The following is a 57671-nucleotide window of genomic DNA, read 5'->3' as shown; positions in this document are numbered from 1 at the left end:
GATCGTTTAGGGGTAACCGCAGAGTTATTTGGTGAGATTGCTCGTGACAATTTGGATGTTAATCTGATTATTCAGTCAATTCAGGAGGACGATGCTAAGGATATTGCGTTGACGGTAGTGAACAGAGGTTTTGAACAAGGTGAGACTTTAGGAGCTGCAGTGAGTGAAACTAAACTCAAAGAGTTGATTACTTCTGCTTTATACGGGGCGACTTGGCAAGGGTCAGAAGAGGTAGAAATGATGGTAGAGCAGAACATGGCAACAGTGGCAATTACTGGGACTGGTATGATTGGGCGTCCTGGGGTTGCAGCTAAAATGTTCTCTACTCTAGCAGAGGCGGGAGTTAATATTGAGATGATTTCTACCTCTGAGTTGAAGATCACCTGTGTGATTAATGCTGAGGTATGCGATCGCGCTGTTGCTGTTTTGTGCCAGGCTTTTGAGATTGATCCTTCTGTAGTGCTTGGACCTGATTCAATTCAGGAGTTTTCTAGCGATTCAAGCCCATCCCCAGTATGCGGTGCTGTGGTTGATCTCAACCAAGCTTGTATCACAATTCGCCATGTCCGAGATCAACCGGGAATGGCAGCAAAAGTCTTTGGACGACTGGCACAGGAAAATATTAGTGTTGATATGATTATTCAGTCTCAACGCTGTCAGAGGCTTAATGGTATCCCCACTTGTGATATTGCGTTTACGGTTGCTCAAGCTGATGCATTAGCTGCATCGATGGCTTTAAAAGCGTTAGCACTAAGTATTGGTTGTGGGGAGATTATAGTGGATACAGAAATCGCTAAAGTTAGTCTAGTTGGGGGTGGTATGGTGGCACAACCCCTGGTTGTGGCTCAGTTTTTTGAGGCATTAGCACAACAGCAAATAACTATTCAGATGATTACAAGTTCGGACACTAAAATTAGTTGTGTGGTTGCTCAAGAAGAAGGAGTTAAGGCTTTAAATGCGGTGCATAAGGGGAGCATCCCGGTGGTTAAAAACTATCCCCAAACCGTTAAGGGTTTGGCTACACCAGCAAAGCCGAGCTACGCAGGCTAATAACTAGGCTAATAAATCGGGCACAATTAAAGCTGACGGCTGAATACTGACGGCTGAATACTGACAAAAATCAGGCAAAAATCAGGAGAAGACAATCATGATCAAACTTTATGATTACCAGCTATCTGGCAATTGCTACAAAGTGCGGCTAATGCTTTCACTACTTGGGTTAGAATACGAGACTGTCTGGGTTGACCTGGACAATGGTGAACACAAATCTCCCGAGTTTCTGGAATTGAATTCCTTTGGACAAGTGCCAGTTCTCACCGATGGAGATTTAATCTTTCAGGATGCCCAAGGTATTTTAGTATATCTAGCACGGCGCTATGCTGACGAAGACTGGCTGCCTTTGGAGGCGGAAGCGATGAGTCGAGTGATGCGCTGGCTATCTACAACTGCAGGAGAGATTCGTCAAGGTCCAGAGTTTGCCAGACTTTATTACAAGTTTAATGTACAAACGGTTAACATCGAGGTAGCAACACAAAAGTCGGCAACTATCCTGACACTGCTCGACAACCACCTCAGTGATCGGGCATGGCTGGAACTGGATCACCCCACAATTGCCGATATTGCTTGCTTCCCCTATGTTAGTCTCTCACCAGACGCCAAGATTTCTCTAGATGCTTACCCCAATGTGCTGTCTTGGATGGAGCGGATTAAGGAATTACCAGGCTACATTGCGATCGCATAGCGTGACCTACGGTCAATCCCGTAGCGTGACCTACGGTCAATCCCGTAGCGTGGCCTACGGTCAATCCCGTAGCGTGGCCTACGGTCAATCCCGTAGCGTGACCTACAGTCAATCCCGTAGCGTGACCTACGGCCAATCCCATAATTTCCTCCCCACCATCAGCCCGTAAATGAATCACGTCGATGGCGCTAGCGGTATTCTTTCCAGGTATGCTTAGTCTAGCGCCATTGATAGCATTTTCATTTATAATTCAGAACAATCGCGCAACACAATACAGTATCGACGAGGACGAGTGATTATTCCTTCTTCCTCAAACTGTTTGATTAGCCTGGTGATGGTTACTCGTGTGGTGCCAATCATCTCAGCTAGTTCTTGATGGGTGACTGGTATATCAATAAGTTGCCCACTACAGACGGGACGACCGAACTTCCGGGCTAACCAACTCAAAAACTGTTGCAAACGCTGAGAGACTCTTGGGGTTCTAATGATAGACAGCAACTCTTCTGTCTGTCGCAGATGGCAAACAATAGCCTCGGATAAGCGGTAAGACTGAGACAAAGACAGACATTGCGCTTTCACCCTAGTCAAACACTCGATCTCGTAAGTTTGCAAGTTAGACAAAGATTTCCCCACTACATCCCCAGCTCCCCAATATCCTAATGTGATTACTGTTCCTTCGTCATTCCAGGTCAAGGTTTTAACCACACCCTGTTGAACTACCCATAGTTGATCAGGTTCTACACCAATCAAGTCACGGCGCTTAAACAGATGAACAGATGGCTTGAACCTAGTGGTGACAGGGTTCTGAGTGACTAATGATTGCTCTGATGCCTTACCCAATCTCCGAATTGTCATGATTCTTAATAAAAATAGGTTTCATTTCATTTAAGCAGTAGTGTAAGCTATTCCAAGTAACTATTGAATATAATTAGCAATAAAAGCCTAGTAGGAGGTGTAGTATAGTGGCAAACACTGCGGAGAGTTCCCGATTAGTAGAGGGAGAGTATGGTTGGTGGGCAGGTAACGCTCGCCTGACGGAGTTATCCGGGAAATTATTGGGGGCTCATGTTGCCCATGCTGGTCTAATCGTTTTCTGGGCTGGAGCAATAACCCTGTTTGAACTATCCTGCTTCAATCCTGCCAAACCCATGTACGAACAAGGGTTAATCCTGCTGCCCCACTTAGCAGCTCAAGGCTGGGGTGTTGGTGCTGGGGGAGCTATAGTCGATACTTACCCCTACTTTGTGATTGGTGTTTTGCACCTGATCTCTTCAGCATTTCTGGGCTTTGGTGGTATCTTCCACGCCCTCCGTGGTCCGGAAACTTTGGAAGAAAAGTCTGCCTTCTTTGGGTATAGCTGGGCAGATGGTGACAAAATGACCACCATCATTGGCATTCACCTGATTCTACTCGGATTTGGAGCTTTCCTACTGGTGGCTAAAGCTATGGCTTTTGGGGGGTTGTACGATCCAGCAGTGCAGAATGTGCGAGTCATTAACAACCCTACTCTCAATCCAGCAGTGATTTTCGGCTATCTGTTTGGTACTGTGGGCAAGAACTGGATTGCTGGAGTGAGTAACCTAGAGGATGTAGTTGGTGGTCATATTTGGGTTGGTCTGCTGTGTATTGGCGGTGGCTTTTGGCACATCAAGACTCAGCCATCTGAGTGGACGCGCGGTCTTTTTATTTGGTCTGGAGAAGCCTATCTTTCCTACAGCTTGGGCGCTTTGGCGCTGATGGGCTTTATCGCCGCGTACTTCTGCGCTGTTAACACCGTAGTCTACCCAGAAGTATTCTATGGACCGGCTTTATCGGTTAAGCTGGGTGTTTTCCCCTACTTTGCCGATCCTAACTCTAGCTCCCTTTCTTGCCGGAGTTGGTTAGCTAATGCTCACTTCTTCCTTGGGTTTTTCTTCCTCCAAGGTCATATTTGGCATGCTTTGCGAGCAGCTGGGTTTGATTTTGGCCGGGGTCAGGTAGTTGAGAATGCGATCGCATCTGAAGCTACTACCTAAATTCAGCTTAATGCAATTAATTCTAATAAAGTGTGTATATAATGGCACTTTATTGACCAACTCAAAATGCAAATAATTCTCAAAGAGGTACATCAATGACAGCAGTAATTGCTGATAGTCCCAACCAAGGCCAAATATCAAAAGTAGGCTGGTGGGCTGGTAATGCTCGTTTTATTGAATTATCCGGTAAGTTGCTAGGCGCTCATATTGCCCATGCTGGTTTGATAGTCCTGTGGGCGGGAGCAATGACCCTGTTTGAACTATCTCGCTACAACCCTGACGTGCCGATGTATGACCAGGGATTAATCTTGTTGCCCCACCTGGCTTCCTTAGGCTTGGGTGTTGGCTCTGGTGGTCAAATTATCGACACCTATCCCTATTTTGTGGTTGGAGTCTTGCATTTGATTTCCTCAGCAGTGCTCGGAGCTGGAGGACTTTATCATTCCCTGCTTACTCCAGATAAATTAACCAAAGATGGCACCTTTGTTGGTTTCTTTGGCTATGACTGGAAAGACTCCGACAAGATGACCACCATTATCGGGATTCACCTAATCCTTTTGGGGGTTGGTGCTTGGTTGTTGGTAGCTAAAGCCATGTTTTGGGGTGGACTATTTGACCCCTGGGCGAGTGGGGGTGGCGATGTACGAGTGATTACCGATCCTACCCTTAGCCCTGTCAAAATTTTTGGCTACTTAGTTGGTGCATCCGGTTCAGAAGGCATGGCAGCCGTGAATAATTTAGAAGATGTGGTTGGCGGTCACATCTGGATGGGTTTGATCTGCATTGGTGGTGGTTTCTGGCATATCTTGACCAAGCCGTTTAACTGGGCACGTGAGGTTTTGGTTTATTCCGGGGAAGCTTATCTCTCCTATAGCTTAGGGGCGCTGGCCTACATGGGAATTTTTGCCGCCTACTTTGTCATGGTCAATGACACCGTTTATCCGGAAGTGTTCTATGGTCCAGTGGGGACTTTAGAATCCAGTGATGGCATCGTGTCTGCTCGCGGTTGGTTGGCAGCATTCCACTTTGTCTTTGCGGTGTTGTTTCTGTTCGGTCATATCTGGCATGCTATCCGGGCGCGAGGAGCAGAAGCTGGTTTTGACTTCAAAAAAGGTGAGCTGATTATCCCTCGGAGTAATCCCCAAGTTGGTGACTTAGCAACCCCAATTAACTCCTCAGATCTTAGCCTTAACTTCCTCAAAAACCTACCTATTTACCGTCCCGGTCTTTCTCCCCTGTCCAGGGGTCTAGAAATTGGCATGGCTCATGGGTATTTTATCTTTGGTCCGTTTGCCAAATTAGGACCGTTGCGGGATTCACAGATGGCAAACTTAGCTGGTGTAACAGCAGCCATTGCTCTGATTGTAATAGCGACCATCGGCCTATCAATCTACGGTACAGTCACCTTTAAGAAAGAGCTAAAAACTGTACCTCGACCCACATTCGTTACCAGGGTGCCCGAGGTACCAGAAACTATCCAAACTGCTGACGGATGGAGTCAGTTTGCTGGAGCTTTTCTAGTTGGTGGCGCTGGAGGAGCGATTTTTGCCTATCTGCTGGTTAATAACCTCAGTATGATTCAGGGAATGATGAGTTAAATAGTTGCTAAGAAGTCTCAACAAATGCTACAGTAATTGATGGAGCATTCTATAGGCTTCTTAAAACAGGAGCTGTCTGGGGCTAGGAAGCGATGTCAACCCTAACCCCATTATCTCTTTTCCCTAGCTTAGATATAACTAACGCTTCATCCGTCCCATAGTGACAGCCAGGTTAAATGCAACCTTGACCTAAACTATGGCAACAGAGAATAATCCCTCCTTTTGGTCTCAGTTTATTGATAAGTTTTTCTGATAAAATTGAAAAGACCTAGATGGCTTTCATAAAGATGGATGCCATAACCTAGATCGATGTCTCAACCTGCCACTAGCATTCACTGCTATTGCTGCCACTTTCGGCAACAGATGCCAATGCTGGAGGAAAGCATACTGACTGAGTCAGTATCAATCGGGGGATATCGAAGACGTAACTGCTTCTGTACTACCTGGCTAACCAGTAAGGACAGCAAGCATACTACTTAGTTTGTCAACAATCTAGTAAGTATATGCGCTACGCGCACGCTGCGCGAACAGCTATCAGCACTCAGCAAGATTTTTAATCAAGTAAAACTTAGGCATTGAGTTGAAGAACACTTTGCCTTTAACTAAATGCTGATTAAAAATAGCTGAACGCTCAATGCTTACAGGATTTAATAAACATCAATCAGGAGTAAATACAAATGTCAAAAATTGGTCTTTTCGTCGGCTCTCAAACCGGTAAAACCGAGGCGGCAGCTGAGGAAATTCAAGAAGGACTTGGCGGTGATGATGTCGTCACTATACATAAAATAGAAGAAGCGGAAAATAGCGATTTTGAAAAGTACGAAAATCTCATCATTGGCTGTCCTACTTGGGATATTGGGGAATTACAAGCTGACTGGGATGGCTACTTTGAGGAGTTAGATAGTATCAACTTCAGTGGTAAGAAAGTTGCCTACTTTGGGACTGGAGACCAGGAGGGCTATCCCGATAACTTTATGGATGCCATTGGTATTCTAGAAGCCAAAATTTCCGAATTGGGGGGTAGCACCGTTGGAAACTGGCCGAATGAGGGTTACGAATTTAATGAATCAAAAGCTCTCAAAAATGGTAAGTTTATTGGTCTTGCCCTGGATGACGATAACCAGTCTGAACTGACTGAAAAACGGATAAAAACTTGGGTAGCGCAACTCAAACAAGAGTTTGGAGTTTAGTTTTTACAACCGTTGTAAGCTGGTAAGCATTCAGCCATCAGCCGTCAGCCGTGAGCTTTTGGCTCACGCTGCTTGAGGTGCTTATTTTATTCAAAAGCAGCTCAAGTAGTGTGCGCTATGGGCATAAACTGTTACCGTAGCCTGGCCATAGGCCTTTGGCTCATAGCTGATAGCTGATAGCTGATAGCTGAATGCTTACACCTGAAAACCGTCTCTCTTTTATAAAGCTAGCTACGTTGATCGTTGACTATTGACCACTGACAGTTGATCGTTAACGGTCAACATTAATGACTTGCCAACAGATAAAAAATTGCTTCACCCCTATTGAAGATTTGTGATTAAAAAATTGCTATAGGTATCCGTTTAGTAATTGTGATAATTTTTGATACCTACTCCCTACTCCCTACTCCCTTTGCTATATGTCTACTCTGCCTGATATCCTTTGGTTGAATGTTAGTCCAAGTTTTCTACGTTTTGATCAGCCTTTAATTCGTTATTTGTCTAAACAAAAGCGAGTTGGCCAGTGGGAGTATCGCCAAAACCAAGATGAACCAACTTCTCTTGATATCGCCCTTACCTTACTTCATGACTATCTCAAAACCTGCGATCATCCTATCCATCTGGTGGGCCACAGCACTGCTGGTTTGGTAGGACTACTCTATAGCCGTAAATATCCTGAAAAAGTCCAGTCTTTAACTCTATTATCAGTAGGTGTTAATCCCGCAGTTGACTGGCAAGCCCACTACTATGTGCAGCTCCAACTTTTACCCTGCACTCGCCAAGTGTTGCTTACCCAAATGGTTAAGAGCCTCTTTGGTCATCACAATCACCATATCACTAAAGGTTTAGTAACCATCCTAGAGCAAGATTTAGCTTATTCTCCCTCTCCTCACTCCCTATATAAACGGGTTAGTGTACCACCAACAGCAGTGCAAGTGCCATTAATGGTATGTGGTTGCAAGGATGACATTATTGTTGATTCTAATGCTTTGCAAGGATGGAAACCTTGGTTAAAAGAATGCGATCGCTTATGGGAATATCCGGAAGGAGGTCACTTTTGCCACTATTTCCATCCCAATCGAGTAGGACGGCAAATCATCCGGTTTTGGGAATCCCTATCATCACCAGTCCCTGAGCCATTAGCAATTAGTACTTAGGTAAGCATTCAGCTATCAGCCATCAGCTGATAGCTGATGGCTGAATACTTAAACTATCTGTAGCATCCATAAATTGAAATCCTATTAGTTAGTAGTTAACCATGTTCCAGATACTTATTTCTCAGGTTATTCAACATTTGGCAACGTTTCTGTGCTGCATAGCTGCTTGGACATTAATCGCAATAGCTTTATGGCGAATTCGGGCGACGTTTCGAGACGGTGTCGCTCATTTGAGACAATTACATCAAATTCCCTGTAGTCGCTGCGCCTTTTTTACTGGAGATTATCGCCTCAAGTGTACAGTACATCCCTCAAAGGCGCTAACAGAAGAGGCTATCAATTGTTATGACTATGAGGCAACTCTCAATCCTACTAGGGTTAACTCACGACGGTGTAAGTGTAGTCATCAAACTACTTCTAAAGTTGTGTGACGATAATGCGTTTAGCTCTGCCGCACCAAAGGCGATTGGCCGTAGGCCACGCTACGCGAACGCAAGTTAGATAACCGTAAGCTATCAGTTATCAGCTATCAGCTATCAGTTATCAGCTATCAGCTATCAGTTATCAGCTATCAGCTATCAGCTAATGCTCTACATCACAGGCTTCTAGCCTGTGCCACGCACGCTACGCGAACAGTTTTTATAGCAGTCGAAGTAAAGCTTAGGACATCTTGTGCTCCCTGCTCCCTGCTCCCTGCTCCCTTTCAAGCAAAAGACTATGTCCTAAACCATGCTTCTCTTGCTATAAATAAGCAATGCAGCGCGGTCATGGGGAAACCCCATGACCGCGCTGCATCAAGACAACAAATAAGGATTAGTTTAATCTTTTTTACGTCAGCACTTCAAGTAGCGAATGGCCTACGGCTGACGGCTGACGGCTGACGGCTGACGGCTGACGGCTGACAGCTGACGGCTGCTTCAGTTTTCCAGGAGGTTTCTGGTTGCATAGGAATTGAGCTTTTTAAGAAAAATCTTTCTTAATAAATAGCTAAAAAATAAAAATCAGATCACCACCCTAGTGATCTGATTGGCTGTTGGTTTACCATAAGGAGGACTAGCTTCCTGTCTAGAGAAGAAACCCTGGCTCTGTGTCTCTTTAGGTGCGCTTTCCGTTGGCGAATTAAATTCGCCACGGGTCGCACCTCTAGATGGCAACTTACATTTTTAGTATACCCCTTAATGCTAAAAATTAGCAACTATTTTTTCAAACAAATTATGATCAAGGCTCTGTCGTTGGATTCTGTTGGGATTCTGAGAGCTTCTCTAAGAACTTAATTTGAGTATTTATTAACACACTGCCAGAACGGGCTTGGACAGCATGCCACAGGTGCCCCCCTAAAAACAAGAGTCCCAAGAAAAACTGAATATTTGCTGCTACCAGACGGTTAGAACCGTAAAATTCAGTGGGAAAGACCGTAGTGTTGTTAGCAACAAAAGCAGCAGATACAAAAGCCATAAACGCTAGAGACCCTAAACTGTAGGAGAGGATTGCTTCTCCTTCAATCTGGAGCGCACTCTGAGCCCAGTTAAATGGAGTGGAGACAATATGCCAAATCCCGCCACCAATACAAAACATTCCAATCCAAATATGACCGCCAATCACATCTTCTAAATTATTGACAGCTGCCATTCCAAGAGGATTCCAACCCCCATCGACAATGCCAAAGAGATAACCAAAGATAGTCACTGGGTTAAGAGTTGGGCTGGTAATGATACGTACATTGCCAACAGCAGCGTCATAAATACCACCAAAGACCATTGCCTTGGCTACCAGCAACAACGCACCCACACCTAGGAAAATCAGATGATGCCCTAAAATAAAGCTCAGCTTCTTGGGGTCAGTCCATTCATAGTGGAATTTAGGCGCGCGTCCACTGCCATCTTTCAAATTTGCAACACCACTAAAAACATGAAATAGACCACCTGCACCCAAAACAGCGGATGCAGCTAGATGCAAAATACCAATCACAAAATAGGGATAGGTATCTGTGACCACACCACCGGGTGCGACACCCCAGCCTAAAGTGGCTAAGTGGGGTAACAAGGTTAATCCTTGCTCGGACATGGGCTGACCAGGCACAAGCTGGGAAATTTCCGCTATGGTAGTTGCGCCTGCCCAGAACATAATCAAACCAGCGTGAGCAATATGAGCTCCTAATAATTGACCGGATAAGTCCCTAAGACGGGCATTACCAAGCAACCACTCCGGAGTAGTTGCTGATTGAATACTATTTGTTGTCATCAGAAATTTTGGGTTTGAAACCCCGTCCTAGAAGGACGGCAAAACATGTTAGAATCAGAATGGTCAACGACCCACCCGAGACGATGGATCAGACAGCCTACACGAGCGAAGTCCAGTAACCTGGCGGCGCAGAAAAATCGGTAGACCGGGAAAAGAAGACGGGGCAATGGAAGTCCAACCCCTGAATCAACAAAGTACATCAAGATTTTTCTTGTTTGGAATTTCAACACATAAGAACCGCAGGGCTTGCGGGGATAGTCTGTGGAGCGACCATAAGACCTGAAGAGAGTAAATCTCTGAGGGCTGGTGCTATGAAGCAGAAACCTAAATCGTGAGGTTTAGGAATCACGGCACTTCGGCAGGCGGTGAGGATGTCAAGAAAACCGAGTATCTCTCTATCTAAAACATAAATTTGGTAGAGTGCTACTCAGCAGCCCAGGAAATTTTTGGTTTAGTAGGTGTTAGATTCATTGGACAGCAACTAACACCTACTATCTAGAGAGGGCTGCTTTTTACTAGCTAATTAATTCAAGCCTTCCTCAAATTTCTTAAAGTCAACGCCGATGGAACGCAATGCATGCCATAGGTGACCTTGAAGAAAGAAGAAAGCTAGGAAGAAGTGGGCATTGGCCAACCAGCAGCGAGGAGTGTGGGCACCCAAAGGCAACTCAATAGTGTCTGCAAAATATGGGGAAACACCAAGCTTGACCTCTAAGGCAGGACCATAGAATTCGACGGGATAGGCTAGGGTATTAACTGCGCAGAAGTAAGCAGCTACAAATCCTGCCAGAGCAATACCGCCGAGAGAGTAGGAAAGAATCGCTTCCCCCTCGAAGCTGACGAGATTCTTTGCCCACTTCAGTGGTGGAATCAGGATGTGCCAAATACCACCACCAACGAGTAGCAAGCCAACATAGATGTGACCGCCCACTAAGTCTTCTAAGTTATCCACCGAGGCAAAATGGGTTTGATAGCCATAGATTGCCAATGGATTAAGATTGGGGCTGGTAACGAGCCTGACATCATGAATGGTGGCATCGTATAGTCCGCCAAAGTACATGGCTTTCGCTGCCAATAACAGAGCGCCTACTCCTAGAAAAATGAGATGATGCCCAAGAATAAAGCCTAACTTCTTAGGGTCATTCCATTCAAAGTGGAATTTAGCGGCACGACCGCCAGCATCTTTCAATTGCGCTGGACCTTTAGCGGAATGGAACAGAGCACCCGCTCCCAGAACAGCCGAGGAGACGAGGTGTAGAACGCCAACGACAAAATAGGGGTAAGTATCCACTATCTGACCGCCTGAGCCTACACCCCAGCCCAAAGTAGCTAAGTGGGGCAGCAGAATCAGCCCCTGCTCACCCATTGGCAGGGTGGGATCATACCAAGAAATTTCAAACAGAGTAAATGCTCCAGCCCAAAAAACGATCAGCGCTGCTTGGCCGACATGAGCAGCTACGAATTTGCCAGACAAGTTGGCTAGGCGGGCGTTACCAGCCCACCAGTCATATTTAACGTCGGGATTACCGTATGTTTGCATACTCGATCCTTACTCGATCCTTAATTGCTTCATTGTTTCACCACCTCCTGTCTAGGGTTGAGGTGAAATCACATGAATCGATTGTGCAGCATCAGGGAGGCAATTTAAACTTAGTTGCAATATTTTTTAACATTTATTGCAACTTATTATCAATTTTAATATTCATAAATTCTCTGAAAGTCTTGTATATCAAAAGTTACAGCTATTTATGCTAATCCCAAGTTACCCAAAATTGTTGTCAACGCCTCTCATCAGTTTTTATTTTATAAATAAGTTTTATCATTAGTTTTTCTAATAGTTGCGGAAAATGCTGTCAAAATAGGAACATCTACTGGTGTCATTCAGCTCAAACTTGACTTATATATCTCAGATATATCTGAAATCGTACAATTTAAATCTGATTTAATAAGACTTAGGCATTGGCCACATATGGACTACCTATAGTGATTTTATATCCCGTTTAGCTCTATATTTATGGATTAGTAACGGACGGAAGCCTCAGTGCTGCTTGATTTAATGCCCGATGGCTCTAACCACCCTTATTGGTTTAATGTGATCAGAAATTCTATAATAAACCCTTTGGTAACACTTGACAAATTTTAGCAATACGTATACTGTCTATTCTAAGACATCTTCTCTTATGTCTGATAACGAGCCAGAATCGCGGCAGAGATTACATTTATTACTCTCTGCCGCGCTTTTCTCTGCTCGTTTACCGGCATAGGCATGATCGTCTTAGGCCAATGGTATTAGGCATAAGTAGGATTAAGGGCAAAAATCATTAACCCAAAACTCAACAGCTAACACCGTGTCACCGTGCCACCGTTCCCTAAACTTCAAAACCAATGGGTAGTTCTAAAACCTTTGCTGCTTTGTACAACGCTCTCCGGAACCGATAGCCCACGTCCACAATGTCTTTTCGCTGACTAATGTCGAGAGAACTATAGGGTTGAGCTGCAACTTCGCCCTGGGTGAAGTAAGGTTTAAGTTTGCCTTTTGCTGCTTTATAAGCTGCCTTAACCTCTTGATCTACACTGGGGTCTTTGTCTGCCACTTTTGCTGAATAGGGAGCATACTGGCTGAAAATTCCAATCCAGTTATCTGAGAAGATTAACAGGCTCTGATCCGACCAAGTTTCTTCTTCCCCACAAATCTTCTTGGCTACTACTTCTGTCGCCAAAGCAATCATCCCCTCAAAGTTCAAGGTGGAATTGAAGTTCTGTCGCTGATCTAAATCTTTGATTAGGGTTTTGACACTCTCGACCAACTCCTTAGCATAAGGGAGGGCTGGTTTCACCTTCCGTTCCCGGTACAAGAGAACTTCGATCCGGTGAAATCCCTTAAATTCTGGGTTATCCTCCCCGCCATCAAAAGCAGAGGGGCGAGCATCAATATCCCGGTCAGTGTCTTCAAAGCTGGCGGCGTAGGTTTCGATTTGCTCGTAAGGAGGACGGGCTTTGACATAAGCGTCTTTGGCATTTTCCAAATTGCCACTGCGAATTGCTTTCACTAAGTCTTCGACAAGGGGTAGCTGTACTTGGGCTTGTTGTCGGAAATACCTTAAGCCCTGATCAACCTCTGCAGCATAGGGATCCCTACCAGCTGCTGCAATTAACTCCTTGCTTGAACCAGGGCGAATCAGGCTAGAAGCCGCTAGGGTGCCTAAACCACCGACAGCAGTAATTTGCAGTATTTTTCGTCGATTAATTGTCATGGGGTTAAACTTGAGAAAGATTCTTTTTTAGCTTCGATTATTATAGTAGACCTTGATCAATTTGATCAGAAATTTTATCGATAACTTAAACCTTAAAGATGTGATGAAGAGGTTGTGAAGAGGTTGTAAAGATACAAGTATCCCATACCACTCATTAAAAGTGGATCAAAAAAAGGCGTTGCTGATTCTGGGTATGGTTTAGCCCCCCTAGGGCGTGTCTTCAAACTCCGAGTACCCCCGTTTCCCTTAAAAAAGGGGGACTTTGAGTATGGCTCCCCCCTTAATAAGGGGGGCTGGGGGGGATCTAATATCTTGCGGAAAACTTTGAAAACACGCCCTAGCCCCCCTAGGGCGTGTCTTCAAACTCCGAGTACCCCCGTTTCCCTTAAAAAAGGGGGACTTTGAGTATGGCTCCCCCCTTAATAAGGGGGGCTGGGGGGGATCTAATATCTTGCGGAAAACTTTGAAAACACGCCCTAGCCCCCCAAGCGAGCAATCCCTCGCTTGGGGGGCTAGGGGGGCTTTAACTTTCACCAGATGATCGCGCATTCATTCCTTAATTCAGCAACGCCCAAAAAAAAAGTGGCAAGTCACACTAGTGTTACTGATCCCAATTCTGGAAACTACGGCTACCCATCAATTTAATCTCCCCATCTCCCGATCTCCCCATCGCCCGATCTCCCCATCTCCCCATCTCCCCATCGCCCGATCTCCCCATCGCCCGATCTCCCGATCTCCCCACACGTCCCACACCTCCCACACTACCCGTTTGACCCTGAGGTAAAAAACCTACCCCTGTGGGCTACTCCCTGCTCCCTAAAACCAACACCTATCCTAATCAATCAGACGAAACACTTTCTTCTGCTTTTGAGCAGGTTGCTGTGATTGTTCTTGCTTAATTGTTTCTGGGTTGCTAGAGGGCTTCTGAGACTCTTTTGGCTCAGTTGATTCGCTAACTTTTGGTTTTTTCTCAAATACATTAACTCCTGCACCTTCTAACTCAATTACCCCTTCTGGAGAGACCCTGGCAATCTTTCCACTCAAAGCGGCTACCCAATCAGCAAAGCTATCCATCTTTTCTACTTGCTTTTTGAGGGTCTTGCGATTGAGTTCTGCCTGAACGGTTATGCCATTGTCCCCAGTCAGGAGTAAGGTAACTTTCTTGCCTTGCTCCGGTAAATTGGGTCTTTCGGTAAACTTGATGGTGATTTCGGGTTTTCTTCCTTGAATCATGATAACTTCATTGGGTTTAGTTTTAGGGCTTGGTTGAGGTTGATAGTCAGTTTTTTCTTCGGAGTAATGGGAATAGAAATTTGAGTCTTCTAGATTTACGTTAACTGGATGAGCTTCTTCTATGTAGAGTTGCTCTCCTACTCGTCTACAAAATAATTCCCAGAAATCATCCTTTTCTGCTGGTTGTGGCAAAGACCCCTGGAGACTTAACAAAAAAGGCTGCCATGGATAACTTTTGGCTTTTCCTCTAGGAGGCAGGTGATTGCGTTCTACATACATCACCACTGCTTCTGGCTTGACATCGTGAATTAAACCACGAACTCGAAACTGATCGACTCTTTCATCACTGGGAGAATGACGTAGAGTAGTTTTCCCCTCTAGGGGAATAAATTTTTTGATTTGAATTTGAGCCAGTTTTCCTGCCTTGGTGATGCGGAAATATACTCGCCAGAGATAGACTTTTTTCTCACCAAAAGAGGGGTTGGTACTTAATTTCTTCCACAAGGGTTGGTGCATATAGGCACTGAAGCTGATTCCTTGTTTGAGAACAAGAGTTCCTTTAACTGACCTATTAGGCTCTTGAGATGGGTTTGGGTCAAATCGCCCAAACAGATAGCCCAGAGCCGAAAACTCGGTTGGACGACTAGGAGGGGTAAAGGGGACAACAACTTCCATTGGATTGGTAATTAAGGAGCCATTATATTTTAGACTATCAAATCACAGCAATCAGATGGACTTAACTGGTTGAGTTTTACTTCCGATAATTTACTAAGGCTGTGGATATTGTTGAGGAAGAAGAGCTTACTCCCTGTTTTCAGCAGGAAAGGGAAACCCTGGAAAGCAAGGGGTCCCAGTGATTGAATCTGTCTAGGAATGGGGGTGACGAGGGTGTGCGATCGCCTTTTTGGTATTCAACCAGGATAACGTTGGCTCTACCAGCTCTGCTAGGTTTATGTATAATTTGATACATTTTTTCCCATGGAAGCAAAACTTACAGCACTTTTCAATAACTATTTCTGGTTTAGTCCTATAGTTGAGTAGATTAAAATTGCTAAACTATGGAATAATAATTAATTATATAGCATTTTTCAACTAAGTGATAAATGCTATAACACAAACAAAAAAAACATTATCATCACCACCCATGCTCCCATGATCAGATTAGGTTTGATTCCCACACTTTTATTACTCCCTTCTCAACCGACTTAATCTAGCCCATGTCAAGTTTTATCACCTCAATCACCGTAGAGATTCCCTCTTTAGTTTTCAAATTCGCAAACACAAAGGGTTTATCTCCTCGCATCTTTTTAGCATCCCGTTCCATCACCCCCAAATCTGCTCCCACCTGAGGTGCCAGATCAATTTTGTTAATCACCAGCAAGTCAGACTTGGTGATTCCTGGTCCTCCTTTACGAGGAATCTTATCCCCAGCAGCCACATCAATAACGTAAATAGTGAAATCTACTAGTTCTGGACTGAAGGTTGCTGCTAGGTTATCCCCTCCACTTTCTAGGAACACCAAGTCTAAATCAGTAAACCGATTTTCCAGCTGTTCAATGGCTGCCAAGTTCATCGAGGCATCTTCCCGAATGGCAGTATGGGGACAACCCCCCGTTTCCACACCCAGAATGCGATCGCTTTCTAGGGCCTGACTCCTAACTAAAAACTGGGCATCTTCCTGAGTATATATATCATTGGTGACCACAGCGATTTGATAAGAGTCTCGCAGCGCTTTACACAATGCATCTAATAGAGCAGTTTTCCCTGAACCAACTGGACCAGCAATCCCAACACGAAAAGTACTCATGTTAACTAACTTAGAGTTAATTTTAATAGTGTAGTTTATTTATGGTCATTAGCCATAAATAAATTGTTAATTGCTAATGATAAATTAACAATTAACAATTGGCAATTGGCAATTTTAGATTTTTATTATAGCAATGGCTGTAATGGTGTTGGCAAATTTAAGGGATGAAGCGCGCAGCGCTATAACTATTGACGATTAAGGGGTCAAGGCACCGACTTGCTGTAAATCCAAAAGAAAAATTTTCTGAGTAGATGCTTCGTTTGATATAACAGCTGCATGAGATATCATCTCCAGAACACTGGCCTGACGGTAAGACTTCGGGATAGGTCGCATCATGTCTTGGGGTAACTCCACCAAATTGGGCAGATCATCCACAAAAATTCCCCAAAGTTCGGAGTCCCTAGGACGAATAATTACTAAGAACCTTTGGTTAGGGCTTCGGTGAGGTAAACTACCATCGCCCAACTGCTGATGTAAATCCCAAACTTTAATCGTATGCTTGCCTAGCTGAACTAATCCCATGGTTTTCATCTCCCGGCTGATTTCAGTGGTAAAATTTACCACTTTCAGGACATCCCTAATCCCAAGACATAGGGAATAGTCAGCAATCTTAAAAACCATGAATTTGTCTGGCTTTGAATTATTGTCTAACATCGCCTTTATTTAACCTTATTATAGCTATTAATATTTAGGAAAAGGGAAACTTTTATTTTTTTGATAATTTGTTAGGCTAAAAAATTTTACGTATTAATGATAAATTAATAATTAAAAATTACCAAATCATTCCAGGATATAGGGTTGAATATACTGTTGATAATACTTAGGCAGTATATAGCGTTTATCTGATATCTTGCACCATTGTCATTAATCGTAGGGTGGGCAGTGCCTACCAACGTGGTTTGCAAGCTTCATTATCTGTCTGATGCACTGCCCACCCTACATGAACTATTACCTATTAGCTATTACCTATTACCTATTAGCTATTACCTATTAGCTATAGCAGAAGTCAGAAGTCAGAAGTCAGAAGTCAGAAGTCAAACTCTTGCGCTTACTTAGGTTTGAGACTTTTGTCATGTACTAACTGCCCTGGCGACTGCTATATTACCTATTAGCTATTACCTATTACCTATTACCTATTACCTATTACCTATTACCTATTACCTAAAATCCCGAAATTGTGTACCTCATAGCTATGAGAATTGCTATAGTCTTTATTCCCCCTACTCCCTACTCCCTACTCCCTACTCCCTACTCCGTTATTGAGGGTGAAATGGGCTCAACAACATCGGTTACTGTTGTCAACAATTTGTGTTCCAAATAGGGCTTAGTGATATAAGCCTTTGCCCCCAACTGTGCAGCAATCAAGCGGTGTTTATCGTTACTGCGGGAGGTGAGGATGACTACAGGAATATCTACCAAAGTTGGGTCTTGCTGGCAGTGTTTGAGAAATTCAAACCCATTCATGCGAGGCATCTCAATATCACAGATCACTAACTGTATATCTGTCTGATGCTGTAGTTGCTCAATGGCTTCATAACCATCCTGGGCTTGAAACACTTGATAGCCATTCTTTCCCAAGGTCATGGCTAGAGTTTGGCGCAGGGTGATCGAGTCATCTACCAGGAGTACCTTTGGCTTATGTCTGACCCAGAACGGTTCAACCAATGAAGGTGGAAGCTGCTTTCGTGAAAGGGTTTCCATTGCTTGGGTGGCTTGGTCATCGCTTTTGCTTTCAACCTTCAATGTGCTAACCTTTAACCTTTGACTGCCATCGGTCCGCTGGTCAGATAGGTACTGGATCAATTCAGTCCCATCCAGCACCAGTGTTAACCGACCATCCGCTAGAATACTGCCCCCATTGACATAGGGGGGTGGCACAATCATTGTGCCCAAAGGACGAATCACCAACTCCTGGTCTCCGAGCAGTTGCTCTACTTCCAGACCGACAAGCTGATCCTGGTAATGGATGAGAATGATTGGTCTAATCGTCTGTTTAGGAACAACAGGTTGATGGGGATGGGTTACCGAGAATGGATTTGCCACAGAGGAATAATCTAGGACTTGCCCAAGTTGGTAGACTTTAACCAGTTGCTGATCACTCCCGGTACCCAAGTGAAGCACTTTACCATCTTCCCAACTTCGGAGCTGGTGTTCCTGAGGAATAATAATTTGCTTGACTTGATCAGTGATCAACCCATAAACTTGCTTCCCAGCCTGGCACAGGAGTAACTTACCTATGGTTAAACTCAGGGGAATTTGTAGTCTAAATCTGGTGCCAAGGTCGGGAGAAGAATCAACCTGGACGGAACCCCTCAGAGCTTTGACCTGGTTTAGGACAACATCAAGACCAACACCTCGTCCAGAGAGGTTATTCACCCCAGAGACAGTGGAAAAGCCTGGTTCAAACAACAAATTCCTCAGCTGAGCCTCACTGAGACTATTACTCTGTTCGAGGTCGATCAGTTCACGTTCTACGGCTAGTTGGCGAATCCGTTTAAAATTCAACCCTGGCCCATCATCTTTGACTTCAATCACCAAATGTCTGCCCCGATGGCAAGCAGTGATTTCAATTAATCCGTTTTCTGGTTTGCCCTGTTGTTGCCGTAGAGCAGGAGTCTCAATGCCGTGGTCAAAAGCATTACGCACAAGATGCAGCAGGGGGTCGTACAGTTTCTGGGCAACAACTTTATCCACTAAAACATCATTACCAGAGATTTTTAGCTCTACCAGCTTATGGTGGGAGGCTGACAACTGCTTGAGGACAGGGGGGAAACGACTAAATATTTCCCCTAAAGGCAACATCCGAGCCTCCATCAAGACATCACGATGGTTGGTTAACAACCGACGTTGTTGTTCGAGAGTCTTACTGGATTGGGTGGTGAACAGCTCAATGTCATAGGCAGCTTCTGTTAATTGTATAGCGTCTTCTAGAACTGACTGAATCAGAAGCTCGGGTGTACTATAACGCTTTAGTTCCAGGTCATCGAAATAGTCTGTATCAAGAAGGTTAGTGGGTTGAAGGTTAGTGGGTTGAAGGTTAGTGGGTTGAAGGTTAGTGGGTTGAAGGTTAGTGGGTTGAAGGTTAGTGGGTTGAAGGTTAGTGGGTTGAAGGTTAGTGGGTTGAGAGCGTAGCGTGGCCTTTTGGTCAAGGTTGGCAGTAGGATTGGGGTTGGTAGCAAAGTTTTCCTTTAAACCTTCAACCTGAAACTTGCTAACCTGCAACGTTTTTTCTGCCCAAGGGTAGGAGGAAAAGCTAGGATTTGAGTCGGTAGCAAAGTTTTTGTTTAAACCTTCAACCTGAAACTTGCTAACCTGCAACCTTTGCCTAATCTGCTTTTGTTGCATCAAAATAAACAGGCGGTCGTACCAATCTTGCAGTTGGTCGAGCACTTGCTGATGTTGGTGGACACGATCTTGGAGTACTCGCACTGCCGCCAGCAGTTGTTCATTTTCAAGCAACTGGCGGTTTTGGTTGGTTAGTAATTCCCCAATTGTGTAATTCAGGTATTCTAGATGCTCAATATTTATCCGCACAGTACCAGATTTATCCCTAGATGATGGCGTGCTTGGATGTTGGTTGGAGGGAGTTATGGCGAGATGGGAAGAGTTTAGAGGAGAATTTATAGTGTTGCCTATGGGCGGGATGATCTCGTCTGTGATCACTTCGGGCTCTTGTGCTTCTTCTTTGTTTTCATTATCTCCATCAATCATCCCCATGTTGTGCAAAACAAAATTTTTTTCTGTGCCAACTTCTTGCTCAGGGGAGGCTATCTCTCCATCCAAGACATCTATTTCTGTTTGCTCCGACCTCTGCAATTCTTTACTTTGATCAGAGGTTTGGTCATCTAGTGTAGTTGACCCTCCCCAGATCATTTCCACAAGCTGGGACTGTTTGCTTGTTTTAGATTCTGGATGAGTAACGGAAGAATTATTAACAATACCTTCTTCTTGTTTTACTCCCGGCTCAACCGGATTAAGGTCTTGTTCTTTTCCGTTGTCCAAGACAGAAGATTGATTGTGAATTATCAATTGTGAATTTGGAATTGAAGACCTCAGGTCAGCTAGTTGTTGCAGAGCCATAGAAGGTTGACCACCTTGAGTCCTATCCCCTTCTAGCACTGCTGCTTGTGCTGCAACGAAATCACACAAAGCCGTCTTGGCAATAGTTACCACCTGTTCGGGATGGTTGTCTAGGGCTGCGATCGCATTTTTGGCAATAGCGGCAAACCCTGGTAAATTAAGAGATTGCCCTAACCCCAAGAAAATGTCTGCTTGGTTGCGAACTGTGATGCTGATTTCAGTGGGATTGTCACTATTTAGGGCAGCTTGGATTAGGTCTAACCCTTGGCATACCCCCACTTCAAAAATGGACTGGGTGACGTCGAAGCCCAATTCTACTGAGGTGGGCAGATAGGATTCGAGACCAAAACAGTCCCCCAGCTTCTCTTGGAGTTGGGCAACAACAGCAGCAGTTCGATTCTTGATTTCGGTGTCATCGATTTGCCCCCCTGTGAGTTCAGCGGTCAGAGGTAGGCGGAGACACTCATAAGCTTGAAACAGTAAGGCTTCAATTTCTGGATTAATGGACAAGTCCGGGTTAAACAGAGCTTTAAAAACATCCTCCAAGGAGTGAGCTACCGTGGCAATTGTTTCCAAGCCAATGCTAGCTGCTGCGCCTTTGAGGGTATGGGTAGTGCGCATCAAGTTGTTGACTTTATTGATGCTATAGTGTTCTGACAAACTCAGCAAATCGTTTTCCAAGACTTGCAGCAGTTCCGGTGCTTCCTGGAGAAAGTAGCGATAGCTTTGCTCACGAATTTTTGGGTCATTAGTCATTAGAGAAGTTGTCAAGTGGGTGACGTATTTTTGTCAATGGTTAATCGGAGTAGGGAATCGGGAATCGGGAATCGGGAATCGGGAATCGGGAATCGGGAATCGGGAATCGGGAATCGGGAATCGGGAATCGGGAATCGGGAATTGGTAATCGGGAATCGGGAATCGAGAATCGGGAATCGGGAATCGGGAATCGGTATAAAACAAAATATCTCTATCGAATTAGAATAAAAATATATCGGCAGAGTAAAAGAAGATGGCCGTTCACAACGACGACACAGTAGTTTTTATATAGGATTATATGCTCAAAATTGGGTCAGTTTTAGCGATGAGTGTATTAATTTAGTACGAGAATTAATGAGACTTAATCGTAATAAATGGAAGTATTATTTACGAGGAATGAGAGCTAAATCGCTTGTCCTGTCTGCTTTATAACTATTTTCGTCGCCCCCCCAGATTTAGAATTTAGAATTTAGAATTTAGAATTTAGAATTTAGAATTTAGAATTTAGAATTTAGAATTTAGAATTTAGAATTTAGAATTTAGAATTTAGAATTTAGAATTCGGCATTCGGCGTTGCTTAATAATGGAATGATTTTAAGAGTAGGTGCGCGCCTCCAAGGCCGCGAGCAATCCCTCGCGGCCTTGGGTCGCACCTGTGGAATGGGCATCAGGCGTGGAACTGGCATCTTGCCAGTTTCAATATATTTTCGGGCGGGCAGGATGCCCACTCTACTTCTATTCATTCCTTGATTCAGCAACACCCTGAATTCTGCATTCTACATTCTACATTCTACATTCTTATAAATTATTAATTCTACATTCTACATTCTACATTCTACATTCTACATTCTACATTCTACATTCTACATTCTACATTCTACATTCTTCATTCTTCATTCTCAATTCAGAAACATCTCAAACACCAAAATAAGCCGGTTCATTCCCCGGTTTCCACTTAATATTGCAACCAATACTAGGCTTTTGCTCAGAATTCACTGGTTGCGACCCTAGCACCGCATCAATAGCTGCTCGTAAATCCTTACCGGTAACTGGTATCCCATTACTAGGACGACTATCATCCAATTGACCTCGGTAAACTAGCTCTTGGTTAGCATCGAATACAAAAAAATCTGGGGTACAAGCAGCTGTATAGGTCTGAGCGGTTTCCTGACTTTGATCATGACAGAAGGGAAAAGTGAATCCCAGCTCCTGAGCCATTTCCTTAAGTTTATCGGGAGCATCATCCGGGTAATTATCCGCATCATTAGCGCTAATCGCCACCATACCGATATTAGCATCGGCATAGTCTTTCCCTAGCTTGGCCAATTCTCCCTGTACATGTTTAACAAAAGGACAATGGCGGCAGATAAACATGACCAGTAACCCCTGCTTACCGGCAAAGGTCTCTAAGGAAATCGTCTCGCCAGACACCGCATCCGGTAACTGAAACTCTGGTGCTTTGGTACCTAAGGGCAACATTGTCGAATTAACTAGTGCCATCGTTTTACTCCTAAACTATTGCGGTGACAACTTATATTCTTCTAACCTTGCCTACCATATCAGATCCCATGGCAACGGCTATGATCTGATATAGCGCTACGCGCAAGTCCGCAAGTCCGCAAGTCCGCAAGTCCGCAAGTAAGCTATGACTAAGTTTCGGAGTTTAGGAATGTCAAACATCTGAATGGGTAGTGCTATAGCAGTCGCCAGGGCAGTTAGGACATGACAAAAGTCTCACACCCTTTGTAAGCGATGCAGCGCGGTCTTGGGGGTTTCCCCCATGAGCGACTGCATCAAGAAGCGCAAGAGTTTGACTTCTGACAAATGACTTCTGACTTCTGACTTCTGCTATATATGGTAATCCGACCCAGAACCAAACCAGCAAACCCTCTTCAACCTTCAACCAAACCACCTTCAACCAACCAACCTTCAACCAACCAACCTTCAATCAACCAACCTTCAACCAACCAACCTTCAATCAACCAACCTTCAATCAACCAACCTTCAACCTTCAACCAAAAAAACGTGGTATAATATATCCACTTCCAAGAGGGAGTTGTTTGGAAAAGGTAATCAGAAAGGAACGGAAGATTCTGGTGCCAGCGGTTACCGATGATGAATGGGAATGACTGTTTCAGGTGTTGCAGCAAAGGCGAGTAAAAGATGAAGATCCCTATCAAACCCTTGTCATAAAACAATGGCCTTTCGGCCACGCTACGCGAACGCGCTACCCTTGGAAAGCACAACCGTTGCCCAAGGGAGGGAACCCTAAGGGTTAGCAGTAGTCACTCATGGTAGAAACCCCCCCATGAACGCGCTCCATGGCGACCAAGATCAGCAGAGGGGATGGTCAGGGCGTAAATCCGATTTTGGCAGAAGCACAACAGTTGGAATGAATATGACCGTCCAACCCAAAGATTTCAATGACAATAACAATGAATCATTAAGAATGCTAGCACGGGCGATCGCATTTTCTCAGGGACAATTTTCTCTGATTTTAGCCCGTTGTAATTATCAATCATTGCGGCAGCGATTAACACAACAACTGACAGAACACTACCAGATTAAGTTTCACTCCAGGGCTTTGGCCTCATCGGCTCTTAACCTCTATAGCAATGTTCAAGCGGAACTGACTTCAGAACTACCCAATGCCGTGATTGTTCACAATTTGGAATTAGTCAAGGATATTGATCGGCTATTGGTTTCTACCAATAATGCACGGGATGAATTTCGCAAAACGTTCCCCTTCCCCCTGGTGTTATGGGTAACCGATCAGGTCCAACACAAGCTCAGACGAGTAGCACCAGATTTCACCAGTTGGGCTGCTACTCCCATTGGCTTTGAGATGGCAACGGATGAGTTAATTGATTTTATCGAGCAAACCGTCAATCAGGTCTATGGCAAAGTATTAAACTCTGGTGCTGGTAGATTTCTAGACAATGATGACTTGAATTTGGGCATTGGTTCGACTCGCCGCACCGAGTTAAAGTCAGCCCAGAATGAGCTAAACCATCGTAAAGTCAGATTAGACCCACCGTTAGAAGCCAGTTTAGAATTTGTCTTGGGTCGTGCCGGTGATGGGTCATCACAAGAGTCTCTGGAACATTATCAGCGTAGTTTAGCCCTTTGGCAGCAGATTGAGCCAGAGGCCAGGGCAACCGAGGGAAAACCCCAAACATTCACCTCCTCATCAGAGCGGATTGGATGCTTACTGTATTATTTAGGATTATGGTGGCGTACCTATGGTGAGAGACATCGGGCTGAACATAAAGTGGCTTGTGGTCATGCCGCAGAGTATTATCAGCAATGTATTAAGGTCTTTGAACAGGCTCAGCGACCAGACTTAGTTGCCAAGTTTATTAATCCTTGGGCAGAAGTACTGCAACGACTGGGACAGTGGGATGAGTTGGAGGCGGTTGCTAACACAGCCTTGACTCTCCATCAAACCTATGGTAATCCCTTTAGACTAGCGCGAGCCTATGGCTTTTTAGCAGAAGTTGCTTTATGGAAATCTGATTGGACTAACGCGCAACAGTTAGCCCAACAGGCTCTGTCAATCTTAGAAGAGGCATTGTCTGAATTCTGTACACCAACCTCATGCTCACTCGATACCGATTGTGATTGGGAGCGCTCATTTCACCAAGGTTGGTATTTATTGTCTCTAGCGCGATCGCATCGTGGGGCCGCGCGATCGCAACAGCAACAGCAGCAAGCTAAAATCCAAGACAGTCTGACAACTCTGGAAACGGCTAAAGCCAGAACCAAACCCCAGTATGATCCAGACCTTTACATTCGGATTTTAGAAGAATTGCGCCAGTGCTACTGCCAACAAGGTAACTATTTGACTGCTTTTCGGGTTAAACAAGAACGACGCTCCATTGAGCAGCAGTACAATTTTCGAGCCTTTATTGGTGCTGGTCGATTGCAGCCTAAACAACAGGTAACTAACCCAGCATTACCAGATCTAGAATACCACAATTCTGTGACCCCAGCCATTGCGGCCTCTGGTAGACAAGGGGATGTTAATCGCTTAATGCAACGTATGGGCCGTAGTGACCATAAACTAACGGTAATTTATGGTCAATCAGGAGTAGGTAAAAGTTCCCTTGTCCAAGCTGGGTTAATTCCCACTTTGAAACAAAAAACCATTGGCTCCCGTGAGGTTTTAACGGTTTTCCAGCAAGTTTATACCGATTGGATTCCGGAATTTGGGAAAGCCTTAGCCAAGTCTCTGGCCGAAAAACACCTGATTAACTATCAGGCTAATACTCTCGAAACAACAAGCGCAATTCTCAAGACATTCTGGAAAATAACAGAAGAAAATATCCTAGTGGTTTTAGTCTTTGACCAATTTGAAGAATTTTTCTTTGCTGCCAAAGACATAAAACAACGACTGGTTTTCTATGACTTCCTGAAGAATTGTTTGAATATTCCCTATGTTAAAATTATTTTATCCCTTCGAGAAGATGACATTCATTATTTGTTAGAGTGTAACCGTCTAATTAACTTAGATGTCATCAACAACAATATTTTAGATAAAACAATTCTTTACTATCTCGGTAACTTTTCCCCAAAGCAAGCTCAATCAGTTATTCAAAGCTTAACTGAACACACGGCATTTTCTCTAGAGCCAAAGCTAACGGATGCCTTAGTTAAGGATTTAGCAGGAGATACCAATGAGGTGCTCCCCATTGAATTGCAAGTGGTAGGAGCTCAGCTCCAAGCGGAAAAAATTACCACCTTAGCAGATTATATAGCCAAAGGTCCTAAGGAAAAACTGGTTGAACGATACCTAGAAACAGCTATTAAAGACTGTGGTGAAGAGAACGAACGAATCACTAAACTTGTTTTGTATTTGCTTACCGATGAAAACGGGATGCGGCCCCTAAAGACTAAGGCTGAATTAGCGGAAGATTTGGACTTAGAAGAGGAGCAACTAGATTTAGGATTAGAAGTGCTAGTGGGTTCTGGGTTAGTCTTTGAAGTGCCAGAATACCCCGCTGATCGTTATCAGTTAGTTCATGATTATTTAGTATCATTTATTCGCCAAGGACAAGAGCCTCAAATCCTAGCGGAGTTAAAACTCACCAAAGAAGAACTAAAGCAAGCACTCCATCAAGAACAAGAGGAACGAAGACGAGCAGAAATTGCAGAAATTAAAGCCCTTAATTCTCTATCTCAAGCTCTACTATCTTCCCACGACCAGTTAGGAGCATTGGTCGCTAGTGTAAAAGCTGGTAAACGATTACTCACCACAGAGGTTACTCCTGATATCAAACAGCAACAAGTCAATCAGCTTCAGGAAATTATCAATAACTTGCAAGAGTGCAATCGTTTGGAAGGACATAATGCGGGAGTATTTGGTGTTTGTTTAAGTCCTGATGGTAAACTAATTACCTCTGCTAGTGAAGATGGCACGATCAGGATTTGGGGAATTGATGGGAAAGCTTTGACAAGCTGTCGGGGCCACAAGGAGCAAGTGTTTAGCATTAACTTTAGTCCCAATGGTGAGATGTTTGCCTCTGCTAGTGCTGATAGCACCATCAAACTCTGGCAACGGGATGGTAGGTTACTGAAAACTCTCAGAGGTCATAAAAACCAAGTTTTCAACATTAGTTTTAGTCCCGATGGTCAAACCATTGCTGCTGCTAGTAAGGATGGCACGATCCAGCTCTGGCATCCTAATGGTACTCGGATTAAAACCCTGACCAGGTTTGGTCCTGCTAACTTTGGGATTAGTTTTAGTCCTGATGGTAAATCCCTTGCGATCGCTAGTGAAGATGGCACTATCAAGCTCTGGAATTTACACAGTAGTTGGCCCAAAATTTTCAATCGTCATGCTAGGGGTGTCTTGAGTGTCTGCTTTAGTCCAGATGGTCAGATGCTGGCTTCCGGGAGTTGGGACGGTACCGCTAAACTCTGGAATATAGATGGCAAAGAACTCAACTCCATCGATAATTATGGCTTGCCAGTCTATCGGGTTAGATTTAGTCCCGATGGTCAACTATTAGCACTAGCAAGTAAAGATAATCGAATTCGACTGTATAACCTTGATGGCATTAAGCTCAAGACCTTACGAGGACACAAAGGGTCTGTGTGTGGGGTAAGTTTCAGCCCCGATGGACGGCTACTGGCTTCTGCTAGTGTAGATAAAACTATCAGACTTTGGAGTCTTAAGGGCATTGGACTGAATACTCAGCAAAGCCATACTGGTAAACTTATCGGCTTTTGTTTTAATTCTACCGGTCAGCAGTATGCTTCAGCTAGTGAAGATAAAACAGTGAAACTATGGAATTTAGAAGGCACATTACTCAGAACATTTTCAGGACATCAAGCTAGTGTCAGGAGTGTCAGTTTTAGTCCTAAAGCAAAACTATTAGCCACTGCTAGTGTGGATGGTATCATTAAAATTTGGCATCTTAATGGAGCCTTACTGCAAACCTTTCCAGCCCATGGTCTGAGTATCAGGAGTCTAAGTTTTAGTCCTGATGGTAAAATCCTGGCCTCTGCGGGTAATGACAGAATTATCAAGCTGTGGGGGATTGATGATAAGTATGGACAGGATAAGGGAGTACTCTTAAATACTCTTAACGGTCATATTGCTAAAATCTATACCATTAGATTCAGTCAGGATGGTCAAATGCTGGCTTCCGCTGGAGAAGATAAAACCATTAAACGTTGGCATCTTGATGGTAGCTTAATCGATCCGATTCCAGCCCATAGTCTAAAAATAGTCTGTTTGAGATTCAGTGGGGATGGTGAAATTATGGCTTCCGCTAGTGCTGATAAAACGGTGAAATTATGGAGTTTGGATGGTAAACTGATCACTACCTTACAAGGACATCAAGCAGGAGTTAGAGGTGTTGTTTTTAGTCCAGACAGTCAAATTATTGCTTCAGTTAGTGCTGATAGAACGGTAAAGCTTTGGACTCGTGATGGTAAGGAATTCAAAACCCTAAAAGGACATCTTGCTCCTGTGTGCAATGCCTGTTTCCTGGCTGATGGTGAAACTTTGGTATCGGTCAGTGAAGATGGTACTGCTAAAATCTGGAATATCGATGGTACAGAAATCAAAACCGTTGGCGGACCGATTAATGACAGTACAGTCCTAGGTGTAAAACCTGGACAGGGGATAGTTACCAGGGGGAGTCATACCACTACCTCTGATTTAAGCTCTGATTTAAAGGATTTATTGGTGAAGGGGTGCTATTGGATCAGGGACTATTTGAACCATAATCCGACCTTGAGTGAAAGCGATCGCAAATTGTGTGATGGGGTTTTACCAGAACTGTTGAATGGGGAATCGGGAATCGGGAATCGGGAATCGGAACCCACCCCTAACCCCTCCCAGGAGGGGAACGGGAGTCGGGAATCGGGAGTATAGCTTTTTTTAGTCTAATCAGGTACACAGGATTCCCTGTTCCCTGTTCCGGTGATCCGCTGTTCCCTAGCTAAATACTGCTATAAACAAGCTGCTCTACACAACTAGACCGATTGCTGAGCCATAGAGGATTTGAGTAGCACCAGAATTGATAATACTTCCGAGGTCTTCACCAGGAACTCCTATGGCTAAGTCATCGTAGCCGTCCCCATTGAAGTCCTGCACCGCCAAGCTAGATCCAAAGTTATCGTACCTCTCAGCTATATCGTTAACGCCAGAACTATCTTGGGTCCAGAACTGGTTGCCAGTAGTAGTCAAACCAAAGACGGAACCGTAGATAATGTTTACAGCCCCAGCATCAGTGATTGAATTGATATTTTCATAGGGACTTCCCACGGCTAAGTCATCGTAACCGTCCTTGTTAAAGTCGCCCACAGCTAAGGTAGTTCCGAAGCGGTCAAATCTTTCAGGGTTGCTGCCAATGAGATCGTCTTGAGTCCAGAGTTGGCTACCAGTGGTAGTCAAGCCTGTTACAGAACCATAGAGGGTATTAACTTTACCTCCATCGGTTACGTTCCCATTGGTCAAATCTTCATAAGGAGCACCGATAGCCAGGTCATCATAGCCATCCCCGTCGAAATCTCCCGCAGCTAAACTGCTACCAAAGCGGTCACCTTCTTCATCACCCCCTTGAGGAAAGGCCGTCTGGGTAAAGAATTTGTTACCAGTGCTCCTCAGACCGAAGAAAGAACCATTGATAATGTTAACTATGCCAGTATCTTTAATCGATCCCAAATCCTCGTGAGGCGTTCCTACAGCTAAGTCATCATAACCATCCCCATTAAAGTCCCCTGAAGTTAGGGTCTCTCCAAAGCGATCGAAAGCTTCATTAAAACTACCACTAAGATTGTTTTGCTCCCACAATTGGCTACCAAAGCTAGTTAAACCTGTTGAAGATCCTTGGAGGACATTGACTTTACCTACGTCACTGTTCCCATCAATATCTTCATAAGGAGCACCGATAGCCAGGTCATCATAGCCATCCCCGTCAAAATCTCCCGCAGCCAAGCTGCTACCAAAGCGGTCACCTGCTTCATCACCCCCCTGAGGAAAGGCTGTCTGGGTGAAGAATTTGTTACCAGTGCTGGTCAGACCAAAGAAAGAACCATTGATAATGTTAACTATGCCGGTATTTGTAGTCGATCCCCAATCTTCGTAAGGGGTGCCTACAGCTAAGTCATCGTAACCATCCCCATTAAAGTCCCCTGAGATCAGGGTATCTCCGAAGCGATCGAAAGCTTCAGTTGAACTGCCAGCAAGATTGTCCTGGTTCCACAATTGGCTACCAAAGCTAGTTAAGCCTGTTGAAGATCCTCGGAGGACATTGACTTTACCTCTGTTGGTTTCCCCACCAACATCTTCGTTGGGTGTACCTATAGCCAAGTCACCCCGACCATCACCATTGAAATCTCCTCCAGTTAAGCTAGTGCCGAAGCGGTCATAGGCTTCATTGCCTCCGGAAGGAAATACGGATTGAGTCCAGAATTGATCGTTGGGAATATTCATAATGTTTATCTAATTTAATGAAGCTTCCCCCACCTGGTTTCACCGTTCGCGTAGCGTGGCCATAGGCCAGGTGGGGGTGTCCTATGCTAACCTGAGACTACCGCTAGTCCACAAGTCACAGAGACAAGCCCAGCTTCTAGGCGGTCGTCGAGATCTTTTGCTGGAACGACCCCCGTTGCCATTTCTGCGAACGAGTTTAAACACGCCTCTAGCTCCGATATTGTAAGCGCCATTAAGATTGGCCGTAGGCCACGCTACGCGAACGGCATTGAACCGCTTTCCTGAAGAGAAAGTTGCTAGAGCATAATTTTTGGAATTACGTTTGACTGTACCTGAACCATCATAGGCAAGCTTCGAGGTGTAAGCCGCCACAACCTCAATTACTTTCCCTCCTAATTCAGCCCATTTCATTTCAGTAAAATCGCGAATTTTAGATTTGAGCCATCCGTGGAAGCGTTGACGGAGATTAGACCTCTTCCGCCCACCTTTTGGCTTCCATCCCTTGAGGTTCTCAAATACGATTGCTTCCGAGTTGAATTTTTCAGCAATCTCAACAATTCGCTTAGAAACGATATGGCCGATTTGGTTATTGATTCTTCGGCATTTTTGATAGGTCAAAGAGCAAAAACCTTTGTGTAGTTTTCCTCCCTTACCCATCGTTTTAGATGCCCGTACGGATACGGATTTCAGTCGTTTGTCCCTGCGGTCTATGTCTCTTCCCGGGTGTATGAACTCCCTGTGGATTACAGTGCCGCTGTGGGTTACGACTGCTATTGTTGCGGTGGTATTAATTCCTAGATCTACCGCAGTTACATTGGCTTCTGGTTTTCTTTTTTCCGGTTTGCAAGCGAACGGAACAGACAAATGACAACATCTTTCATTGAATACCAATGAAGGCGACATCAATTTGTTAGTTGCTACTTTATGGCGTTCCCTTAGTCCGGTTATTTGAACACTAGTCCAAACCCAGTCAGAGCCATCAAAGACTTTGATTTCGACTTGATTAAAACCGTGTAGTTTATAGCACTGTCCTTTATACAGAGCGGGGTAGCAGCCAGTCTCAGCGTTTAACCTTGGTGGTTTGCTGTTTCTCCTTTTTCGCGTACCTGATTGCCATTCGCGGTAACGGGTTACATAACTACTAACTTGACCGGCAGCAAATGCAATCGCAGCTCGACGGTAATAGCTAGGAAATTTGTAGAAAGCTTTGTTGAACTGAGGGTATTTAATGTTAGGACGCTTAGCCGTTTGGTGCATTAGCCGCTCGACAGCAGGAGTTAACTGATTGGCCGTAGGCCACGCTACGCGATCGGCAGTCAAACATCCTAGCTCAGTCCAGTGAGTATAAATAATTCCGACCAAGTACCGACAAGCACGGCGATATACCTTAACCGTTTCCCCGAACAGTAGTTTTTGATCGGGGGTTGGATTAAGTCGCCATTTATCGGTTCTTATGATTTTATTCGGCGTTTTCACGCTTTCTAACAAACTAACCTATAACTAATATTTTATTCTACAAAATATAAGATGATAATTGGTTGATTAATGTTCCCGGAGACGAAGCTTTTCATTGTGGCTTGCTCCTTAACCCCCACCTGAACGAGGTGGGGGAATGCGTCGCACTATTGTTCAAACTCAACAAGCTGCTTTTTCTGGGACAATAGTTTTAATCGTCCTGTGTCAGTTTATTGATGTTGGGTTGATCTCCTTGGCGTTGCTGATTCTGGGTATGATTTTGCCCCCCTAGCCCCCCAAGCGAGGGATTGCTCGCTTGGGGGGAACAAAACTCCCAAAGTCCCCCCCGGTGCGCGCCTCCTAGGGCGAGTAAATCGCCCTTGGGTCGCACCGCAAAGTTGGGGGACTCACGGGGGCTTTAACAGGGGGCTTTAACAAAACTAGATGATCGCGCATTCATACTTCAATTCAGCAACCCTAAGAATTCTGTCGTTAATCAAGAGTCCAGGTGATCTACCAAAACCAAATCGATCATGAAAGCTAATGCTGATTTTTCTTGGCACCAAAAACTTATTGGATCCTCTTGTGACCTTCGCTTCTAGCGGTGCGACCCGTGGCGAATTAAATTACGGGTCAAGCGCACCGGGAGGTTTTCCAAAACCAATCTATTGGGCAAACTATTGCGCTAGCAAGCTACATTGCTGCATCGCTTTTTCTAGCAATGCTAGTAGAGGTCTCAAATGAAAATACTAGATATCAAGTGCTCCCCTGAGCTTAGGTGTTTTTTCTTTTGCTACTTTAAATTGCTAGCTATTAGAACAATAAACTAGTTAAGATGGATGGCTGATTTATCTACCAAAAACAGTATTACATATCAATCCGAAGTAATTGAGCTACTTCACTAAAAATTTACTAAATCTTTAAACGAATAAAGTTGTTGTAAAAAATACTTTGAGGAGAGATATAGGGCTGGGGTAAGGGAATCGGGAATCGGGAATCGGGAATCGGGAGTGTGGGCAGAGAGGGGAGTGTGGGGAGAGGGGGGAGTGTGGGCAGAATTTTCCACAACAGATGCAGCGCCGACCTGAGAGGGTTTCCCCATCAGCAACGGTTGTAGTTTGTCCCATTAGCAACTGCATCTTGAGGGGGGAAGAAAATTGACTGTACCTGATAAATATCAGAAACCCTATAAAAATATTTCCTATCTCCCCATCTCCCTATCTCCCTATCTCCCCATCTCCCCATCTCCCCATCTCCCCATCTCCCCACACTTCCCACACCTCCCACACTTCACTCTCTTCCCCTACTCCCTTGAGAATCTAAAAATTCTCTCGATTCCGATTTGCCTGCTCCATCTTCTCTACAACCTGGTCTATGGGCATCATGCCCAACTCCCCAGCGGCACGGGTACGAATATTCAAACTATTGGCTTCGACTTCCTTGGCACCAACCACACTCATCACGGGGATTTTAGCCTTTTCGGCATTACGAATTGCTTTACCGAGCCTTTCCCCACTGGTATCGACTTCTGCTCGAATCCCATGCGATCGCATTTTTGCTGCCACTTCCTGAGCAAAAGGCAACTGTGCATCCCCTACTGGTAACAATCGTGCTTGTACTGGTGCTAACCAGAAGGGGAAGTCTCCCCCATACTGTTCAATCAATATGCCAGTTAGGCGCTCCAGGGATCCAAAGGGGGCACGGTGAATCATAATCGGGCGTTGGCGAGTACCATCTTCTGCCACATACTCCAAATCAAATCGTTCTGGCAAGTTGTAATCTACCTGTACCGTTCCTAACTGCCATTCCCTGTCCAGGATATCCTGGAAGATAAAGTCCAGTTTCGGGCCATAAAATGCCGCTTCCCCTGGTGCTTCAAAGGATTCCATGCCCAAGGTATCCACAGCACGGCGAATTGCTGATTGGGCTTTTTCCCAAGCCTGATCCGAACCAATATACTTATCCGAGGCCGGGTCACGGAAACTCAACCGTGCTTTAAAGTTCTTCATTTGCAGACTTTTGAACACTGAGAGGATTAAATCCACCACATTGAGGAATTCCTGATCCAACTGATCCGGCATCACAAATAGGTGAGAATCATCCACCGTGAAACCGCGCACCCTGGTCAACCCCCCCAGTTCCCCAGATTGCTCATAGCGATACACTGTTCCAAACTCTGCCAAGCGCATGGGCAACTCCCGGTAGGAGCGCAATTCACTCTTATAAATTTGGATATGGAAGGGGCAATTCATCGGTTTTAGGACAAACCCTTGTTCTGTGGCTGCTGCTTCCTCATCCTCAGCCATCATCGGGAACATATCCTCTTTATAGTTCTGCCAGTGACCGGATACCTTAAACAAGTCCACTCGACCAATATGGGGTGTCTCCACTTGTAGATAACCTCGTTTAACCTGTTCTTGTGTGAGGAAATCTTTCAAAAGGGTACGCAAAACTGTTCCTTTCGGGGTCCACAGGGGTAATCCTGGTCCAACCGGGTCAGAAAAAATAAACAGTCCCAGTTCCTTACCCAGCTTACGGTGATCCCGTTTCAGGGCTTCTTGCTTACGGCGCTTATATTCCTGTAGTTGCTCTGGATTTTCCCAAACTGTACCATAAATGCGCTGGAGTTGAGTGTTACTCGCATCCCCTCGCCAGTAAGCCCCAGCCACACTTTCCAATTGAATTGCCTTCGGGTTGATTTCACTGGTATTTTCCACATGGGGACCAGCACACAAATCCCACCACTCATCCCCCAGGTGGTAAATCGAGATCGGGTCTTCTAAATCTGCCAAAATTTCCAGTTTATAGGGTTCACCCAGTTCCTTGATCCGCTGTTGAGCTTCTTCCCGTGACACCTCTTCCCGAATTACCGGAAGCTTCCGCTTAATGATTTTGACCATTTCCTTTTGGATTTTCTTCAGGTCTTGCTCAGTAAACGGTTCTGGGTGATCAAAATCATAATAAAAACCATTTTCAATCCAAGGGCCAATAGTCACCTGAGCCTTCGGAAATAGCTTCTGGACGGCCATTGCCATCACATGGGACGTTGTATGACGGAGCCTTTTTAGGGTCTCGGATTCGCTAGTACGGGGCAAATGAATTTTTTCAGGCTGTTCGGAGGCTTCTGAGTATACCATCGGTGACTGTTCTATGGAATTGATTGACACTCCCCGGCCTTTAGGCGCGGGGATTCCTAGATCAACGAGCCGCCTTAAACCATGGAGTTCTCATTTTTGACGCCGCCAAAAACAAGACAATACTCAACCGAGAATCCGTCAAGACCAAATTCCTAGTCAATTCACCATAGACCCAGAGGGCAGTTCTCCTTAGGGGTTTAACTACTTTCTGGAAGTGCCTTACAAAGTCTGTTTCTCTTCCTTTCGTCTGGTTCCGGTGTGCCCCACCGTACCGTTTTTTTTATCAAAGTTTGATTCTTCTGGGTTCACACACCAACTGTTAATTGATGATTGGGTTTTTAAGGAGGAGATTCCCTACCCTCCGGGCATTACTACTTTAAGGTCAATAAGTTACGGGTCTCTCTCCCGGCTCAGCCTGCGGTTTTTCAGCCTGTACCCTATGTTTCTATTATACTCTGGCGCTAAAGTAGTGTCAACTAAAAGCCGTCGAACGAAGGACGGGGCTTTAGACCCAAAATTTTTGGTAAAGCTGATGACCGTAACACCAAGTTTTGTGCTATCCCTCTATGATACAAACCTTAGTTTTTGATAAAGTACATGTTTTTGGTGTAGTACTCTCTCAATTTAGTGTTGAGGGTTAGGGCAAGGGGTTAGGGGTTAGGGGGTTGGCTTAATGGTTTTGGTACTTAATGGATAGCATAGATGCATAGTAGAAGGGTGCCTAATTGGCCAAAGTCCATTCTAGATCATGTCCGGATAATTCCCCCATATCACAATTTGCCCCATCTGACCATGTGACCATCAATCGTCTTGATGATGGGTATTAAACCGCACTTGATATTACCCCTCAATTCAATATTGAGGGGGTAGTAGTCTCCGACAAGTGTTAAGGGTTATGTCACATATTGTAAAAAAATGTAAATATAATTAAAGTAGACTATGAAAAAATAAACGGTTTTAATATCATGGATCAACCCCAGCCATCAACACCGGAGTTACTCAAAACCATATTGGAACCGCTACTAGTAGATTTTGACTACTGGTTTGAGCGATCGCTTTCGTTGTTAGAAACTGAAGATATCACCTTTTTGAGCACGGAGGAACAATCTGACCTACTAAAGCGGGTAAAGCAAGCCCAGCAGGAGGTAAATACAGCTAAAATGCTTTTTAAAGCTACCGATGGTCAAGTAGGAGTTGAACTTTCTACCATGATGCCATGGCACCAATTAGTGAGAGAATGTTGGGGAGTGGCAATCCGGTGGCGATCATTGGCATCCGGTGCATCCGAGTCAGCGGCCTCAGGGAATGACTAATCTTGACGCACCTAGATTCAGGAAATGATTGAGGAAATAGTGGACTACCATTTGTTAAGGTTAACTAACCACCTATAAAAAGCCGTTTTTTATCCCTGAGCAAGACAAGGAGTTAAAGACCAACTATTCGGTCGGGAGGATAATACGATGTTACACCTAATTTATCTAATTGCCTTTACTGTTCTAGCATTTTTAGCGATTGGAAATTTAATTCGTAACCTATTAAGTTTGAGTTTTGATTCCCAGCGTTCTTTCTCAGCATCGGGAAAATCACCCGCCCAATGGGGTCGGAATCAAGTGAATGCCAATCCATCTCCTGCTAAGTCAGTACCGCACCCGGAACTGCTTGATGATAGTGGCAACCCTATCAATGAACCGCTGTTAGTGATGCGGTCAATGACCGTTGAAGACGCTCGCCAACAGTTAGACGCTATATACAATTCTTCTCCGGGTAACACCAAGGGCACGCCAGAAGAAAACCAGTAGTCTATTGATTTCACGTTAGGGCTAGACCAAGGGAAAGGGGATAAGCAAAACTATTTCCCCTGACCGAATTCGTCGGTGGAAAAACTATAGCGCTGCGCCCAGGCAATAGGGAATAGGAAATAGCGATGCAGCGCTGAATCCATTTTCCTTGACAGACAGCATTCAATTAGTAAGTATTAAACCGGACTAGATCTGATTTATTTGCCATAGGCAAACCAACTTGCATTAGCACTGTAAACCCGCGTGTCTCCCCAGGTTTCCAATACATAATGAAACCCCTCTCGGTTGACATCAGTGACATCAACTTTTAATCGGAGATTTTCATCATTATCACTATCGATGTCGTTTAAAGCAATATAAACCACAGGCTCAGAAGCAAAGTTGGTATTAAACTTTTGCTCACCTGATATTCTTCGTCTGCCATCACCCTTTGATAAATTCCCTTCCCTAACAGAAATTTCTCCACTCTCCAGTCTAATCTGTGAACTAGCCACTTCTTCGATACTTCGAGAGATAGTAATCAGCTGATTACTATCTTGAGTTAAGTTATTGATCCGTTCAACTATATCTCCCAAGGCGACTGGGTCTGATTCTAGAAGAGCATTAAGTTTTTTCTCTATAGTAGAAGCGTTGATATCTAAGCTTTGCACCTTACTATTTAGATACTGAGCTTGTTTTTGATAGTCTTGAGTTTGGGCTTTGATAGTTTGAGTTTGTTGCTGAAGACCTTGCAGATCAACTCGGTTATCAAATAGAGAATTATTTATACGTTTGTTGAGTTTATCAAGTTGTTCTTCTTGATTTTTTAGATGTCCTTTTACAGAACTATCAACAAGACTAGACATGACTACAAAACCACTGACGGTGGTCAATAGGGTAGTAAAAACCAACAAGCCAATCACTAGGTGAAATTGTGTTCTAAATTCCTTCCTGAGTTCCTCAGCTATTTTGGGTGAAAATAGTTGTAATTCTGTATAAATTAAAGCTCTGATATCTGTAGAGCGCTTATCCAGATAACTTCGGTAGGTATCTAGTTCTTTCTTGAGATCATCTCGTTCGCTTCTGAGGCGATCGATAGTTTTTTTAAGTATGTCAAAATCATTCATAGTAACCAAGTGGCTAAACACCGACAATTCCTTAGATAGTTTAGATAGTAAGATACTAATCAACTATCTCCATTATTTCGACAAGCCCGCCAAATACCCGATGGGCTGTTATAGCTGAAATTGCTCTATTCGCCAACTACAGAGGCTGATCTGATGGCACCCAGGATAATCCATGGTGAACAGTAAATGGTGATAGGTAGGGGGTTGGCAAAATTATCTCTTATCCATTACCCATTACCCATTACCCATTACCTACTATAGCGCTAGTCGCTCTAATCATTGCACTCTGTTAAATAATGCTTCGTGAGACCCGGAGCTGGGGGGATTCCGGAGATCTAAATCTAAATTTAGAAATTTTCTAATCAATTGAGACGATCAGCATCAGCCAAAGGATTCCAGACTTAATGCTCATGGTGAGGGGCGTTACGTACCTTCCTGATTGTATAGGGCAAAACCCCTACCAGCAGAGCAAAGGCTTCATCTGGCAGTTGGGCAATAGTGTTGGCATCAAAACCAAATCCCTCAAACTGTTCAAGAATCTGTTGGGTTCGTTTTATCGGACTTGGATCTTCTGTAATTTGTTTAGTCAGTCGAATCCATTGCCGCCGAATCAAATAAGCACGCCGTCGCTCTTCAGCTGATTCTGGAGAAACCAAAGACAGATTGCCCACTGGGACTACTCCCTGACAATCAAGATCAAATATTCCTCCTACAGCCGAACCTGGTCCTGCGAATTCTGCATGGTAGTGCTTATATATGATTAGGCCATTGCGACGCCTACTATTAACAATTAACAATTGTTTATCCCGAAATTGCGAGAGAATTTCTGATGGCTGTGAGTCTCTCATCTTATTCTTGCAGAGGTTCAGGCTTTCCTGGTTCATGCCACTTAGGGGTTGAGGATTGGCGAGACCCTGGTTGTGACCAACCACCTCCTTTGGGTAAAGAGCTATCTGGTAATAGTGTTGGTATTCACTCTCCATCTGAAACTATATGGCGTAATATCTTAGAGCAGGTAAGCACCCAAGCTAAAAGCCCCGATCCGCTTTCCTTAAAATAGCTGTAAATTTTTGAAAATACACAAAAGGGAGAGTCAAGTTTTGTTCAACTACCATTTCCAACTATAAACTTGGGTTTAACCTAAGTTTATAGTTATCAAAAAACACCTCAAAATGGCTTCAAGACACCAAAACTTTGTATGGCTAGATCCTAAATTATAGATTATTTGGTATCAATAGCTACAATTTATCGGTATAAAGCAACTTTTGTGGTTTAGTACCGTAGATTTCATGGGATTTACAAGTAGACCGTAACACAAATCAACTAAATTTCGACCCTGGCGAGGTCTTCAAACAACAATTTTCTTGAAAGCTTTATCAATAACCCCCTTTTTGATCTGTTACCAAAAACGATACTCTGCTACAGATAGTCTGAACAAAAATGTTGTGTTACATATTTTGTTTGTTTTGTCAATGTGATAAATCACCAAATGTATGTGTTATTCGTCAGCTTGATAACTCCATTATGACGAAATTCAGCCTACTAAGACAGACTCTGACCCGGTGAACTAAAACCAGCAGGATTAATCTGCTTGTGTAAGAGCAGGCGTTTGGGAAGCCTAAGCAATCCTCCGGTATAGCTTGGTTCTACCCGATGCAGTTCATATCCCCTCTTGAGATAAAGTTGCCTGGCCTGATAATTGTTTTCCAAAACATGCAAGTAGAGGTCTTGAAAGCCCCATTCTAGGGCAGTTTGCTCACAAGCCAAGAGCAAATTTTCTCCGACTCCTTGCCGCCGACAAGACTTTCTGACAGCCAGATTGGACAGGTAAAGATGTTGGCAGTTGGGCTTTGGCCAGCAATAGCGAGAACGGAGTGTTAGCTCTACAGTACCAGCTAGCATGTCACTGGTACCAGCAGAACCGGAAACGGTAGTGACGGCGACTAAACACAGGTAATGGGGTAAACTAGATCCCAGTCTGTGGCGCAAATCTTCGTAAATACCCAGTCTTAATAGAGGGTGAAGCCAGCTGATGAGCCCTTTTTGAGGGTGAAAGCTATCTGCAAGAATATCTGCTACAGTGCTGATATCCTCACATTGAGCAGCACGTATAGTGACTTGAGATATACCACCAGCCAAGGTATCTTGACCAGTAGGGACAGATTTATGAAGGGTTAAGAATGAAAAGCAGGAATCCACAACTACAAAATTAAAATTATTTGGGAATGGTAAACTCTATTATTTGGGAATGGTAAACTCTAACTAAAGTATGTAGACTATACGCCGAAGGGGTTCTAAGTTCCCCCCCCCTAGCTTCCCGTAGGTTCAAGGCACCAGAAGGTATATGGCTAAGAAGTCTGAAGGAGGTATGAGCAATTGAGTTCGAAACTATTTACCCCATTTCAGGCCAGGTAAATATTAAGGTAAATAGGAGACATTAAACGTTATACTTCATAATTAATACCTTTTCTTGATGCAATAGCGAGTGGGGGAAACCCCCAAGACCGTAATGGTGCGTTTTCCGTAGGCGAATTAAATTCGCCACGGGTCGCACCTCTGCATCGCTTTTGAGAAGTTTGATCAAAATCGGCTGACGGGATTAGCTTAAGTGATTAGCGACCACCTTAAACTAGAAAGTCTTCAAGATCAGGTAGTTCACACACCTTAAACTAGAAAGTCTTCAACGTCAGGTAGTTCACATTATTCTATCGCTATTGAAACATGACGAATCATAAGACTGACTGGACCCCAATCATTAAGAAATTTGTGGCGATAGTAGGCAAAAATGGTGTGGTTCAACGTCGTGAAGAATTGTTGACCTATGAATGTGATGGTCTGGCCAGCTATCGCCAACGACCAGCGGTAGTAGTGCTACCACGCACTACCGAACAAGTCTCAGAGGTGCTTAAGATATGCGATCGCTATTCTATCCCTTGGGTGGCAAGGGGGGCTGGCACCGGATTATCCGGTGGTGCTCTACCTATAGAAGATGGTGTGTTGATTGTCACTGCCCTAATGAAGGGTATCCTGGACATTGACCTGGAAAATCAGCGAATTGTAGTACAACCAGGCTTAATCAACAACTGGGTGACCCAAGCGGTAAGTGGTGCGGGTTTCTATTATGCCCCTGATCCCTCCAGTCAAATTATTTGTTCCATTGGTGGCAATGTGGCTGAGAACTCTGGTGGTGTCCATTGCCTAAAATATGGCGTGACCACTAATCACGTCATGGGGTTAAAATTGGTTCTTCCTGACGGTTCAATTGTGGATGTAGGGGGATCAGTTCAAGAAATGCCTGGTTACGACCTAACCGGCTTATTTGTTGGTTCTGAAGGCACCTTGGGGATCGCTACAGAAATTACCCTGCGCATCCTCAAGAGACCAGAATCAATTTGTGTCCTCCTAGCGGACTTTACTAGCATTGAAGCTGCTGGTACTGCGGTTACTGACATCATTGGTGCTGGGATCATTCCTGCGGGCATGGAAATGATGGATAATCTCAGCATCAATGCGGTAGAGGACGTAGTGGCAACAGGTTGTTATCCGAGGGATGCTGGAGCAATATTGCTGGTAGAACTGGATGGCTTAAAGGTAGAAGTAGACACTAATAAACAGCGGGTTGCCCAACTGTGTAAACAGAATGGGGCAAGAAATATCACCACGGCTAGGGACGAAGAAACCCGCCTGAAATTATGGAAAGGTCGCAAAGCGGCTTTTGCTGCGGCAGGGAAGATTAGCCCCAATTATTTCGTCCAAGATGGGGTGATTCCTCGCACTGAGTTAGCCGGGGTTTTGAGGGAGATTGAGGCATTAAGCGAGAAATCTGGGTACACAATAGCCAACGTATTCCACGCCGGTGATGGAAATCTACACCCCCTAATCTTGTACGATGAAAAGGTGCCTGGGGCATTAGAAGAGGTAGAAAATGTTGGTGGCGAAATCCTCAAACTCTGTGTGAAAGCAGGGGGGAGTATATCTGGGGAACATGGGATTGGTGCGGATAAGAACTGTTTTATGCCAGATATGTTCACGGATACGGACTTGGAAACAATGAAATGGGTTAATCAGGTATTCAATCCCAAGGGTTTAGCCAATCCAGGCAAGGTATTTCCGACACCCCGGACTTGTGGAGAGGCAGCAAATGCCGGAAAAACAACGGAATTTGAGTCTATAGAGCGTTTTTAAACTAAGTTTCGTGAGTTCGACATGAGCCTTCGTTATCCAGAAATCAATCCCTTCGCGACCATTCAAAATTATCAATTCAAAATTCAAAACTACCCCATAAATGAATTCAGGAGCCTGTATCCGGTCTCAGCAATTCAAAATTAGAAAGCTATACCTGTTTGAATTCTTAATTTTGCCTTTTGAATTCAAAAATGGTTAGGGAGTAGCCAAAAAATAAAATACCAGTTTTTAGCTTGTAGGGTGGGCAAAACAGTTTGTTTATTTTGATTATACTATATAATATTACTTTGCCCACCCTACTTGAATTGGTATTTTTTTTACACGCAAGCCTTTTGCCGTTCCCAGTCAGTTTTTAGCTTGTAGGGTGGGCAAAACAGTTTGTTTATTTTGATTATACTATATAATATTACTTTGCCCACCCTACTTGAATTGGTATTTTTTTTACACGCAAGTCCCTTAGGTTGAGCTCAGGTCAAGAAATTTCCTTTCCCTATTATCTTTTGCCTTTTGCCTTTTGCCTTTTGCCGTTCCCAGTCAGTTCCCAGTAGGGTGGGCAAAACAGTTTGTTTATTTTGATTATACTATATAATATTACTTTGCCCACCCTACTTGAATTGGTATTTTTTTTACACGCAAGCCTTTTGCCGTTCCCAGTCAGTTTTTAGCTTGTAGGGTGGGCAAAACAGTTTGTTTATTTTGATTATACTATATAATATTACTTTGCCCACCCTACTTGAATTGGTATTTTTTTTACACGCAAGTCCCTTAGGTTGAGCTCAGGTCAAGAAATTTCCTTTCCCTATTATCTTTTGCCTTTTGCCTTTTGCCTTTTGCCGTTCCCAGTCAGTCGCTGCTTTTCTTGCCAAGCCACAAATGCAATTCCCCAAAAAAAACTCAAACTGACGACTAATCCTGAAGGATTACCAAGACTGAGTAACAGCAAGACGAAAAAAAAACTACCAATTTGAGCGGTTTGCTGGAGTAGGGAATTCAATCCAGCTTTGGCTTCCTGCTCTAAAGTAAGTTTGTTACGGCTTAACTTCATTCTAAAACCAACAAGGAACATACCTCAGGTGCGACCCAAGGCCGGGGAACCCGGCCTTGGAGGCGCGCACCTTAACCGATTTAAAACTGTTATAATTAAAGGTTATTCTAGATTAGAAATTATTGAAATGTGCCCACAAACGACCAATTATGCGACCCGCAATTAGGATCCAGAGCAAAAAATTAGCGGCACCGATGATTAAGCTGGCATAAAATTGGACACCAATGGTACTATCTAGACAAACACTAAAATCTAAGAAGCTGTTGGAGAGAATTAACTGCCCGATTAAACTAGGAATATAGAGGATTACAAGCAGAGCGATCGCATCCTGAAGGCTCAGGTATACACTTCTCCACATATGCCCTAGTAAAGCTTTACCAAGCTTATCGACAGAAGTCCATATATGTTGCATCAGTTTCTTGGAAGCACAAATGTAATCTGGCCGGTTTTGACACTAAGCCAGTATTCATTTCCACCGAACCGAGATCCGGATACTGATCTATGGTGGTTTGTTGAAGGTTGAGCGTGGTTTCCACTCCAGTTGCTGATCTGACTCCCCATCTCCCCATTTCCCCATCTTCCCACACTTCCCACACTTCCCACACTTCCCACACTCTCTCTCCCCTTTCCCTACTCCCAACCCCAAGGGCGATGTATCTCACCCAACAGAGAACTGCCATAAGGTATGATTACCCTGTTGCGGTTCGCTCTAGGCTGGATTAATCTAGAAGCATCATTTCCCGGTAGTCTAGATGTCTACTAAATCCAAACTTCCGAGAACTACCCAAGTCAGTGACTGGTCAATTGAGCAGTTGCCCGGATTAAGTATTCAAGATCAATCAAAACTCAAAGAATTGGGCATTACCACCACTAGGGAATTGCTCCAAAAAGCAAGCACTGGCCAAGCTAAACAAGCGCTAGCTAACCAGTTAAAGGTAAAGACTCAGTACGTCAATAAATGGGTAGCCCTAGCAGATTTAGCCCGTATCCCTAGCATTGGCTGCCAATATTGTGGACTAGTATTACATGCAGGAATATGCTCTTTAACCCAACTAGCTCAGACTCCCCCTCACCGCTTGCACCAAAATATTTTACGCCTACAGGTAGCAACCATGAAGCGCCGAGACCTTTGTCCTGGTGTTGATCAGGTGGCACGATGGACTAAACAAGCACGAGATTTAGTTGGTAATTGGTAATTTGTTGATTGTTAATTGTTAATTGGCATTTTCAATTTGCCATTTTCAGGCATTCCTGCTCTATTCTTTAACCAAAACTCCATTGAGGAAAATATCAGCAATGCCTTCTGCCATTTCTTGAATCTCTTTGGGGGAGGCATCTGAATCGAGGATGGTATTGTGGCTGAAACCAGCAACGGCAAACATGCCCAAGAACACCTGAGCCAAAATCTTGGGGTTCATAGGTCGATAAATGCCTCGCTCAATGGCGGTTTCAAAAAAGGCTTCAGCCACATCGGTCATTTTAATAATCACTTCTGACTGAATGCGATCGCGCAATTCTGGGTGGAATTGGGCTTCCATAAAGCATACTCGCATCAGATCTGCATTCTCACCCATACGCATCATTCGCCGCCGCATCATCTGTGCTACTGCTTTATAGCTGCCCATTTCACTGAGTTCCGTGAGCAAATCGGTGAGAATGTCTATCCAACCCTGGGTGGCGACTTCAATCAGGATGGCCTTTTTGTTTTCAAAATGACGAAATAGGGTACCTTCAGCGACCCCAGCAGTACTGGCTAACTCCCTGGTAGTTGTCCCGTTATAACCTCGACTGGCAAACAAACGTCGTGCTGCTGTCAGGATACGTTGCCTGGTCTCTGTCTCTGACTGAGTTGGCTGATTTATTATTCCCATGGGTGTCAAAATGAAACTTGTAGCGCTATTGTCCAACACTTCACCCCATAATTGCCAAATTTGAGACGGAGTTGGCTTGAGCTTTTAGTAGTAGGTGATGGTGATCATGCCTTGATTGTGACACACTTGATGAAGAGACGCTAGCTTATTAGTTGTTAACCTCACGCCCCTTAAAGGCGGTCCCACTACATCCCCCCCTTAAAAGCGGTGGGCGTTGTAGGAGGTTTCTGTAAGTTCGTTACTGCCACCCTTGTATGACTAAACAGAATGGATTGGTCGTGTTTCTCCAGCATTTTGCAGATCACTTAAGACCACTTCGGTGCTTATTCAAGACAGGATCTATCAAGTCCCTATCGATTATACCTTATCTGGGGGCGGCAATCCTAATCTGGGGAACATTCTCGACTATTGCATTAGCCCGTACTGAAACCCCAGCATCACCCTCAACCTCAATCCAACCCTATCTAGACCGGGTGATCCAACGGGTAACTGAGTTTACCCTGGATAATGGCATGAAGTTCATTGTCCTAGAAAACCACGAAGCACCAGTAGTTTCTCTTCTTACCTATGCCGATGTAGGCGGTGTGGATGAACCGGATGGCAAAACCGGTGTGGCTCACTTCTTAGAACATTTAGCGTTTAAAGGTACCACCCGGATTGGTACTACCAACTATGAGGCAGAAAAAATTCTGCTGGACAAGTTGGACGAGTTGAAGAAAAAAATTAAAGAGTATCAAGCCACTGGCAATGAGGCAGAGGTGGCTAAGTTAAAAGAAGAGTTTGCCCAAGTCGAAGCTGAGGCAGCTAAGTATGTCAAGCAAAACGAGTTGGGTCAGATTATTGAGCAATCAGGAGGCGTGGGCTTGAATGCGGCAACGTCTACGGATTATACGGTGTACTTCTACAGCTTGCCATCAAACAAATTAGAGCTGTGGATGTCCTTAGAGTCGGAACGCTTCCTTGAGCCGGTATTTCGCGAATTTTATAAGGAACAAGAGGTAATCCTGGAAGAACGTCGTCTGCGCACTGATAACTCTCCGATCGGTCAAATGATTGAAGCGTTCTTGGATACTGCCTATACCAAGCACCCTTATCGGCGTCCGGTGATTGGCTACAACAAAGACATTCGCAATCTTACTCGCCAAGATGTCCAGGAGTTTTTTGACACTTACTATAGTCCGAATAACTTAACTGTAGCTATTGCGGGAGATGTGGATCCAAAGCAGGTGAAACGGCTAGCTAAAGTCTACTTTGGACGCTACAACCATCAAAGGGAAATTCCTAAAGTCACTACAGTAGAACCACCACAGTCCGAAACCAAGGAAGTTACCTTGAAATTACCCTCCCAACCCTGGTACTTGGAAGGATACCATCGACCAGGGATTACCCATCCTGACCATGTGGTTTATGAAATTATGGGCAATTTGCTCAGTGATGGTCGCACCTCTCGCCTATATAAGTCTCTGGTAGAAGGGAAACAAGTAGCCCTCTCGGCGGCAGGGTTTAGTGGCTTTCCTGGTGATAAATATCCTAATTTAATGTTGTTCTATGCCCTAACTGCACCAGGACACACGGTAGAAGAGGTGGCAAGTGCATTGGCAGAAGACATTGAAAAGCTCAAAACTGAACTAGTTTCACCCCAAGAATTGGAACGGGTAAAAACTCAGGCAAGGGCTAGCCTATTGCGATCGCTTGATTCCAATATGGGTATGGCCAGAAATTTGGCAACCTATGAGGTCAAAACGGGTGATTGGCGTAACTTGTTTAAGGAAATAGAAGATATAGAGGCAGTGAGTGCAGCAGACATTAAACGGGTGGCTCAGGCAACCTTTAGACCAGAAAACCGTACGATTGGACGGATTTTACCAAGTCAGTAGCTGAACGGTTTAAGGTTGATATCAGTTGAAGGTTGAAAGTTAGGAGGTTGTTCGCGTAGCGTGGCCTTTTGGCCAAGGTTGATATCAGTTGAAGGTTGAAAGTTAGGAGGTTGAAGGTTAAGAGGTTAAAGGTTAAAGGTTGAAGGTTGAAGGTTGAATGTTGTTTTGTTGTTCATGCCCAGGGGTCTGATGTAGGCTAGGTGGTTTGGTTGAAGGGTAAAGGTTCTCATCGGCAACCTTCAACCGGTTAACCTTCAACCTGGTAACTTTCAACCTTCAACCGGTTAACCTTCAACTGGTTAACCTTCAACCTTCAACTGATTAACCTTCAACCTTCAACTGATTAACCTTCAACCTTCAACTGGTTAACCTTCAACCTTCAACTGGTTAACCTTCAACCTTCAACTGGTTAACCTTCAACCTTCAACTGGTTAACCTTGGCCAAAAGGCCACGCGATCGCTTTCAACCTGGTAACTTTCAACCTTCAACCTTCTAACCTTCAACTATTGATCCAATTACCCATGACAAATGACCAATGACCAATCTAAAATCGAAAAGCCAAAATCCCAAATACCTGAAATGGATCGGGCTACTAGTGGTGACAATGCTAGTGGTAGTGCTTGTGTCTCGTCTACCAGCAATAGCTGATACCCCACGCCATTACGATGAATTAGACTTTGACCCGTTACCACCAATTCAGCTACCGGACTACACTCGCTATCAGTTAGAGAATGGGATGGTGGTCTATCTGATGGAAGACCATCAACTGCCTTTGGTAAGTGGTACAGCAATGATTCGCACCGGCGATCGCCTTGAGCCTGCTGACAAAATTGGCTTAGCGACTATGGCTGGGGAAGTGATGCGTACTGGTGGTACCACTGAACACTCAGGCAATGAGTTAAATGTGCTCTTAGAAGAAAAGGCAGCTTCGGTGGAAACTAGTATTGACACTAGTTCTGGCAGGGCGAGTTTTAGTGCTTTGAGCGAAGATTTGGACTTGGTCTTTGATTTGTTTGCTGAAGTTATTCAAAAGCCCGCCTTTGCTCAAGCTAAGCTCGCCCTAGCTAAACAGCAACTAGCAGGACAAATTGCCCGGCGCAATGATGATCCCGGTGATATTGCTTCTCGTGAATTTAGGAAACTGATCTACGGTGACACTAGCCCCTATGCCCGCACGATAGAGTATGAGCATCTAGACAATATCTCTCGTAATGATTTAATCACTTTCTCACAGAGGTATGTGTATCCAGAAAATATGATACTGGGTATTGTGGGGGATTTTGACTCCGAAAAAATGCGATCGCTAATTGATCAGAAATTTGGTAGCTGGGAATCTGCCTCTGCCCCAACACAGCCAGAAGTGCCAGACGCATCCCAGGCTCAGTTAGGGGGTATATTTTTTGTGGATCAACCTCAACTGACCCAAAGTAATATTCAAATGGGACATATCGGGGGCAAACTCAATAGCCCTGACTACGCCGCCCTTTCTGTGTTAAATGAGGTGATGAATGGATTTGGAGGCAGACTATTTAACGAAGTGCGATCGCGTCAAGGTCTAGCTTACTCGGTCTACGGGGTTTGGAGTGTTCGCTATGACTATCCGGGTTTATTTATTGCTGGGGGACAAACTCGCTCTGAAACCACCGTACCCTTTATTAAATCCGTTCTAGATGAAATCCAGAAACTGCGCACTAGTCCGATTACCTCAGAAGAATTGGCTAAGGCAAAAGAAAGCGTTCTCAACTCCTTTGTGTTTAATTTCCAGAAGCCAGAGCAAACCTTATCTCGGCTGATGCGCTATGAATACTACGGCTACCCAGAGGATTTCATATTCCGTTATCAAAAGGCAGTCACAGCTACTACGATTGAGGATGTACAGCGGGTGGCGGAAAAGTATCTCAAACCTGAGCAGATTGTGACTGTAGTTGTGGGCAATGCTTCCCAAATCAAACCAGCCCTGACTAGCCTTTCCCAGGACGTCACTGTGTTAGATATTACGATTCCAGAACCACAAAACAGCTAGTAGATCAGTAGATCAATGGCAAATTGTTAATGGTTAATGGTTAATTAAGAAAAAATCGATTCACCATTTGCCACATACAATTTGCCCTTTGCTATTCTCAATGCGTATTCTATTCCTACATCCCAATTTCCCTGCCCAGTTTCGCCACATAGCAACTGCTTTAGCTAAAGATAACCGCAACCAGGTTGTCTTTGGGACCAGGCGCAAGGAAGGGCAACTGCCTGGAGTGCTCAAAGCTCTTTACAATCTCTCTAGGGAAGCACGTCCAGAAACTCACCACTATGTTAGACCCTTAGAAAATGCAGTACTTCAGGGTCAAGCCGTCTATCGCTTAGCCAATCAGCTTAAGGCTAAGGGATTTGTTCCTGATGTGGTCTATGGTCACTCGGGTTGGGGCCCAACGTTATTTATCAAAGACGCTTTCCCCCAAGCCAGATTACTGTGCTACTTCGAGTGGTTTTATCATGCCCATGGCACAGATGCTGATTTTGATCCATCTGAGCCCCTAAACGCTGACGATGAAGCCCGGATTCGGATGAAAAATGCCCCGATTTTGTTAGACCTAGCTAGTTGCGATCGCGGATTGTCTCCCACCTACTGGCAGCGCCAGCAATTTCCAGCGGACTTCCACAACAGAATTACCGTGCGTCATGATGGGGTGGACACCGAGTTCTTTAAACCCAACCCAGGGGCAAAGTTAGTACTAAAACGGATAAACTTAGACTTGTCTGAGGTGGAAGAACTAGTCACCTATGTGGCACGGGGCATGGAACCTTATCGAGGTTTTCCCCAATTGATCGAAGCAATCGGCATCCTTCAGCAGCGACGTCCTAAGTGTCATGCTGTGATTGTCGGGGAAAATCGGGTGGCTTATGGTAAAACCCTACCCGATGGCAAAACTTACAAAGACTTGATGTTAGAAAAAGTCCCTCTTGACCTAGACAGAGTCCACTTTACTGGTTTACTTCCTTACTCAGAATACTTACAAGTCCTTCAAGCTTCCTCTGTTCATATTTATCTCACCCGTCCTTTTGTTCTGTCTTGGTCGATGCTGGAATCCCTTTCTACAGGTTGTTTGGTAGTAGCGTCTGATACTCCCCCAGTGACAGAGGTGATTGAAGATGGGATTAATGGTTTGTTAGTAGACTTTTTCTCGCCAGAGGAAATCGCCGATCGGGTTGAGGAAGCTCTCGACCATCCAGAACAGATGGCTGGTATTCGCGCTAAGGCAAGGGAAACCATTCAACAAGGTTATGATTTAGATCAGTTATTATCCCAGCATTTGCAGTGGATAGGAGAAAGTGGGTTCAAGGTTTAAGGTTGAAGGTTGAAGGTTAGAAGGTTGAAGGTTAGAAGGTTGAAGGTTAGAAGGTTGAAGGTTAGAAGGTTGAAGGTTAGAAGGTTGAAGGTTAGAAGGTTGAAGGTTAGAAGGTTGAATACCTTAACAGGATTAAATACTGTCAACGACCCAGCTTCTGCCGCACACGAGCTACAAACATATCAACTTCTGGTAACTTCAACTGAGTTGCTAACAAACCAAACACGCCTAAACCTGCTAATCCAGCTAAACTCAATTGCAGCAACTTTACCCAAATAATACTGGTTTCTAATACTTGCTCACATCCCCAACTGACTCCCCAACTGGCGCCACCAGCGATTACACTACTTACTGCTAAACCGAGAATTGGCAACATCCATTCTTGCCAAGGTAAGCCATTTAGCCTGCGGTTCAATATCCATAACAGCACTACCATGGAAAAGGCATTCACACCAATGGTGGCAAATACAATACCGGGTGTGCCAAAGGTATCGATTAGAAAATAATCTAGTACAGCATTGAGAAGAATATTAATCACACTCAGACGAAAGGGTGTCTGTCCATCTCCTAAACCATAAAATACCCGCACTAGCACATCCCGTGCCAAGTAGACAAACATGCCCATCCCATAAGCCATGAGCACTGATGCTACTAACCGAGAGGCATTAGCATCAAAGGCTTGACGTTGATACACTACCTGCACTATGGGCATGGCTAAGGTCACCATCAATGCACTTAAGGGTAACATTGTCAAGGCAGTGAGCAGAATTCCCTGGCGAATCCGTTGCTTGAGTTCTGGCCAATTTTCGGGAGCGGCTAGTCGGGAAAATACCGGCAGTAGGGGCACTAGAATGACATTGGAGATAATACCTAGAGGCGTATTTACTAAAAGATTGGCATAGTTTAAGCTAGCAGCAGCGGCATCGGCTTGGGGCAGAAAGGAGGCAAAGAATAAGTCGGTGTAGACATTAATATGTAGCATCCCAGAGGAAAAGGTGGCCGGAGCCATGACCTGCATCACGTCTTTGACTCCAGGGATACCCCAGTTAAATCGTAGGCGTATTTTACCTAGGCCACTGCGCCACTGAGCGATTTGCTGCACTACCCATTGAAGAGTTGCTCCAACAAGGGTACCCCCAGCTAAGACAATCCCACCGATCATGGCAAAATCGGGATTACTAATTTGTTTGCCCAACTGTAGGGCTAATATTCCTAAGCCAACAATGACGGTGATGCTGGAAAATAAGGGACTGACGGCGGGTAGCCAGTATTGATCGCTAGCATTGAGGGTACCAAAGCCAATGCCAATTAATCCGGCTAGCACTGCCATGGGTGCCATAATCTGTAATTGCCGGATTGCGATCGCTCTAACTTGTAACCCTTCTGGAGTATCCTGAAACCCTGGTGCTAGAACATCAATTAAGACCGGAGCAAATAGCACTAGAGCAATGGTTACTAGTAACAGGATGCACGCGACTAAGGTAGTTACTGTTTCCACCAGCCGTGGGGCTTCTGATTTATCTCGTTTAGCGAGAACACTAACTAAGGCGCTATGAAAAGGTCCGTTAATGCCACCGAGGAGGATTAATAAAAAGCCGGGGATCACGTAAGCATAGCTGTAGGCATTGATAACCGGACCAACTCCAAAGGCTGCTGCCATGGCTTGTTGGCGGACTAAGCCAAATACTTTACTAATAATGGTGGCTACTGCGACAATCCCGGCAATGCCAGCTAGGGAACGAGTGGTTTTCTGGTTTTCAGACACAAATGGTTAATAAAATCAATAGTTAACTTGCTTATTTTATAAGGATCCCTTGTTGTTGACCCTTGACAGTTGACGGTTGCTAGGGTGTAGCAGCTAGCTTGGTTTTATCTAAGTGCCTTTCAGGGTGTTATCACCCTACTAAAAAGGTTTGTTATTCCTTTAGATTAAACCATGACTACAGACTTTTTTTATGCTAATTTACCCCTTTTAGAAAACTTCATCGATATTACTGACTCTCAGAATTTTAAATCGGTTCCCAGGGATTGGTATGTTGTAATTAGCGATATTATTGGTTCGACTCAAGCTATCGAATCAGGACGCTACAAAGAGGTTAACCTATTAGGAGCCTGCTCCATTGTCGCTGTTTTAAATATAGCAGGTAATTTAGACATTCCTTTTGTATTTGGGGGAGATGGTGCAACTCTGTTGATTCCTCCTTCTCTGTTTGCCCCTGCTCGGGAAGCGTTGTTAGCCACTAGTCAGCTAGCCAGGGAAGAATTTGGGATGGAATTGCGGGTGGGTGCAATACCTATGTCTGATGTAAGAGTAAATGATTATGATGTTAAATTAGCGAAGCTTAAGGTATCTGACAATTATTATCAGGCTATATTTACTGGAGATGGTTTGACTTATGCTACTGAATTGATTAAACATTCAAATACGAGTCAATTCTACCTTTACCAAAACCCTACTGATAAGGCTAAAGCTGATTTGTCTAATTTAGAGTGTCGCTGGCAAGACATTCCTAGTAAATATGGTGAAACGATCAGCTTGATTGTCAAAGCAACGTCTAATCAACAAAATTTAGCTAATTTAACTTATCGAGCAATTATTGAAAAAATTGACACTATTTATGGAAGTGAAGAGGTTTTAAATCCAGTTGATGAAAACTATTTAAATCTAGGGTTTAGTTATCAAAACTTAAGTCCTGAAACTCGCCTGTGCGCCCAGTCGAATAAGCTGAGCCATAGGATGCTCTATTTTGCTAAAATCTGCTTGGAAAATCTCTTGGGCTGGTTGTTGATGAAGTTAAAGGTGACATTACCAGATGGAGACTGGGGAGCCTATAAACTAAATGCGATCGCAGCAACAGATTACAGAAAGTTTGATGATATCTTGCGCATGGTGATTGCTGGCAATGAAGTACAACGAAAACAATTAACAGACTATTTGGAAAAGAATTATAAACAAGGTAAGTTAGTGTATGGTCTGCATATTTCAGACCGAGCACTGATGACCTGTCTGGTATTTGAGCGCCATGGACGCCAAGTACATTTTGTGGATGGTGCAGACGGAGGCTACGCTGTAGCTGCGAAAGATATGAAAGATAGACTTAAGCTGATAGCTGATAGCTGATAAATGATAGCTGATAACTGATAGCTAATAACTGATAGCTAATAACTGATAGCTAATAGCATGATAGGGAATAATTACACTGGCTTAATAGAAATATCTTCATAGTCGGCATATCTAATAATAAAGCATTTTGCCCCAATAGTGATTTGGGCAATCTGGGATGAAAGCTTACACAATCCATCCCTGACTTCTAGATTTGGACAGTGAATGATTAAGCTATCAGTAGCAGTAACCCACTCTAGTTTACAGAGTTGAGTTAGAGGAATTTCTGTCTTAATTTGGCTTAGTCCTTGACTCAGTTGTTTAAATTTCTGTAGCCATTGGGACTCTTGCAAATTTTTCTCTAGCTTGCTTTTTAATGGATCTTCTTCTTGATTAGTCATGATAGCATGATAGGATTTTTTATCGTGTTAACAGTCAGCAGTCAGCAGTCAGCAGTCAGCAATCAGCAGTCAGCAGTCAGCAGTCAGCAGTCAGTAGTCAGCAATCAGCAATCAGCAGTCAGCAGTCAGCAGTCAGCAGTCAGCAGTCAGCAGTCAGCAGTCAGTAGTCAGCAGTCAGCAGTCAGCAGTCAGCAGTCAGCAGTCAGCAGTCAGCAGTCAGCAGTCAGCAGTCAGTAGTCAGCTTATTTTATTCAAAAGCACCGATTGCGCTACGCGCACGCTGGGCGAATAGTAGCGTTGCCAAAGGCCAAGGCTGATAGCTGATAGCTGATAGCTGATAGCTGATAGCTGATAGCTTACCTTATTATGATATCCTCAATTATCCTGGAATAATTCAGCAACTTTCCCCCTGAAACCCTCAACGTTCAACGGTAATTTGCTTATAAGCTGTTTCAAGATTATCCTTGTATAATCCTTGAAATTTATAATTCTTATAAGCAGCAGGTATTTGGGAATAGTTGGCAATAACTTGTTCTTGAGTCAGAGACTTTTCTTTCCAAGTTAACGCCAATTGTTCCAGTTGATCTAAGTAAGTCTTTAAGGTGTCTAAGCCACTGCTATCGGTAATCGGACCTTGACACTCCCACCGCTAAATCGTAGATTATAGCGGGGGATTCTTAAGAGCATAAAACCCTTAACGGCTGAGCCAAACAGCCTCTAAACCCTCCAATAAAATCATCAGGCTTACTTGTATGTTTACGGATTATATTTAGTGCTCCGTTACAATCAGCGTTGATCAACCAACCTTTACTAGTGCGGTATAATCCACGCTTTATTCTTTTACCGCTGAATGTGTAACTTTTTGGGTTATCAGCATTCCATACGGGCAATTCATCCTTGTCCAGGCTAGATGCTTTACTGGTGTAAGATTCTTCTTGCTCAACTAATTCAATCCCATACCGCTGACAGAGGCTTTCCAGCTTGTCCTTAAACGTATAAATCGGAATCTGGGTGAACTTCTGATTGTTCCGCTTGCCCATGTTGACCCTTTGTTTTAGGTCGGGGTTGTACCCGATAACAATCTTGTTGATTTTGTTTCTTCTACACCAATTCACGACATATCTAGCCGCCTTGTTAGTGAAATCCCTGATTTTGTGATTTCGCTTTCTTAGCAACCTAGCTTGTCGATTGGTCAATATCTTAATGCCTTGTAAGTCTTTAATAGACTGAAGTTTGGCATTACGCTTATTGTAAAACTGATTGTCAGCCTTGATCTTTTTACCGTCAATAATAAATGACTTTTGAGTGGTGCTAACACATGTAGCAAAATTATCAAGTCCTAAATCAATTCCCAATATTTCACTAGTTTTTTCTACTTTTACCTCAGGCTGATATTCGTAGCAATAACAAACATCAAAATACCTGGCTTTGTATTTAGGAAGTATGCGTATCTCTTTGACAGTCTTAGACCTTAGCCTCTCTGGGACAGTAAACTGAACTACCCCGTACTCCTTTTTAAATTGACGAGACATAGGAACGGTAAATAACCAGTTCTTTCCCGGGAGTTTCTCCCAGTCGCGCTTTCTCACTGGGATAACCAAGAGGAAATGTCCATCCTTTGGTAAGTAATTCGGAAGTCTTACTTTTTCTTGATAACCTCCACTCTTATTTAGTTTCAGTAAACCAAAAAAAGATTTAAAGGATCTATCGACAATTTTTAAGGTTTGCTGGGCAATGTCCGTCGGTAGTAACTTGTAATTTTCATTCTCTTTAGAGTGATAATAATTACTCTCATACCGCAAATGTTTGCGTTCCTGGAAGAAATACTGACGGACGTTATATAAACCCACGTTGAACATATTCTTGCTCAAATGACACATTTGCCTGAGAGCCAAAATCTGTTGCCTGTCTAAACGAAGATTATTAACTTGAGTTAGCATCGACCCTTCCGCTATCAATATAGATATTATAGCGGAAATCCTGGAAAAATGCAACAGATCTTGAAGTTACCGTAAGAATAAAGAACGCACTACTGCTGCTGATCCAACCAAACCACTAAATCCGTTGCTGTCTCAAAATCCAACAACGCTTCACTCAATTCCTCCAATCGAGTAATGGATAATCCCTCAATCTTCTGTTGGAGCACAGGGTCAAGTAAACCTAACCTCAGGGTTAGTAAACGCATCACAATGAATCGGGCTTCCTCCTGCTTGCCGCGCTGGCGTCCCTTTTGGATAATATCTTGATAGGTGACTGATTCTTCCATAATTTCCTCGGATAACAATCGACGCACTAAATCTTTCTCAAACCGTAAACCAGCCAGCACATCCACACAGGCCGCTAGATTTCCCCGTAATGGTTTTTCTTCAATGTCTTGATGCAGTCGCTCATGGGGGAAACCCCCAAGACCGCGCTGCATCGCTTCTATCCACTTCCACAACCACTTGCTCTAACAATCGATTAGGGTTATTGCTCTTAGCTAAAGTTGCCAAGGGTAACAGAGCTCGATTGGCCAACAGTGGTTGAGGGTCTTGTTCCCACAGACGAATTACTCGATAACGGTGCCAGGTATTAATATCCCTAAACTCGTTATTGAATACCAGATCTGAGGTCGTAGACTTGAGAAAAATTACCACCTGCTCAATGGGACATCGGTACTTTCGTTGTAATCTGACCCAATAGTCTAACATCCGAAATGGTAATGGTGGCTCGGATTGGGGTAGGGTTTGAAATTCTAGATGCAGAATTTGGTTAGTACTTTGGAGTAGAGTTAGAGCATCAGCTTGAATTGGTTCAGTACTTAATTCGCTGTCTTGATGCAGTCGCTCATGGGGGAAACCCCCAAGACCGCGCTGCATCGCTTTTAAGTACCTGAATATCCCGAGGTTGTTTACCCAATACCCACTGAAAAAACTCTGATGGGTATGCTTCTGATAAGTATTTGCAGATATTGTCGTAGGCCAAGGCAAATTGTTCAAAGTTAACACTATCTCAGACAGTGTAGTGAATTTGAGCTAAAAAATTGATCGCACCTGGATCTTGTTTATTGATTCAAGTTATGATAATCGAGCACTGATGATATAGATAAGATCTAAAAAAGACCTGATTAGATCAGATCTTTTCAAAATCATGTCTGTCAACTTAATACCACCATCTAAGCATTCAGCTTTTGGCTGATAGCTGATAGCTGATAGCTGATAGCTGACCGCTGATAGCTGATAGCACCATTAACCCGTTCACCCACACCCGAAAACTTATACTCCCCTAACCAAATCCTCAACTGCCTCTAGATTAGTCGGTAACCCAGCGGTCAACACCTCTGCTCCTGTGTCGGTAATCAACACATCATCTTCAATCCGAATTCCCCGCACATCATCAAATTGTGCCAATCTATCCCAATCCACCATATCTTTGTAGGTTGACCGTCGCTCCGGGTCATTCAAAATCCCTGGAACTTGATAAAATCCTGGTTCAATTGTCACCAACATCCCTGCTTGTAAGGGTCGGTCTAGTCGCAAGAAGCCCAAGCCAAAGCGATCGCTTCTTTCCCGTCCTGGTGCATACCCTGCCAAATCCCCTAAATCTTCCATATCATGGACATCTAATCCCAGCAAATGACCAACACCATGGGGAAAGAATAAAGCATGGGCATCCATTGCTACCAAATCCGAGATGTCTCCTCGCAGAATCCCCAAATCTATCAATCCCTCAGCCATCACCCCTGCTGCTGTCATATGAATCTCTCGATATTCCACCCCAGGGTAAAGATTCTCGATACAGAAATCATGGGCTTCTTTGACGACATTATATATATCCCGCTGAGTAGGGGAAAATTTTCCAGTCACCGGCCAAGTACGGGTAATATCCGCTGCCCAACCCATAGGGGTTTCTGCTCCTACATCCGCCAGCAGTAACTCTCCCGGTTGCAGGGAATGGTGATACTCACCATTGTGGAGCACTTCCCCATGAACCGTAACAATACTTGTGTAAGCACGGGTCATATTATGGGCAATAATTACCCCTTCCATGGCTCCCCGCACTTCCGCTTCCAGTTTAGCCTTGGGAGTAGCTGCCATTCCGGCTTTATGAGCAGCAATCGAAACCTCAGCGGCTTGGCGCAACTCCGATAATGCCCCCTCGTCATGGTATAACCGTAGGGATATTATGGCTTTCGCTAAATCTAAGTCAATCCCTTCTGGAGCATCAGCTGGTCCGACAGCACGACCTAATACTTCCCCTTGTTGGGAGTAAGTAGTGGGATTTTGAACAGCAATGGTGGCTGCTCCCTGAGAATGCGATTCGGCAAAGCCGACGCTATGCGATCGCAATTC

50 protein-coding genes and 2 pseudogenes (2 of these 52 cut by a window edge) are annotated in these 57671 nt (G+C 44.2%); 21 read left to right on the top strand and 31 right to left on the bottom strand.

Features of this window, described 5'->3' with window-relative positions; all coding sequences use genetic code 11:
- Together F6K63_RS08480 and F6K63_RS08475 are read left to right on the top strand one after the other, a co-directional pair.
- Positions 1-1050, top strand: the 3' portion of a protein-coding gene (locus tag F6K63_RS08480) for an aspartate kinase (RefSeq protein WP_287311670.1). 834 nt of this gene lie to the left of the window's left edge; 1050 of the gene's 1884 nt are visible here — the last part of the coding sequence; the start codon falls outside the window, past its left edge; its stop codon occupies positions 1048-1050.
- Positions 1051-1147: 97 nt separating this feature from the next.
- Complete coding sequence (locus tag F6K63_RS08475) at positions 1148-1741, top strand: glutathione S-transferase family protein (protein ID WP_287311667.1); 594 nt, start codon at positions 1148-1150, stop codon at positions 1739-1741.
- Here F6K63_RS08475 and F6K63_RS08470 read toward each other — a convergent pair.
- Together F6K63_RS08470 and F6K63_RS08465 are read right to left on the bottom strand one after the other, a co-directional pair.
- Positions 1707-1883, bottom strand: coding sequence for a hypothetical protein (locus tag F6K63_RS08470; protein ID WP_287311665.1), 177 nt, complete (start codon positions 1881-1883; stop codon positions 1707-1709). The genes F6K63_RS08475 and F6K63_RS08470 overlap by 35 nt on opposite strands.
- A 101-nt stretch (positions 1884-1984) precedes the next feature.
- Complete coding sequence (locus F6K63_RS08465; RefSeq protein ID WP_287311663.1) at positions 1985-2596, bottom strand: Crp/Fnr family transcriptional regulator; 612 nt, start codon at positions 2594-2596, stop codon at positions 1985-1987.
- A gap of 107 nt (positions 2597-2703) precedes the next feature.
- Between F6K63_RS08465 and F6K63_RS08460 the strand changes: the two genes are divergently transcribed.
- The 5 genes from F6K63_RS08460 (at position 2704) to F6K63_RS08435 (ending at position 8132) form a co-directional block, all read left to right on the top strand.
- Positions 2704-3756: a chlorophyll a/b binding light-harvesting protein gene (locus F6K63_RS08460; RefSeq protein WP_287311661.1), complete on the top strand. Its 1053-nt coding sequence runs from the start codon at positions 2704-2706 to the stop codon at positions 3754-3756.
- Between the two features lie 95 nt (positions 3757-3851).
- Positions 3852-5354 (top strand): chlorophyll a/b binding light-harvesting protein, encoded by a 1503-nt coding sequence (locus F6K63_RS08455; RefSeq protein ID WP_353812980.1) that lies wholly within the window; start codon positions 3852-3854, stop codon positions 5352-5354.
- Between the two features lie 677 nt (positions 5355-6031).
- Positions 6032-6544 (top strand): flavodoxin FldA, encoded by a 513-nt coding sequence (gene fldA / locus F6K63_RS08445; RefSeq protein WP_071104070.1) that lies wholly within the window; start codon positions 6032-6034, stop codon positions 6542-6544.
- Positions 6545-6963: 419 nt separating this feature from the next.
- Positions 6964-7701 carry an alpha/beta fold hydrolase gene (locus F6K63_RS08440; protein ID WP_008188395.1) on the top strand — a complete coding sequence of 246 codons (738 nt, stop codon included), beginning with the start codon at positions 6964-6966 and terminating at the stop codon, positions 7699-7701.
- 101 nt (positions 7702-7802) lie between these two features.
- Positions 7803-8132 carry a hypothetical protein gene (locus tag F6K63_RS08435; protein ID WP_287311657.1) on the top strand — a complete coding sequence of 110 codons (330 nt, stop codon included), beginning with the start codon at positions 7803-7805 and terminating at the stop codon, positions 8130-8132.
- A gap of 575 nt (positions 8133-8707) precedes the next feature.
- Here F6K63_RS08435 and F6K63_RS08430 read toward each other — a convergent pair.
- The 7 genes from F6K63_RS08430 to F6K63_RS08400 form a co-directional block, all read right to left on the bottom strand.
- Entirely contained in the window at positions 8708-8833 is a 126-nt protein-coding gene (locus F6K63_RS08430) for a hypothetical protein (protein ID WP_287311655.1), read from the bottom strand.
- A gap of 86 nt (positions 8834-8919) precedes the next feature.
- Positions 8920-9942 carry a chlorophyll a/b binding light-harvesting protein gene (locus F6K63_RS08425; protein ID WP_287311653.1) on the bottom strand — a complete coding sequence of 341 codons (1023 nt, stop codon included), beginning with the start codon at positions 9940-9942 and terminating at the stop codon, positions 8920-8922.
- Positions 9943-10465: 523 nt separating this feature from the next.
- Positions 10466-11482 (bottom strand): chlorophyll a/b binding light-harvesting protein, encoded by a 1017-nt coding sequence (locus tag F6K63_RS08420; protein WP_287311651.1) that lies wholly within the window; start codon positions 11480-11482, stop codon positions 10466-10468.
- Positions 11483-12311: 829 nt separating this feature from the next.
- Positions 12312-13196, bottom strand: a complete 885-nt coding sequence (locus F6K63_RS08415; protein ID WP_287311649.1) for an EfeM/EfeO family lipoprotein — start codon at positions 13194-13196, stop codon at positions 12312-12314.
- A gap of 834 nt (positions 13197-14030) precedes the next feature.
- Positions 14031-15104, bottom strand: a complete 1074-nt coding sequence (locus tag F6K63_RS08410) for a heterocyst master regulator PatR (RefSeq protein WP_008188405.1) — start codon at positions 15102-15104, stop codon at positions 14031-14033.
- A gap of 535 nt (positions 15105-15639) precedes the next feature.
- The gene (ureG, locus tag F6K63_RS08405; RefSeq protein ID WP_008188409.1) at positions 15640-16236 is read right to left on the bottom strand and encodes an urease accessory protein UreG; all 597 of its coding nucleotides are present in this window, start codon (positions 16234-16236) and stop codon (positions 15640-15642) included.
- A 195-nt stretch (positions 16237-16431) separates the two neighbouring features.
- A complete protein-coding gene (locus F6K63_RS08400) occupies positions 16432-16890 on the bottom strand; it encodes a chemotaxis protein CheW (RefSeq protein ID WP_008188412.1) in 459 nt (152 codons plus the stop codon).
- A 228-nt stretch (positions 16891-17118) separates the two neighbouring features.
- On the opposite strand from F6K63_RS08400, the gene F6K63_RS08395 reads away from it, so the two are divergent.
- Entirely contained in the window at positions 17119-17292 is a 174-nt protein-coding gene (locus tag F6K63_RS08395) for a hypothetical protein (RefSeq protein WP_154659919.1), read from the top strand.
- A 192-nt stretch (positions 17293-17484) separates the two neighbouring features.
- Here the strand turns inward: F6K63_RS08395 and F6K63_RS08390 are convergent, their stop codons facing one another.
- Positions 17485-21072 carry a hybrid sensor histidine kinase/response regulator gene (locus F6K63_RS08390; protein WP_287311647.1) on the bottom strand — a complete coding sequence of 1196 codons (3588 nt, stop codon included), beginning with the start codon at positions 21070-21072 and terminating at the stop codon, positions 17485-17487.
- A gap of 33 nt (positions 21073-21105) precedes the next feature.
- The gene (locus F6K63_RS08385) at positions 21106-21276 is read right to left on the bottom strand and encodes a hypothetical protein (RefSeq protein WP_287311645.1); all 171 of its coding nucleotides are present in this window, start codon (positions 21274-21276) and stop codon (positions 21106-21108) included.
- A gap of 24 nt (positions 21277-21300) precedes the next feature.
- Between F6K63_RS08385 and F6K63_RS08380 the strand changes: the two are divergent.
- Positions 21301-21504 (top strand): annotated as a pseudogene (locus tag F6K63_RS08380) (IS4 family transposase); the annotation flags it as partial.
- 483 nt (positions 21505-21987) lie between these two features.
- Here F6K63_RS08380 and F6K63_RS08375 read toward each other — a convergent pair.
- The gene (locus F6K63_RS08375) at positions 21988-22572 is read right to left on the bottom strand and encodes a thioredoxin family protein (protein WP_287311632.1); all 585 of its coding nucleotides are present in this window, start codon (positions 22570-22572) and stop codon (positions 21988-21990) included.
- A 354-nt stretch (positions 22573-22926) separates the two neighbouring features.
- On the opposite strand from F6K63_RS08375, the gene F6K63_RS08370 reads away from it, so the two are divergent.
- The 3 genes from F6K63_RS08370 to F6K63_RS08360 all read left to right on the top strand — a co-directional run bounded on the left by F6K63_RS08370 (position 22927) and on the right by F6K63_RS08360 (position 28456).
- Complete coding sequence (locus tag F6K63_RS08370; protein ID WP_154659797.1) at positions 22927-23106, top strand: hypothetical protein; 180 nt, start codon at positions 22927-22929, stop codon at positions 23104-23106.
- 107 nt (positions 23107-23213) lie between these two features.
- A complete protein-coding gene (locus F6K63_RS08365) occupies positions 23214-23351 on the top strand; it encodes a hypothetical protein (protein ID WP_154659796.1) in 138 nt (45 codons plus the stop codon).
- Between the two features lie 29 nt (positions 23352-23380).
- Complete coding sequence (locus F6K63_RS08360; RefSeq protein ID WP_287311630.1) at positions 23381-28456, top strand: WD40 domain-containing protein; 5076 nt, start codon at positions 23381-23383, stop codon at positions 28454-28456.
- A gap of 93 nt (positions 28457-28549) precedes the next feature.
- Here F6K63_RS08360 and F6K63_RS08355 read toward each other — a convergent pair whose 3' ends face one another.
- The 5 genes from F6K63_RS08355 to thrS all read right to left on the bottom strand — a co-directional run bounded on the left by F6K63_RS08355 (position 28550) and on the right by thrS (position 34611).
- Positions 28550-30019, bottom strand: a complete 1470-nt coding sequence (locus tag F6K63_RS08355; RefSeq protein WP_287311629.1) for an FG-GAP-like repeat-containing protein — start codon at positions 30017-30019, stop codon at positions 28550-28552.
- A gap of 81 nt (positions 30020-30100) precedes the next feature.
- Complete coding sequence (locus F6K63_RS08350) at positions 30101-31495, bottom strand: IS200/IS605 family accessory protein TnpB-related protein (RefSeq protein WP_287311627.1); 1395 nt, start codon at positions 31493-31495, stop codon at positions 30101-30103.
- An 880-nt stretch (positions 31496-32375) separates the two neighbouring features.
- Positions 32376-32576 (bottom strand): hypothetical protein, encoded by a 201-nt coding sequence (locus tag F6K63_RS08345; RefSeq protein WP_287311625.1) that lies wholly within the window; start codon positions 32574-32576, stop codon positions 32376-32378.
- Positions 32576-32761 carry a hypothetical protein gene (locus tag F6K63_RS08340; protein WP_008184614.1) on the bottom strand — a complete coding sequence of 62 codons (186 nt, stop codon included), beginning with the start codon at positions 32759-32761 and terminating at the stop codon, positions 32576-32578. The genes F6K63_RS08345 and F6K63_RS08340 overlap by 1 nt, the downstream gene beginning before the upstream one ends.
- Positions 32762-32793: 32 nt before the next feature.
- Positions 32794-34611, bottom strand: coding sequence for a threonine--tRNA ligase (gene thrS, locus F6K63_RS08335; protein ID WP_287311622.1), 1818 nt, complete (start codon positions 34609-34611; stop codon positions 32794-32796).
- A 965-nt stretch (positions 34612-35576) separates the two neighbouring features.
- Between thrS and F6K63_RS08330 the strand changes: the two genes are divergently transcribed.
- Positions 35577-35924 carry a DUF2605 domain-containing protein gene (locus F6K63_RS08330; protein ID WP_008179530.1) on the top strand — a complete coding sequence of 116 codons (348 nt, stop codon included), beginning with the start codon at positions 35577-35579 and terminating at the stop codon, positions 35922-35924.
- Positions 35925-36071: 147 nt separating this feature from the next.
- Entirely contained in the window at positions 36072-36410 is a 339-nt protein-coding gene (locus tag F6K63_RS08325; protein WP_008179531.1) for a DUF2973 domain-containing protein, read from the top strand.
- Positions 36411-36607: 197 nt separating this feature from the next.
- Here the strand turns inward: F6K63_RS08325 and F6K63_RS08320 are convergent, their stop codons facing one another.
- The 3 genes from F6K63_RS08320 to F6K63_RS08310 form a co-directional block, all read right to left on the bottom strand.
- A complete protein-coding gene (locus F6K63_RS08320; RefSeq protein WP_008179535.1) occupies positions 36608-37516 on the bottom strand; it encodes an H-type lectin domain-containing protein in 909 nt (302 codons plus the stop codon).
- 401 nt (positions 37517-37917) lie between these two features.
- Entirely contained in the window at positions 37918-38499 is a 582-nt protein-coding gene (locus F6K63_RS08315; protein WP_008179536.1) for a hypothetical protein, read from the bottom strand.
- A 559-nt stretch (positions 38500-39058) separates the two neighbouring features.
- Entirely contained in the window at positions 39059-39715 is a 657-nt protein-coding gene (locus F6K63_RS08310) for a GNAT family N-acetyltransferase (RefSeq protein WP_008179539.1), read from the bottom strand.
- A 522-nt stretch (positions 39716-40237) separates the two neighbouring features.
- On the opposite strand from F6K63_RS08310, the gene glcD reads away from it, so the two are divergent.
- Positions 40238-41701: a glycolate oxidase subunit GlcD gene (gene glcD, locus F6K63_RS08305; RefSeq protein ID WP_287311620.1), complete on the top strand. Its 1464-nt coding sequence runs from the start codon at positions 40238-40240 to the stop codon at positions 41699-41701.
- Positions 41702-42503: 802 nt separating this feature from the next.
- Here the strand turns inward: glcD and F6K63_RS08300 are convergent.
- From F6K63_RS08300 to F6K63_RS08290, 3 genes are all read right to left on the bottom strand, one after another.
- Positions 42504-42746 carry a hypothetical protein gene (locus F6K63_RS08300; protein ID WP_008180619.1) on the bottom strand — a complete coding sequence of 81 codons (243 nt, stop codon included), beginning with the start codon at positions 42744-42746 and terminating at the stop codon, positions 42504-42506.
- Between the two features lie 112 nt (positions 42747-42858).
- Positions 42859-43158 (bottom strand): hypothetical protein, encoded by a 300-nt coding sequence (locus F6K63_RS08295; protein WP_044492383.1) that lies wholly within the window; start codon positions 43156-43158, stop codon positions 42859-42861.
- Positions 43130-43426, bottom strand: coding sequence for a hypothetical protein (locus tag F6K63_RS08290; RefSeq protein ID WP_071105502.1), 297 nt, complete (start codon positions 43424-43426; stop codon positions 43130-43132). Before F6K63_RS08290 ends, F6K63_RS08295 begins: the two co-directional genes overlap by 29 nt.
- 72 nt (positions 43427-43498) lie before the next feature.
- Between F6K63_RS08290 and F6K63_RS08285 the strand changes: the two genes are divergently transcribed.
- Positions 43499-43942, top strand: a complete 444-nt coding sequence (locus F6K63_RS08285) for a DUF4332 domain-containing protein (RefSeq protein WP_071105501.1) — start codon at positions 43499-43501, stop codon at positions 43940-43942.
- A gap of 60 nt (positions 43943-44002) precedes the next feature.
- Here the strand turns inward: F6K63_RS08285 and F6K63_RS08280 are convergent, their stop codons facing one another.
- Complete coding sequence (locus F6K63_RS08280) at positions 44003-44617, bottom strand: TetR/AcrR family transcriptional regulator (RefSeq protein ID WP_071107930.1); 615 nt, start codon at positions 44615-44617, stop codon at positions 44003-44005.
- 254 nt (positions 44618-44871) lie between these two features.
- On the opposite strand from F6K63_RS08280, the gene F6K63_RS08275 reads away from it, so the two are divergent.
- From F6K63_RS08275 to F6K63_RS08265, 3 genes are all read left to right on the top strand, one after another.
- The gene (locus F6K63_RS08275; RefSeq protein WP_287311616.1) at positions 44872-46494 is read left to right on the top strand and encodes a M16 family metallopeptidase; all 1623 of its coding nucleotides are present in this window, start codon (positions 44872-44874) and stop codon (positions 46492-46494) included.
- Positions 46495-47030: 536 nt separating this feature from the next.
- Positions 47031-48518: a M16 family metallopeptidase gene (locus F6K63_RS08270; RefSeq protein WP_287311614.1), complete on the top strand. Its 1488-nt coding sequence runs from the start codon at positions 47031-47033 to the stop codon at positions 48516-48518.
- Between the two features lie 100 nt (positions 48519-48618).
- On the top strand, positions 48619-49836 hold the full coding sequence (locus F6K63_RS08265; RefSeq protein WP_287311612.1) for a glycosyltransferase family 4 protein: 1218 nt from the start codon (positions 48619-48621) through the stop codon (positions 49834-49836).
- Here the strand turns inward: F6K63_RS08265 and F6K63_RS08260 are convergent.
- Positions 49833-49982, bottom strand: coding sequence for a hypothetical protein (locus F6K63_RS08260; RefSeq protein ID WP_287311609.1), 150 nt, complete (start codon positions 49980-49982; stop codon positions 49833-49835). The two genes, F6K63_RS08265 and F6K63_RS08260, sit on opposite strands and share 4 nt — an antisense overlap.
- Positions 49979-51601, bottom strand: a complete 1623-nt coding sequence (gene murJ / locus F6K63_RS08255) for a murein biosynthesis integral membrane protein MurJ (RefSeq protein ID WP_287311607.1) — start codon at positions 51599-51601, stop codon at positions 49979-49981. Before murJ ends, F6K63_RS08260 begins: the two co-directional genes overlap by 4 nt.
- A gap of 171 nt (positions 51602-51772) precedes the next feature.
- Between murJ and F6K63_RS08250 the strand changes: the two genes are divergently transcribed.
- Positions 51773-52957, top strand: coding sequence for a DUF3095 domain-containing protein (locus F6K63_RS08250; RefSeq protein WP_287311605.1), 1185 nt, complete (start codon positions 51773-51775; stop codon positions 52955-52957).
- A gap of 74 nt (positions 52958-53031) precedes the next feature.
- Here F6K63_RS08250 and F6K63_RS08245 read toward each other — a convergent pair whose 3' ends face one another.
- Complete coding sequence (locus F6K63_RS08245; protein ID WP_008180600.1) at positions 53032-53340, bottom strand: hypothetical protein; 309 nt, start codon at positions 53338-53340, stop codon at positions 53032-53034.
- Positions 53341-53364: 24 nt separating this feature from the next.
- Between F6K63_RS08245 and F6K63_RS08240 the strand changes: the two genes are divergently transcribed.
- The gene (locus tag F6K63_RS08240; protein ID WP_287311602.1) at positions 53365-53577 is read left to right on the top strand and encodes a hypothetical protein; all 213 of its coding nucleotides are present in this window, start codon (positions 53365-53367) and stop codon (positions 53575-53577) included.
- Between the two features lie 181 nt (positions 53578-53758).
- On the opposite strand, the gene F6K63_RS08235 is transcribed toward F6K63_RS08240, so the two are convergent.
- From F6K63_RS08235 to F6K63_RS08220, 4 genes and pseudogenes are all read right to left on the bottom strand, one after another.
- Positions 53759-53911: a hypothetical protein gene (locus tag F6K63_RS08235; RefSeq protein ID WP_158026592.1), complete on the bottom strand. Its 153-nt coding sequence runs from the start codon at positions 53909-53911 to the stop codon at positions 53759-53761.
- 106 nt (positions 53912-54017) lie between these two features.
- On the bottom strand, positions 54018-55280 hold the full coding sequence (locus tag F6K63_RS08230) for an RNA-guided endonuclease InsQ/TnpB family protein (RefSeq protein ID WP_287249442.1): 1263 nt from the start codon (positions 55278-55280) through the stop codon (positions 54018-54020).
- 89 nt (positions 55281-55369) lie between these two features.
- Positions 55370-56304, bottom strand: a pseudogene (locus tag F6K63_RS08225) (Rpn family recombination-promoting nuclease/putative transposase).
- Positions 56305-56594: 290 nt separating this feature from the next.
- Positions 56595-57671: the 3' portion of an aminopeptidase P family protein gene (locus F6K63_RS08220; RefSeq protein ID WP_287311600.1), read on the bottom strand. 330 nt of this gene lie beyond the right edge of the window; the window shows 1077 of its 1407 coding nt (coding positions 331-1407); its start codon lies off the right edge, out of view; it ends in the stop codon at positions 56595-56597.

This window comes from Moorena sp. SIO1G6, from assembly GCF_010672795.1.
GTDB classification, from domain to species: Bacteria; Cyanobacteriota; Cyanobacteriia; order Cyanobacteriales; family Coleofasciculaceae; genus Moorena; species Moorena producens.
Note: the sequence above shows the minus strand (reverse complement) of the source record. Positions and strands in the feature narration are given on the sequence as shown.

Excerpts from the sequence above, each read along its gene's own strand:
- F6K63_RS08475 (WP_287311667.1), top strand. The coding sequence starts at position 1,148 with ATGATCAAACTTTATGATTACCAGCTATCTGGCAATTGCTACAAAGTG.
- F6K63_RS08410 (WP_008188405.1), bottom strand. The coding sequence starts at position 15,104 with ATGGAAGTTGTTGTCCCCTTTACCCCTCCTAGTCGTCCAACCGAGTTT.
- fldA (WP_071104070.1), top strand. The coding sequence starts at position 6,032 with ATGTCAAAAATTGGTCTTTTCGTCGGCTCTCAAACCGGTAAAACCGAG.
- thrS (WP_287311622.1), bottom strand. The coding sequence starts at position 34,611 with ATGGTATACTCAGAAGCCTCCGAACAGCCTGAAAAAATTCATTTGCCC.
- F6K63_RS08390 (WP_287311647.1), bottom strand. The coding sequence starts at position 21,072 with ATGACTAATGACCCAAAAATTCGTGAGCAAAGCTATCGCTACTTTCTC.
- F6K63_RS08325 (WP_008179531.1), top strand. The coding sequence starts at position 36,072 with ATGTTACACCTAATTTATCTAATTGCCTTTACTGTTCTAGCATTTTTA.
- F6K63_RS08250 (WP_287311605.1), top strand. The coding sequence starts at position 51,773 with ATGACTACAGACTTTTTTTATGCTAATTTACCCCTTTTAGAAAACTTC.
- F6K63_RS08270 (WP_287311614.1), top strand. The coding sequence starts at position 47,031 with ATGACCAATCTAAAATCGAAAAGCCAAAATCCCAAATACCTGAAATGG.
- F6K63_RS08470 (WP_287311665.1), bottom strand. The coding sequence starts at position 1,883 with ATGGGATTGGCCGTAGGTCACGCTACGGGATTGACTGTAGGTCACGCT.
- F6K63_RS08330 (WP_008179530.1), top strand. The coding sequence starts at position 35,577 with ATGGATCAACCCCAGCCATCAACACCGGAGTTACTCAAAACCATATTG.
- F6K63_RS08420 (WP_287311651.1), bottom strand. The coding sequence starts at position 11,482 with ATGCAAACATACGGTAATCCCGACGTTAAATATGACTGGTGGGCTGGT.
- F6K63_RS08280 (WP_071107930.1), bottom strand. The coding sequence starts at position 44,617 with ATGGGAATAATAAATCAGCCAACTCAGTCAGAGACAGAGACCAGGCAA.
- F6K63_RS08425 (WP_287311653.1), bottom strand. The coding sequence starts at position 9,942 with ATGACAACAAATAGTATTCAATCAGCAACTACTCCGGAGTGGTTGCTT.
- F6K63_RS08275 (WP_287311616.1), top strand. The coding sequence starts at position 44,872 with ATGACTAAACAGAATGGATTGGTCGTGTTTCTCCAGCATTTTGCAGAT.
- F6K63_RS08265 (WP_287311612.1), top strand. The coding sequence starts at position 48,619 with ATGCGTATTCTATTCCTACATCCCAATTTCCCTGCCCAGTTTCGCCAC.
- F6K63_RS08435 (WP_287311657.1), top strand. The coding sequence starts at position 7,803 with ATGTTCCAGATACTTATTTCTCAGGTTATTCAACATTTGGCAACGTTT.
- F6K63_RS08360 (WP_287311630.1), top strand. The coding sequence starts at position 23,381 with ATGAACGCGCTCCATGGCGACCAAGATCAGCAGAGGGGATGGTCAGGG.
- F6K63_RS08300 (WP_008180619.1), bottom strand. The coding sequence starts at position 42,746 with ATGAAGTTAAGCCGTAACAAACTTACTTTAGAGCAGGAAGCCAAAGCT.
- F6K63_RS08440 (WP_008188395.1), top strand. The coding sequence starts at position 6,964 with ATGTCTACTCTGCCTGATATCCTTTGGTTGAATGTTAGTCCAAGTTTT.
- F6K63_RS08455 (WP_353812980.1), top strand. The coding sequence starts at position 3,852 with ATGACAGCAGTAATTGCTGATAGTCCCAACCAAGGCCAAATATCAAAA.
- ureG (WP_008188409.1), bottom strand. The coding sequence starts at position 16,236 with ATGAGTACTTTTCGTGTTGGGATTGCTGGTCCAGTTGGTTCAGGGAAA.
- F6K63_RS08345 (WP_287311625.1), bottom strand. The coding sequence starts at position 32,576 with ATGGGGAAACCCTCTCAGGTCGGCGCTGCATCTGTTGTGGAAAATTCT.
- F6K63_RS08285 (WP_071105501.1), top strand. The coding sequence starts at position 43,499 with ATGTCTACTAAATCCAAACTTCCGAGAACTACCCAAGTCAGTGACTGG.
- F6K63_RS08245 (WP_008180600.1), bottom strand. The coding sequence starts at position 53,340 with ATGACTAATCAAGAAGAAGATCCATTAAAAAGCAAGCTAGAGAAAAAT.
- F6K63_RS08320 (WP_008179535.1), bottom strand. The coding sequence starts at position 37,516 with ATGAATGATTTTGACATACTTAAAAAAACTATCGATCGCCTCAGAAGC.
- F6K63_RS08400 (WP_008188412.1), bottom strand. The coding sequence starts at position 16,890 with ATGTTAGACAATAATTCAAAGCCAGACAAATTCATGGTTTTTAAGATT.
- glcD (WP_287311620.1), top strand. The coding sequence starts at position 40,238 with ATGACGAATCATAAGACTGACTGGACCCCAATCATTAAGAAATTTGTG.
- F6K63_RS08295 (WP_044492383.1), bottom strand. The coding sequence starts at position 43,158 with ATGCAACATATATGGACTTCTGTCGATAAGCTTGGTAAAGCTTTACTA.
- F6K63_RS08370 (WP_154659797.1), top strand. The coding sequence starts at position 22,927 with ATGGTAATCCGACCCAGAACCAAACCAGCAAACCCTCTTCAACCTTCA.
- F6K63_RS08290 (WP_071105502.1), bottom strand. The coding sequence starts at position 43,426 with ATGGCAGTTCTCTGTTGGGTGAGATACATCGCCCTTGGGGTTGGGAGT.
- F6K63_RS08355 (WP_287311629.1), bottom strand. The coding sequence starts at position 30,019 with ATGAATATTCCCAACGATCAATTCTGGACTCAATCCGTATTTCCTTCC.
- F6K63_RS08415 (WP_287311649.1), bottom strand. The coding sequence starts at position 13,196 with ATGACAATTAATCGACGAAAAATACTGCAAATTACTGCTGTCGGTGGT.
- F6K63_RS08465 (WP_287311663.1), bottom strand. The coding sequence starts at position 2,596 with ATGACAATTCGGAGATTGGGTAAGGCATCAGAGCAATCATTAGTCACT.
- F6K63_RS08230 (WP_287249442.1), bottom strand. The coding sequence starts at position 55,280 with ATGCTAACTCAAGTTAATAATCTTCGTTTAGACAGGCAACAGATTTTG.
- F6K63_RS08315 (WP_008179536.1), bottom strand. The coding sequence starts at position 38,499 with ATGGAGAGTGAATACCAACACTATTACCAGATAGCTCTTTACCCAAAG.
- F6K63_RS08375 (WP_287311632.1), bottom strand. The coding sequence starts at position 22,572 with ATGGCACTAGTTAATTCGACAATGTTGCCCTTAGGTACCAAAGCACCA.